The organism is Nonlabens sp. SY33080, assembly GCF_011784885.1.
GTDB classification, from domain to species: Bacteria; Bacteroidota; Bacteroidia; order Flavobacteriales; family Flavobacteriaceae; genus Nonlabens; species Nonlabens tegetincola.
In genome coordinates this window covers 576,713-634,383 of record NZ_CP050461.1, presented here as the reverse complement: position 1 = coordinate 634,383, position 57,671 = coordinate 576,713, and the positions used below count along the sequence as shown (strand labels likewise).

Below are 57,671 nucleotides of genomic sequence, written 5' to 3'. Positions count from 1 at the left end.
TCAGCTTGATCTTACAGCTTTAGTACAAAACCTAGAGACTTTAACCACTATCGTTGAAAACACTGATGGCACTTTTACCTATACCGATGAAGATGGTGGTACTACCGTTATTGATGTAACGAATCTGGAAACACTTACCTCTATCGCGTTAAATGCTGATGATACTAACATCGATTACACCGATGAGGATGGTGTGGTTACTCAGCTTGATCTTACAGCTTTAGTACAAAACCTAGAAACTTTAACCACTTTAGTTGAAAACACAGACGGTACTTTTACCTATACTGATGAAGATGGTGTAGATACTATTATCGATATCTCTAACCTAGAAACGCTTACCCTACTTGCTCAAGCTGCTGGTAATACAGATGCTGAAGTAACCGCTGGTGATGCTAATACCATTGCTACGTATACCGATGAGGATGGTTCGGCATTTACTATCAATGAAACTGTTACTGCATTAGTAGAAAACACTAACGGAACAGTAACCTACACCGATGAAGCTGGTAACGACACCATCATTGATGTTACTAACTTAGAAACGCTTACAGAGATTGCTGAAAACACAGACGGTACTTTTACCTATACTGATGAAGATGGTGTAGATACTATTATCGATATCTCTAACCTAGAAACGCTTACCCTACTTGCTCAAGCTGCTGGTAATACAGATGCTGAAGTAACCGCTGGTGATGCTAATACCATTGCTACGTATACCGATGAGGATGGTTCGGCATTTACTATCAATGAAACTGTTACTGCATTAGTGGAAAACACTAACGGAACAGTAACCTACACCGATGAAGCTGGTAATGACACCATCATTGATGTTACTAACTTAGAAACGCTTACAGAGATTGCTGAAAACACAGACGGTACTTTTACCTATACCGATGAAGAAGGTGTAGATACTATTATCGATATCTCTAACCTAGAAACGCTTACCCTACTTGCTCAAGCTGCTGGTAATACAGATGCTGAAGTAACCGCTGGTGATGCTAATACCATTGCTACGTATACCGATGAGGATGGTTCGGCATTTACTATCAATGAAACTGTTACTGCATTAGTAGAAAACACTAACGGAACAGTAACCTACACCAATGAAGCTGGTAACGACACCATCATTGATGTTACTAACTTAGAAACGCTTACAGAGATTGCTGAAAACACAGACGGTACTTTTACCTATACTGATGAAGATGGTGTAGATACTATTATCGATATCTCTAACCTAGAAACGCTTACCCTACTTGCTCAAGCTGCTGGTAATACAGATGCTGAAGTAACCGCTGGTGATGCTAATACCATTGCTACGTATACCGATGAGGATGGTTCGGCATTTACTATCAATGAAACTGTTACTGCATTAGTGGAAAACACTAACGGACAGTAACCTACACCGATGAAGCTGGTAATGACACCATCATTGATGTTACTAACTTAGAAACGCTTACAGAGATTGCTGAAAACACAGACGGTACTTTTACCTATACCGATGAAGATGGTGTAGATACTATTATCGATATCTCTAACCTAGAAACGCTTACCCTACTTGCTCAAGCTGCTGGTAATACAGATGCTGAAGTAACCGCTGGTGATGCTAATACCATTGCTACGTATACCGATGAGGATGGTTCGGCATTTACTATCAATGAAACTGTTACTGCATTAGTAGAAAACACTAACGGAACAGTAACCTACACCGATGAAGCTGGTAATGACACCATCATTGATGTTACTAACTTAGAAACGCTTACAGAGATTGCTGAAAACACAGACGGTACTTTTACCTATACTGATGAAGATGGTGTAGATACTATTATCGATATCTCTAACCTAGAAACGCTTACCCTACTTGCTCAAGCTGCTGGTAATACAGATGCTGAAGTAACCGCTGGTGATGCTAATACCATTGCTACGTATACCGATGAGGATGGTTCGGCATTTACTATCAATGAAACTGTTACTGCATTAGTAGAAAACACTAACGGACAGTAACCTACACCGATGAAGCTGGTAATGACACCATCATTGATGTTACTAACTTAGAAACGCTTACAGAGATTGCTGAAAACACAGACGGTACTTTTACCTATACCGATGAAGATGGTGTAGATACTATTATCGATATCTCTAACCTAGAAACGCTTACCCTACTTGCTCAAGCTGCTGGTAATACAGATGCTGAAGTAACCGCTGGTGATGCTAATACCATTGCTACGTATACCGATGAGGATGGTTCGGCATTTACTATCAATGAAACTGTTACTGCATTAGTGGAAAACACTAACGGAACAGTAACCTACACCGATGAAGCTGGTAATGACACCATCATTGATGTTACTAACTTAGAAACGCTTACAGAGATTGCTGAAAACACAGACGGTACTTTTACCTATACCGATGAAGATGGTGTAGATACTATTATCGATATCTCTAACCTAGAAACGCTTACCCTACTTGCTCAAGCTGCTGGTAATACAGATGCTGAAGTAACCGCTGGTGATGCTAATACCATTGCTACGTATACCGATGAGGATGGTTCGGCATTTACTATCAATGAAACTGTTACTGCATTAGTGGAAAACACTAACGGAACAGTAACCTACACCGATGAAGCTGGTAATGACACCATCATTGATGTTACTAACTTAGAAACGCTTACAGAGATTGCTGAAAACACAGACGGTACTTTTACCTATACCGATGAAGAAGGTGTAGATACTATTATCGATATCTCTAACCTAGAAACGCTTACCCTACTTGCTCAAGCTGCTGGTAATACAGATGCTGAAGTAACCGCTGGTGATGCTAATACCATTGCTACGTATACCGATGAGGATGGTTCGGCATTTACTATCAATGAAACTGTTACTGCATTAGTAGAAAACACTAACGGAACAGTAACCTACACCAATGAAGCTGGTAACGACACCATCATTGATGTTACTAACTTAGAAACGCTTACAGAGATTGCTGAAAACACAGACGGTACTTTTACCTATACTGATGAAGATGGTGTAGATACTATTATCGATATCTCTAACCTAGAAACGCTTACCCTACTTGCTCAAGCTGCTGGTAATACAGATGCTGAAGTAACCGCTGGTGATGCTAATACCATTGCTACGTATACCGATGAGGATGGTTCGGCATTTACTATCAATGAAACTGTTACTGCATTAGTGGAAAACACTAACGGGACAGTAACCTACACCAATGAAGCTGGTAACGACACCATCATTGATGTTACTAACTTAGAAACGCTTACAGAGATTGCTGAAAACACAGACGGTACTTTTACCTATACCGATGAAGATGGTGTAGATACTATTATCGATATCTCTAACCTAGAAACGCTTACCCTACTTGCTCAAGCTGCTGGTAATACAGATGCTGAAGTAACCGCTGGTGATGCTAATACCATTGCTACGTATACCGATGAGGATGGTTCGGCATTTACTATCAATGAAACTGTTACTGCATTAGTAGAAAACACTAACGGAACAGTAACCTACACCGATGAAGCTGGTAATGACACCATCATTGATGTTACTAACTTAGAAACGCTTACAGAGATTGCTGAAAACACAGACGGTACTTTTACCTATACTGATGAAGATGGTGTAGATACTATTATCGATATCTCTAACCTAGAAACGCTTACCCTACTTGCTCAAGCTGCTGGTAATACAGATGCTGAAGTAACCGCTGGTGATGCTAATACCATTGCTACGTATACCGATGAGGATGGTTCGGCATTTACTATCAATGAAACTGTTACTGCATTAGTGGAAAACACTAACGGAACAGTAACCTACACCGATGAAGCTGGTAATGACACCATCATTGATGTTACTAACTTAGAAACGCTTACAGAGATTGCTGAAAACACAGACGGTACTTTTACCTATACCGATGAAGAAGGTGTAGATACTATTATCGATATCTCTAACCTAGAAACGCTTACCCTACTTGCTCAAGCTGCTGGTAATACAGATGCTGAAGTAACCGCTGGTGATGCTAATACCATTGCTACGTATACCGATGAGGATGGTTCGGCATTTACTATCAATGAAACTGTTACTGCATTAGTGGAAAACACTAACGGGACAGTAACCTACACCGATGAAGCTGGTAATGACACCATCATTGATGTTACTAACTTAGAAACGCTTACAGAGATTGCTGAAAACACAGACGGTACTTTTACCTATACCGATGAAGATGGTGTAGATACTATTATCGATATCTCTAACCTAGAAACGCTTACCCTACTTGCTCAAGCTGCTGGTAATACAGATGCTGAAGTAACCGCTGGTGATGCTAATACCATTGCTACGTATACCGATGAGGATGGTTCGGCATTTACTATCAATGAAACTGTTACTGCATTAGTGGAAAACACTAACGGGACAGTAACCTACACCGATGAAGCTGGTAATGACACCATCATTGATGTTACTAACTTAGAAACGCTTACAGAGATTGCTGAAAACACAGACGGTACTTTTACCTATACCGATGAAGATGGTGTAGATACTATTATCGATATCTCTAACCTAGAAACGCTTACCCTACTTGCTCAAGCTGCTGGTAATACAGATGCTGAAGTAACCGCTGGTGATGCTAATACCATTGCTACGTATACCGATGAGGATGGTTCGGCATTTACTATCAATGAAACTGTTACTGCATTAGTAGAAAACACTAACGGGACAGTAACCTACACCGATGAAGCTGGTAATGACACCATCATTGATGTTACTAACTTAGAAACGCTTACAGAGATTGCTGAAAACACAGACGGTACTTTTACCTATACCGATGAAGATGGTGTAGATACTATTATCGATATCTCTAACCTAGAAACGCTTACCCTACTTGCTCAAGCTGCTGGTAATACAGATGCTGAAGTAACCGCTGGTGATGCTAATACCATTGCTACGTATACCGATGAGGATGGTTCGGCATTTACTATCAATGAAACTGTTACTGCATTAGTGGAAAACACTAACGGAACAGTAACCTACACCGATGAAGCTGGTAATGACACCATCATTGATGTTACTAACTTAGAAACGCTTACAGAGATTGCTGAAAACACAGACGGTACTTTTACCTATACCGATGAAGATGGTGTAGATACTATTATCGATATCTCTAACCTAGAAACGCTTACCCTACTTGCTCAAGCTGCTGGTAATACAGATGCTGAAGTAACCGCTGGTGATGCTAATACCATTGCTACGTATACCGATGAGGATGGTTCGGCATTTACTATCAATGAAACTGTTACTGCATTAGTGGAAAACACTAACGGGACAGTAACCTACACCGATGAAGCTGGTAATGACACCATCATTGATGTTACTAACTTAGAAACGCTTACAGAGATTGCTGAAAACACAGACGGTACTTTTACCTATACCGATGAAGATGGTGTAGATACTATTATCGATATCTCTAACCTAGAAACGCTTACCCTACTTGCTCAAGCTGCTGGTAATACAGATGCTGAAGTAACCGCTGGTGATGCTAATACCATTGCTACGTATACCGATGAGGATGGTTCGGCATTTACTATCAATGAAACTGTTACTGCATTAGTGGAAAACACTAACGGGACAGTAACCTACACCGATGAAGCTGGTAATGACACCATCATTGATGTTACTAACTTAGAAACGCTTACAGAGATTGCTGAAAACACAGACGGTACTTTTACCTATACCGATGAAGATGGTGTAGATACTATTATCGATATCTCTAACCTAGAAACGCTTACCCTACTTGCTCAAGCTGCTGGTAATACAGATGCTGAAGTAACCGCTGGTGATGCTAATACCATTGCTACGTATACCGATGAGGATGGTTCGGCATTTACTATCAATGAAACTGTAACAACTTTTTCACAAAATGACACACCAACTTCTAGTGATCCAAATGCTACTGGAGAAATAACTTACACCAACGAGGCTGGTACAACAACCACTGCACAAGTCGTAAGTGCCGATGCCAATAATAGTATTCAAGTTGGATCAGATGGTGGAGCTTATTTTGTTGGTCCTACTATTGCTGCAGCTGGTAACGTGGCAGGAGATGGTTCTACCATCGCAAGCTTTGGAACTTCGAGCATTACTAGACTTAATACTGGAGACTATCGTATCAATTTTACAACTCCTATAACAACGGGATATGTAATACAATTAACCATATTAGATTGTAATGGAAACTGTCCACCAGCTGGCGGTTCAAACTACGATGATCCTGGAATTTCGTACTACGGAAATGATGCTAACGGATTCAACGTGAATATAGGAGATAGCGATAATGGTGCTAGTCCTAAGGTTGACATTGATCTTGATTTCATGTTCACCATTATTAAACTACCTTAATTAATTTTAAATGAAAAACTTCTTTTTTATCATAGTGCTTTTAATGTTGTTATTCTCATTTATTCAGCCTGCAATAAACCCAGACTCCTTAATGAGGATATCAAACTTAACAACCGCAGAAATCAACTCAATAGTAGGTGTTCAAGAAGGTAGTATTGTATATGATACAGACCGTAATAGAATGCTAGAATATACAAATACTGGTTGGAGTGAAATGCTTGTTGATTCTAATGTCTATTTAGGTAGCTTCACTATTAAATCGTCTGGATCAATTACAATATCAGATGTTCCATTTCAACCTTCACAAGTAAGCTTTGTTGCTCATGCAAATATTGAATCGGATAATATAGCTGCAGATAACGGTGTGGGAAATAATGCTCGTGGAATTTCAAATTCTTATGGAACTTCAAACGGTTTTGCTAGAAATAACGGAGGAAGCATTGTTCAACAAAGTATTTACGTAGGCGGACATGGAAATTCAATCAATGACATCTCTAGATATTCAAGTAGCTCAAACTGTGTTGGCATAAGATACGGTGATCAAAATGGTTCTAATTTGGGTATAATTGAAGCGTCTTTAACCAATTTTACAACAAATGGTTTTACCGTAAATGCTACTTATACTAACGGTGATATAACGATAAATAATACTAATCCAGTACTTAATGTTCAACCAGCAGATGTTAACAATGAAGCCATAGTGGTTTTATTTACAGCCTACAAATAACTTGCTCATGAAATTATTCCTAAGTAGTTTAATCTTTACCGTGTGGTTCGCTTTCTCACAAGCTCAAATAGATCCCAACTCTATAATGGGTATACCTACTTTGACCACAACCGAGATTAATAGCATTTCTAATCCTAATGAGGGATCTATTGTTTACAATACCACAGATCAATCTTTGTACCTGAGAAATGCTACTACATGGAAAAAACTAACGGTAGATGAAAGCAAGACTGTAATATTAAATCGTAATGGAGGCTCCTTACCTACTGCAATAAACACGTTTTATGATTTGCCCTTGACCAATAGTCACGTTACCACGATAAATAACGATTATTATACAATATCTGGAACTTCTGAAATTACAATACTTCAACAAGGAAATTATCTTATCTCTGGAGAATTATCAACTACCAATATGCCGGCAGGTGATAATAAATATATCCTAGCAGTTTTCATCAATGGATCAAGAAGAGGTTATTTATCTAGAGGATTTGCAAGTATTCCTAGTAGAGACTTCTGGGGCACCACAGGAACAATTATGTTTAGTCTAAATGCAAATGACGTCGTCAACATTCAATACGTACTTAATGTAAATGGAGCTACACTAAACGCCAATTTTTCAAACATTGGTATTACAAAAATTTAGATTATGAAAAATTATCTATTATTTACTTTGTTATTAGTTTACGCTTTCGCGAAAGCGCAAACTGCCTTACATAATTATGGTAATTTAAAAATACATCCAACAGGACAGATAGGTTTTCATACAGATGTCATTAATGACGGAATATCGAATGACAATGATGGACTAGCCGGATTTTACAATGATAATCGCATGCTTACTTTCTCGGGTACCAACCAAATGAACTTTGAGAATGTAGAGTTAGAAGTAGATGATGACTTAAGTTTATTAACTTCCATAGGAATTACAGGAGAATTAGACTTTATTTCTGGTAGATTTATTACACCTAGAATTAATCCCATTATCAGACTCAAATTTTTAAATAACAACTTTTATTTTAATTCAAATGACAATAAACATGTTGATGGATTTAATGAATTTTCTGGTTCAATAGATTTCACTTTTCCAATTGGAGATGAATTTGAACTTAAACCACTAGGAATTTCCAATTATACAGATAAACAATTTGTAGCAGCTTATTTTAAGGAGGACCCTAACACTCCTACCACATTTGTGAGTGGCTTTAACACATCTGCCTTTGAGCCTAGCTTAGATATTGTCTCCACAACCGAGTTTTGGTATCTTGATAGTACTGGTACTGCAGATGTTACTTTACACTGGACATCGAGTAGTAATGTAAGTAGTTTAGTAAACAATTTAAGTCAACTTAGAATAGCTGCTTGGAATGCTACTACCAATAAATGGGACAATTTAGGGAATGACTCTTTTACAGGAACGGTCAATGAAGGTACCATTACTACAAAAATTAATGCAACTCAAGAGTATACTATTTATACGTTAGCTTCTATTCTTGAAAATGGCAATGATATTCTAGTTTATAACGGAATTACACCAGATGGTGATGGTATAAATGACACACTTATTATACGAGGATTAGAAGATATACCAGATAATGAACTTATCATTTACAATCGTTGGGGTGTGGCTGTATATCAAAAAGAAAATTACGACAATAGTTTTTCTGGAATTTCTGAAGGTCGAGTAACCACATCTCAGGACGAAAAACTACCAGAAGGTACTTATTTCTACGTACTTAAGATAGGAAATAAAGAAAATCTTGCTGGTTACATCTATATCAATAGATAATTTATTAGATCGGATTGTTAACTTTTTTATAATACTAGTATTATATTTAGCGTCCGAAAAAAATAATTCATGCAAATCAAACGATTATTTGACTTTCCATATTACCAATTAAAGAATTATCCTAGAGAAGATGCTCTAGTTACTAAACAGAATGGAATATGGGAAAAAACCTCTACACAAGAATATATTGATCAAGCCTGTGCCCTATCACGTGGATTAATGCGATTGGGACTTCAAAAGGACGATAAAGTTGGTATTATATCAACAAACAATAGAACGGAATGGAACATCACTGATATAGGAGTTATGCAAACAGGTGCCCAAGATGTACCTATTTATCCTACTATATCAGAAGAGGATTACGCATATGTTCTTAATCATAGTGAGGCAAAATTTGTTTTCGTATCTGATCAAGAGGTATATGATAAGGTTCAAGCAATAAGAAACAAGGTTCCATCATTGCAGGAAGTTTATTCTTATAATGATATCAAAGGCTGTAAAAGCTGGAGAGAAGTATTAGAATTAGGTAAAGACGACAGTAACCAAAAAGAATTAGAGGATCGCATGGCTGCCATCAAGGAAGATGACCTAGCAACTCTTATCTATACTTCTGGAACAACCGGTAGACCTAAAGGTGTAATGCTTTCTCACAAAAATATTAGTAGCAACGCTATCTTTTCTAGAGAACGACTACCTATCATTGAAGGAAAAGGTAAGGCATTAAGCTTTTTACCTGTCTGTCACATTTATGAACGCATGTTATTATACATGTATACCTATGTAGGTGGTGGTATTTATTTTGCGGAGTCTATTGAAGCTATATCGGACAATCTAAAAGAAGTGCAACCCGATGTAATGAGTGCGGTACCTCGATTACTCGAAAAAGTATACGATAAAATTATCGCCAAAGGAACAGATCTTACCGGCATTAAAAAGAAATTATTCTTCTGGGCTGTAGAACTTGGATTAAAGTGGGAACCATATGGACGGAATGGCTGGTGGTATGAACAAAAACTTAAACTAGCGCGTAAATTGATTTTCTCAAAATGGCAAGAAGCATTAGGAGGCAATCTACAAGCCATAGCTAGTGGTAGCGCTGCTCTTCAACCCAGACTTGCACGTGTGTTCAACGCAGCAGGCGTACCAGTAATGGAAGGATATGGTCTAACTGAAACTAGTCCAGTTATTGCTGTAAATGACATGCGTAATAACGGATTTAAAATAGGTACGGTAGGAAAACCATTAAAGGAAACCGATGTTAAAATCGCCGAAGATGGTGAAATAATAATTAATGGTCCACAACGTATGATGGGCTATTATAAGGATCCAGAAAAAACCGCTGAAGCTATTGATAAAGATGGTTACTTTCATACAGGAGACATAGGTGAAATTGACCAAGAAGGATTCTTAAGAATTACGGATAGAAAGAAAGAGATGTTTAAAACATCAGGTGGTAAGTATGTTGCTCCACAAGTAATTGAAAATGTTCTTAAACAAAGTCGTTTTGTAGAACAAATCATGGTAATTGGTGAAGGAGAAAAAATGCCAGCAGCCTTTATTCAACCTAATTTTGAATTTCTTGAAGAATGGGCAGAGCGTAAAGAACTTAAGTACAATTCTTACGAAGAATTATGTGCCCTAGATCGAGTAATTGACAGATATCAAAGAGAAGTTGATCATTATAACGAACAATTTGGAAAATGGGAACGCATAAAGCGATTTGAACTTACTCCAGAAGTTTGGTCTATCGATAATGAACAACTCACTCCTACCCTAAAATTGAAAAGAAGAAATATTAAAGCAAGGTATCAGGATCTATATGATAAGATTTACGGACCAAAAATTTAATATCCTTTGTATAACCTTTTTAAATGCCGTGTATAATCACGGCATTTTTTATGTAGTTTCACCAAATAAAATAATTAATTGTACGCAATACTAGATATAGAAACTACCGGTGGTAATTATGGTGATGAAGGAATCACCGAAATCGCTATATATAAATTTGATGGACATGAAATAGTGGATCAATTTGCTAGCCTGGTAAATCCGGAAAAACCCATTCAACCGTTTGTAGTTCAACTTACAGGTATAAACAATAAGATGTTAATCAAAGCTCCGAAATTTTTTGAGGTTGCAAAAAGAATTATTGAAATTACCGAAGGTTGTGTCATAGTTGCTCACAATGCTGAGTTTGATTACCGCATGTTAGTCCAGGAGTTCTCTAGCCTAGGTTATGATTATCAAAGAGAAAGCATTTGCACGGTTCAAGTAGCTCAAGAATTACTTCCTGATGAAGAAAGTTACAACCTAGGAAAACTTTGTAAATCATTGGGCATTCCAATTCCTTCGAGACATCGAGCTACAGGTGATGCGGCAGCAACAGTAAAGTTGTTTAAGATTCTTCTTGAAAAAGATACAGGAAAAAAAATTATAAACAGCTTTCAAAAACAATTAGCACAAAAGAGTGTAAAAAAAGGCCTTCAAGAATTTTTGGACTCAGTACCTGCGACTACAGGTGTCCTTTATCTTTTTAATGAAAAAAATCAATCTCTTTATATTTCCAAAAGCAGAAATATGAAGAAAAAACTTAGACAAGTTGTAACCGCACAAGCTAAGTGGGCAGAAAACTTAACTAGGAAAATTCATAGAGTATCCTATGAACAAACAGGAAGCCTTTTAATTGCAGAAATAAAAGAATACATAGAAATTAAGGCTCAAAGACCGAAATTTGTTCGTAAGCGAAAAGCTATACATTTAAAATCTGTACTTAATTATAAAGACAATCGTATTCAAATTAATAAAATAGCTCTTCCTTCTAGAGATGGTTTAATATTTTTTAGAAGCGATAAAAAGGCTATTAATTTTCTTAAGTGGTTATTTAGTAACTCTTGTCAATCTCCCGATGATTATATAGTCAATAACGAATTGTTACAACAATTGGCAGATATTGAACACTTAAAAAACGGTAAGAGTATAGATGAATTATTAGAAGAATTTAACTTCATGAATGGATCCTATATTCTTAAATTAAGAGGTCGCACAACAACAGAACACGCAGTACTTAAAATTTCCAACAATAAGGTTCAAGGTTATGCCTATATCGATCTTAAATATCAGGTAACCAATAGTGAAATTTTAAACAAGCTTTTAATTCCTTTAAATGATGATAAAGGAATTTTTCTTAACATGGTACATCAATATATCAAGACAAGAAAAAACATATATAAATACAAATTAGTATGATGGAAAAAGGTAGGTTGTTTCTCATCCCTGTAACACTAGGTGAAATTAATCCTCTCGAGGTATTACCTATATCTGTAAAAAAGGTAATTGAGGTAGTTGATCATTATATCGTAGAAAATGAAAAAAGTGCTAGACGCTTTATAAAAAGCATTCACCCAGGAAAATCACAACCTAGCCTGCAACTTTCAACACTTAATAAATTTACCGAACCTAGTGAATTACCTACTTTTCTTAAACCATGTCATGAAGGTACACATGTAGGTCTTATGAGCGAGGCTGGTGTTCCTGGTGTTGCAGATCCAGGTTCACAGGTTGTAGCAATGGCACATGAACAAGGAATAAGAGTTCAACCTCTAGTAGGACCTAGTTCCATCCTTATGGCAATGATGTCTAGTGGTATGAATGGACAAAGTTTTGCGTTTAATGGCTACCTCCCTATTGATAAGCATGATCGTCGAAAAAGAATTAAACAATTAGAGTCATTAAGTTTACGAGAAAATCAATCTCAAGCCTTAATTGAAACGCCTTATCGCAATAATAAGTTAATTGAAGAATTATTAACCGCATTACATCCAGAAACGCGTTTGTGCATAGCCTGCGATATCACTCTACCAACTGAATATATTAGAACCTTTTCAGTAAAAAAATGGAAGCAAAATATTCCAGATATTCATAAACGTCCAGCTCTATTTATTATACATGCATAACGTTTTTTATTCCGCTTTCGCGAAAGCATAAACATTTAATTAACAAATACTTATCATATATTTTAAGGTGATCTTAACATAATATCATGGAAGTCATAAAAAAATCTTACTTTGCGTAGATTAATCAATGACGAAAATGAAAAAACTCTTACTCTTTCTAATTTTATTGACACCTCTGTCGATGTATTCTCAAGGAGAGGCATCGTGGTGGTTCTTCGGACAAAACGCAAGTTTAGATTTTAATAGTGGAGCACCTCTTCCTGGTCCAACTGGTTCCTTGAATACATTTGAAGGTTGTAGTACCATATCAGATGAATGTGGTAACTTATTAATGTATTCAGACGGAACAACGGTTTGGGATAGAAATGGTAATGCTATGCCTAATGGAACCGGATTATCCGGTAATTCGTCTAGTGCTCAGTCTGCCATTATCATTCCCGATTTAGGGTCGACAGTCAGGTATTTTGTAATTACTATTAGTTCTGGTGCAGGATTGCGATATAGTATCGTAGATATGTCCCTTAATAGTGGATTAGGAGATGTAGTGGCAGGAAGAAGGGATTTATTAATACAAGCAAGTACTCAGGAAAAAGTTACAGCAGCTTACAACGATTCTCAAACTTTTTATTGGATTCTTACCTTTGATGGAAATGGGACTTATAGTGCTTATCCTGCAGGTGGTGGAATTATACTTGCTGCCCAAGGTGTTGATTCACCATTACCAACAACTGCAATGAGTGATGCTCGTGGTTACATTAGATTATCACCTGATGCATCAAAAGTATCAAATACCTCTATAGGAAACGCTGGAACGGCTTATCTAGCTGACTTTGATAACGCTACTGGTGTTGTCTCCAATCCTATACCTCTTACTAACACTACCGGAACCACTTCAAGATATTATGGTACTGAGTTTTCTCCAAATTCTCAACTAGTATACTTAAATGGAAATACCCAAGATACTGGTAATGGATGTGGAACTGGGAACACCAGAGAAATTCTACAGTATGAAATTAATGGTGGTGCCATGTGGAATAGTAGACCTAATGTAATTCCTACAAATGCAACTAATAATTCTGGTCGTGGAGCTTTACAATTAGGTATTGACGGTATGATCTATCATGCACGTACTTGTCAACCATGGTTAGGTGTAATAAGAAGTCCTAATTTACTAGGTGGAGCTGCAGGCTATGTTGACGATGGTGTGGCTTTGGCTACGCCTATGCAATCTAGAGAAGGATTACCACCATTTATCACTTCATTTTTTGAACCTTCATTCCTAGCACAAGATGCTAATAATGGCTCTGGAGGCGGTAATAATGGAAATCAAACGGACTATTGTGATGGTAGTTTAATACAATTTAATAGTTCTGCTAGTGGACTTTGTGCAACAGCAACCGTTCTTTGGGATTTTGGAGATGGAAATACAAGTACTCAATTAAACCCAACACATTTATATGCTGGACCTGGAGTTTACACTGTTTCTTTAACGGTAACTAGCGGCTTCTACTCTGCTACAGCTACTCAGGTTATATATGTTTATGAAAATCCAATCATAAACCCAGTTCCAACACAACGATTGTGTGATTCTGATGGTAGTGGTGACGAACCATTAGACCTCGTAACCGTTATAGATCCTTTTATTTATGGTTCTCAAAGTACCACCGATTTTACTATCTCATACTTTCTAACTCAAAATAATGCCGACAATAATGTAGGATCTATTAATAGTCCATACCTGTTTCCATTAGGTACAACTACCGTTTACGCAAGAATTTCTAATAATACAAATCCGCCTGCGTCGATTGACTGTTTTGTTACCGATACTTTTGACGTTATAGTATCACAGGCAGGTGGTATTACTTTGTCACCAGCTGTATTAAATTTGTGTGATGCAGATAATGATGGTTTTGAGACATTTGATCTTACAACTTCCGATTCTCAGGTATTTCCAGGTGGAAGTGCTGGTGGTGCTCAAGTAACGTACCACCCAACATCAAATGATGCTAATAATGGTACTAATGCAATAACCAATTTTAATAGCTATGTAAATGCTACACCAACCTCAGAAGTTGTTTATGTAAGAGCTGTTACTGATCCTGGAACTGCTTGTCAAGGTGTTGATACTATTGATATTACATTAAATGTATACGATTCGAAAGTAGCTAATCCTGTACCTGATCAAAGATTTTGTGATAATGGTAATGACGGTACCGAAGATATTCTTTTAACCGATTTCGATGCAACAGTTTTAGGTACTCAAAATGCTTCAGATAGCGCTATTACCTATCACTTAAATCAATCTGATGCCGATACAAATAGTTCTCCTCAAACAAGTCCATTTGCTTTAACAGGAAATACTACTATATATGTTAGAATCGAAAACACCAATTTCACTGACTGTTACGATACAACATCTATAAACTTATTCTTAGATACTCAAGCAGTTGCTAATACAGTAACAGAATTCAGACTGTGTGATGACATTTCCAATAATGGTTCAGAAGTATTTGACTTAAACACAAAAATTTCGGAAGTATTAGGATCACAAACCGCTGCAGATTTCAATGTTGAATTTTTTGTTTCACAGGCCGATGCAGATTTAGGTTCAGCTGGTGGAGCAACGCCTGTTTCCTTAAATTATAGTAGTGCAGGGCAAACCATGTATGTTAGAATTGAAAATATTAACAATATAAACTGTTTTGACACTACTACTTTTGATTTAATTGTTGATGAACTTCCTCTAGCCAATACTCCTGCTACTTTAGACTTGTGTGATGATACTAGTAATGACGGAGTTGAAAATGTGGATTTAAGTGTACAATTTGATAATGATGTATTGAACGGTCAAACTTCTACCAATTTTGTAGTTACTTATCATGCCAATCAAACTGATGCAGATAATGATTCAAACCCGTTGACAAGTCCATATCAAGTAAGTTTAGGAACAACAAATCTGGTCGTTCGTGTTGATAATTTAAATAACGAAAGTTGTGCTGCTACAGCACCTATTACTATTATTTTAAATGAACAAGCTATTGCAAATTCGGTAGCAGATTATAGATTGTGTGACGATGTTTCAAACGATGGTCAGGAAACTTTTGATTTAAGTACTCTAAATCCTCAAATTTTAGATACTCAAAACGCCGCAGATTTCACCATTGAGTATTTCGCTAATCAATCAGATGCTGATCTAGGAACTGTTGGCGGTGCAACAGCATTACCTACCATGTATACCTCTGGAACATCAACTATAATAGGAAGAATACAGACTAATTCTAACACAAGCTGTTATGATACAATAAGTATCAATTTATTTGTGGACACAACTCCGCAAGCAGGTGTTCAAGCTGATATAATAGTATGTGATGACCCTTCCAATGATGGTGTTGAAGATGTTGATCTTAGTCAATTTGATTCTACCATATTAAATGGTCAATCAGCATCAAACTTTGTAGTTTCCTATCACGCTTCTCAAGCAGACGCTGATAATGACGCTAGTCCACTTTCAAGTCCTTATTCTGTAAGTGCTTCTACTCCTAGAATATTTGTTAGAATTGATAATGTAAATAACAATAGTTGTTATACTACAACCAGTTTTAATTTTGTCATTGCCCCTACTCCAACTGCAAATGCGGTGAATGATATGGTTCTATGTGATGATCCTACAAATGATGATACAGAATCTTTTGATTTATCAATGGCAGATAGTCAAGTCTTAGGTAACCAAAACCCATCAGATTTTACCATTACTTACCATCCTACACAAAATGATGCGGATAATAACAGTAATGCTTTGCCTGTGATTTATAATAATGGTACTAATCCAGAAACAGTATACGTTAGGATTGAAGCTGTAGCTAATCCAGTTTGTGCGGATTTCACGAGCTTTACATTGACAGTAAGCGAACAACCAACTGCTGGTTTTGCTCCTGATATAGTGGGTTGTGATGATCCTTCTAATGATGGTTTTGAAGATTTTGATTTCTCGCAACAAGATGGTGCAGTATTAAACGGTCAATCAGCTTCTGATTTTGAAATAACTTATCACTTAAATCAGGCTGATGCGGATTCAAATAGTAATGCTCTTCCCGTGCCATATACCAATACATCAAGAGCTCAAACAATTTATGCTAGAATTCAAAACAGAAATAACCCTGATTGTTACGATGTTTCCTTCTTTGAAATTGAAGTATTTGAAAGACCAGATATCAATAATCAAGGTCCAATAACCATTTGTGCAGGAATTGATGAAGTTCTAGATGCAGGTCCTGGTTATTCAAGTTATTTATGGTCAACTGGTGAAACCACACAAACAATAACAGTAAATTCACAAGATGACTATACAGTAACGGTAACAAATAGCAATGGTTGTGATACCACAGCAACCATTAGAGTAATTGAATCTGATATAGCAACTATAGAAAGAATTGCTGTCAACCAATTTGAAGTAAATACGAATACACTTGAAGCGATAGTTACTGGTCCAGGAGATTATGAATTTAGTTTGGATAACTTTGTATATCAAGATTCACCACGATTTAATAATCTAGTTCCAGGATTTTATACCGTTTATGTAAAAGATAAAAATGGGTGTGGAACGGTTTCTCAAGATGCAGTTATTATAGGTGGACCACCTTATTTCACTCCTAACTCTGACGGATATCACGATACATGGCAAGTAACTGCTATTGAAACTGTGCCAGATGCAAACATTTATATCTTTGATAGATATGGTAAGTTATTAAAACAAATAAGTCCTACAGGTGCTGGATGGGATGGAACTTATAATGGTAACCCTATGCCTTCTAGTGACTATTGGTATATGGTAGAATTAAGTGACGGAAGAAGTTTTAGAGGACACTTTGCTCTTAAGAGATAATATTATTAATTAATAAATTGTAAAAGCGCCTTATTATTTATAAGGCGCTTTTTTTATTCTACTTTAAAAACTGTTTAATATTTGGTTTGAAATAATTAGGTCCTTTTAATACTTTACCATCTTCTCTATAAATAGGTTTTCCATCAGCACCCAGTTTTGACATATTAGAACTTTGAATTTCATCAAAGACATTAGTGATTATATCTTGCATGCCGTGTTCTATTATAGTTCCACAAAGTATGTACAACATATCTCCTAGTGCATCTGCTACTTCAACTACGTCATTATTTTGAGCCGCTTCAAGGTACTCTTCATTTTCTTCTTTCATGAGTTCATACCTTAGTTTAATTCTCCTACTAGAAATATCGGCGATTGGTGAATTTTTGATTGCTAGTCCAAATGAATCGTGAAATTTATATACGCTTTCTAATTGTTTTTTCATTTATTAGTTTTTAGGATTGTAAATTTGAAAAAATACTTCAGATGTACCCAATACTATTACAAAAAGATCCTATGTTCTCTACCGGACAATTAATTTTTGCAATTCTTTTCTTTATTGCATTTGTGATTATAATAAGTATTATGTACCGAAAGGATAAAAAACTACACAAAAAAAATTATCGTGGTGTATTTTGGGTATTGATAGGGTTTATAGGATTTTTTGTGTTACTCCTATTAATAAAATACGGTCTTAAATAAGACTTGTAAATCTATCTTCTTGATGATATTACTTAAATAACTAGCTGTTTAATAACTTGTATATTTGTAATACAACTATCCATCAAATGCGCAATTTTATTACTCCAATTTTATTCCTTACAATCTCGTTTTGGACTTATTCACAAGAAATCCCATTAGATAGTATAATAAGCTATATAGATCAAGGAAAAGCTGTAAACGTTGAGCAACAATTGAAGTTAAGAGACTTTGAGAAATTAAATGATTCTTCCAAGGTAAAATTTCTTTTAATCAAAGGAATGGTGTTTTTTCAAGAGGATAAATTCGTTGAATCTTATAAAGCGTTATTAAAAGCAAAAGAATATAAGGAAAATGTTTCCTTAAGAAATATCTATACTGTAAATCATTACCTTCAAAAAGTTGCCAATACGGTTTCAGAATTTAGTACTAGTGCTGAAGCTCTTGACGAAGAAAACTGTAAGATTGCCTACGAGTTAAATCAACCTAAATTAATTATAGATTGTATTTACAATCAATGCTATAAAAGCATTGTAAAAGAAGACTTTATTGATGCTCTTCAATTAAGTTATCAAATGAAAAATATAGCGGTAAAAGCGAAATTAGAAAGAGAGAAAATTAATATTGAAAATATTATAGGCACTATTCATTATTACAATAATGATTTTGACTCAACCCTTTTTTACTTTAAAAAGAATATAGAATACTACGAGAAAGCTAAGGATTCATTCGCAATGCTGGAACGGTATAATAATATGGCAAAAGTTCAACTTGAACTTGAAAGAAACGCTGAAGCACTTAAGTCCATCAATATTTCTGAACTTTATTTAAAAAACTACAAAAATGTAGGAATGGACGCTCTTATTAAAAGAAACAAAGCTGAAATTTTATATGCTAATAAAAAATACAAAGAAGCTGCTGAATACTATCAAAGTTATTTAATTTTAAAAGACTCTGTTGGAGAAGAAAGTCAAGCAGGTACTATTGCAGATTTACAGACAAAATACGCAACAGCAGAAAAGGAAAAGGAAAATGCTTTACTAAAAGCAGGTAAATTAAAAGCTGAAAATAGTCTTTATGTACTTTCTATAGTTTTAGGAATCATAATAGCAGGAGCTGGATTTTTTATACTTTATGCTTATAAACAAAAGAAGGTATTAGAAGCAAGAGAACTTGCTGAAAAAGAGAAGGCGGAAAAATTACGTAAAGATCAAGAACTTGCGAGTATTGACGCCATGATTGCCGGTCAAGAACAAGAGCGCAAAAAAATAGCATCAGATTTACACGATGATTTAGGGAGCTCACTTACCACAGTAAAAATGTATATTGAATCGGTTCAATCTAACGTCAAAGAAGAAAGCGCGCAAACCTTACTTACCAATGCCTTGAATATTATAGGTGAAACCTACTCTAAGGTAAGAACCATTTCCCATACCCAAAATAGTCGTGTTTTAGGTGAATCTGGACTGGTAGATACATTAGAAGACCTTTGCGACAAAATTAATCAAGCAGGGCAAACCAATGTCGAAGTAGTAAGTAATGAACTATCTACTCCTATATCTAATTCTAAAGAATTGAACTTGTTTAGAATTATTCAAGAATTACTAAATAATATTATTAAGCACGCACAGGCTAATAATGCCTCAATAAATATAACAAGCTATCAAGATAAATTAGATCTTATCATTGAAGACGATGGTATAGGGTTTAATTACGACCCTAATTATAAAACAGATGGAATAGGTCTACACAGCATAGCTCGTAAAATTGAGAACATGAATGGTTCGTTTGAAGTTGACAGTGCACCAGGAAAAGGTAGTACTATAATGATAGAAATACCCCTTAAATAATGATTCATATTGCAATTGCAGAAGATCATGTTTCCCTAAGCGATGGTCTCAAATTATTTTTAGAACAAGATAACGACATCAAGGTAATGTTCACAGTTCCTAATGGCAAGGAAATGCTTTTAAAACTTGAGCGTATGAGGCCTGAAGTAATTCTAACAGACATAAGCATGCCAGAAATGAATGGTGTTGAACTGTGTCAACGAATTAAAAAAGAATACCCAAGAACAAAAGTTCTCGCCCTAAGTATGTTTGAAAATGAAGGTGCAGTTAGAGATATGATTGACGCTGGAGTTGACGGCTACATGCTTAAAAGCAGTCCACTTACCGAGTTAAAAAAAGCAATTTTTACAATAGCAGATGGTAAAAATTACTATGATAACGAACTTAAATTCAATATCAAGGATTTGAAGTTATTCTCCTCACGAAAACAGTTGTTATCTCGTAGTGAAAAGGAAATTCTTAAGCTAGTAGCGCAAGGTAAAACCAACCAAGAAATTGCCGACTTCAGAGGTACTGCTGTAAGTACGATCATTAAACATCGTAAAAATATGATGCAAAAATTAGATCTCCATGGTAAAGGTGAATTACTTCAATATGCAATTCAGGAGCACGGCCATTATTAGTAGTTCCCTTCTTGTACTTCTTATAAGTTGCGTTAATAATCCTTCACCTTCAAATACCTATGAAATTAAGCAACTCACACCTCATTATGAGAATATTAGCACAAGCAGCGATACACTAGTAACCATTCCTAAATTTAATTCCAAATTCGTTTCTGATAGGAGAATTGAAATATTACTTCCAGCTCAGTATCCTAAAAAAGAAACTTTGTATAAAGTGTTGTATATCCAAGATGGTGAACACCTATTTCAAAATGATACTATATCATTTAATAAATCCCTAAACTTTAGAAATCAAATTAGATCTCTACAAGCTACTAATTCCATCTCCCCAACTATCGTTGTGGCAATTTGGAGTTCTGGCGACAAGAGATTTAATGAATATATGCCTGAGCAACCTAAGTCTCTTCTAAATTCCGCTTTCGCGAAAGCAGAATTAAAAAAACAAACAGGATATAATGAATTATACAGTGATGAATATTTAGATTTTTTAGTAAACGAGTTAAGACCTTTTATTATCAAGAATTTTCAAGTTTCATCGAATAAAGAGGACTCTGTCATCATGGGAAATGAAATGGGCGCTTTACTCAGTTTGTATGCAGCAATTAAGCATCCTGATATTTTTGGCAATGCTGCTTGCTTTGAACCCTATTGGAATGTTCCGATTTTAGGAGACGCGTTTGTTGAAACGTTACCAAAATATATTCCTAGCCCATCATCAAGTAAGTTCTATTTTGATCACAATTCATTAAAGACCGATAGCCATTACAAAAGCAATAATAATAAAGTCCTTAAGGAGTTTAAGCAAAAAGGATATTCTGATGATAATCTCCTTTCGATTGAATATAAAAACTTCATTGAGGATTCTGTAAATTGGAAAAGAAGAATGGAAATCCCTTTAAAGTTTTTATTAAAATAAAAAAAGCCTGACTAAAAAGTCAGGCTTTCTAATGTATTAAAGTTTAATCTTAGTTATTGATTAAACGGAATTCAGTACGACGGTTTGCTCTGTGCTCACGCTCAGTACAAGATACACCATCTGCACATCTATTCTTTAATCTTGACTCACCATATCCATTTGCTACAATACGAGAAGCGTTGATACCTTTTGAGATAAGGTAATTAGCAACTGCTTGTGCACGTCTTTCAGATAAAGCCTGGTTAGAAGTTTTAGAACCTCTAGAGTCAGTGTGAGAAGCGATCTCTACTTTTGATCCTGGAGTATTGTTAAGAGTAGAAAGTAATTTAGCATCGATTTCAGCTTTATCAGCATCAGTTAATGTAGCACTTCCTAATCTCCAGTTGATTTGAAGACCGTTATACTCTACAAGCTTACAGTCAACCTCACTCCATACAGTAAGACCACCTTTTTGCTTTAATACTTCTCTTGTAATTGTTTTAGAAGTAGATGGTACTGTTTCTTCAGTTGTAGAAGCATCAGACTTAAGGATTGTCTTCGTGATATTTGCATATTCTGCAGGAATTTCAATTTCCTCTACTCTAGCTGGTTGATCAACCACACGTACAGTGTAAGTTCCCATTTGCTCTGGCACAGCTGTTCTATTAAAAGAAGCGTCGTTTGTAAGAGTAGTTACAGATACAGTTTGGTATTCTGCTGGGTAACCTTTATAACACCAGTAACGACAATCATCTGGATTAGAAGATGTACATTCTGCTGGTGGTACTGAACTCATTTCCCACTGCGCATATGCAGGTTTGATCTCGATAGTCTCTGTTGACTTTCCAAAACTAGCTGGAACAATTGAGATGGTAGAACCTGCTTGCTTCTTAACATAAGATCTAGTCTCAGTTTTATAAGTTGCAGGTATCACACGTAATTTTTTTGAAGCTTCTTTTACAAGAACACGTTCTGTAACAGTTTCATAAGTAGCAGGAACCACTCTTAACTTCTTATAAGCAGGAGTCGACTGGATACTAACTTCTTCGTTTTCGTAAACATCTGGTGTAGTACAACGTACATAACACTTACCTGGCTCTGGATTTGTAGGAAGATCCTGAGCGGTAACTGCTGTTACGGCCGCCATTGCTACTACTGATAGTAATAATTTTTTCATTTTGATTGAAATTTGATAATTAAATAATGAGATACAAAAGTCCCATTTACAGGTTATTATAACATAAATTTAAGAATAAAAAAACTTTACATTAGTTAAAAGACAAAAATTATCGGTGAAATACACAATATTTAAGATTAACTAATTGAATTAAATTCAATCAAATTGTTAATTACTTCACGATGTTGTAAAGAATCGTAGTCATAATGAGTAACAATTCTCATTTTACCTTCAACCATGTTACTAATTATCATTTTTTTTGCATTACAAAATGTCATAAATTCATTTTGATCTTTTACTTCAAAAATGATGATATTAGTTTCTACAGGCTCAACTTTTTTAACAAATGACATTTTTTGTAAGACTTCTTTAAGCTCTTGCGCTTTATGATGATCTTCTTTTAATCGATCGATATGATTTTCAACAGCATATAATCCAGCAGCACACATATAACCTATTTGTCTCATACCACCGCCTAACACCTTGCGCACTCGCATTGCATTTTTCATCAATGAAGATTTACCACAAAGTACCGTGCCCATAGGTGCGCCCAATCCTTTACTTAAACAAACAGATATAGTATCAAATAATTCGCCATATTCTTTAGGGTCTTGACCAGTAGCAACTAGGGCATTCCACAATCTAGCCCCATCAAGATGAAGACCTAACCCATGCTTATTGCAAACTTCTTTAATTTCTTTAATGGTATTTAAATCATAGCAAGCACCACCGCCTTTATTAGTTGTATTTTCAAGAGTTACTAAGGTCGTAAGAGGACTATGATAAAAATCAGGAGGATTAATTGCGGCTTCTACTTGTGAAGCGGTGATCTTTCCTCTATCACCATCCAATAACTTACAACTCACACCACTATTAAAGGAAACGCCACCACCTTCATAATGATAAACATGGGCATACTTATCGCATATAAGCTGCTCGCCAGGTTGCGTGTGTAATTTGATTGCAGCTTGGTTTGCCATACTACCAGTAGGAAAATACAATGCCTCGTCCATACCGAACATTTCGGCAATGCGGTTTTCTAATTTTATTGCCGTAGGGTCTTCTTTATAAACGTCATCACCTACATCGGCATTCATCATAGCTTCAAGCATTCCTTTTGTAGGTTTGGTAACGGTATCACTACGTAAATCTATCATGTTCTATTTATTACATTAAAAATGTAAAGATACTAAGTGGGATTACGCTTTCGCGAAAGCGAATACTAAAAACACTATCATTTATATATTGTGGATAATAGTATCCTTAATATTTAAAATTTTATTTTTGCGAGTCCAATAAATTTTTATGGTAACTACAGAACAGATTAAAGATCTTGAGAATCGAGTAAAAGATCTAAAATCCTACTTACAAATTGAAGCAAAGCAAATCGAGATCACAAATCTCGAAGAGAAAACCTTTTCTCCTGACTTTTGGAACAATCCGAAAGAGGCTGAAGTTATTATGAAACAGTTACGTAATAAAAAACAATGGACCACAGATTATCAACGAGCGGTTACACTAGTAGAAGATTTAAACGTATTGTATGAATTTTTTAAGGAGGACGATGCAACCGAACAAGATGTTCAACAAAAGTTTGATGAAGCAACCTCATTAGTTGAAAATCTTGAGTTTAAAAATATGTTATCCAATGAAGGTGATGACATGAGTGCAGTACTTCAAATAACTGCTGGTGCTGGTGGAACAGAATCTTGTGATTGGGCAGAGATGCTCATGCGCATGTACATGATGTGGGCAGAAAAACATGGTTTCAAGGTTAAGGAATTAAATTTTCAAGCTGGTGATGTTGCTGGTGTAAAAACAGTTACTCTTGAAATTGATGGTGATTATAGCTTTGGATGGTTAAAAGGAGAAAATGGTGTTCATAGATTAGTACGCATATCTCCTTTTGATAGTAATGCAAAACGACATACCTCATTTGTATCAGTCTATGTTTATCCACTAGCAGATGACTCTATCGAAATAGATATTAATCCTGCTGATATTTCTTGGGATTTTGCACGTAGTAGCGGTGCTGGTGGTCAAAATGTAAACAAGGTAGAAACCAAGGCCATTCTAACTCACCATCCTACTGGAATTGTTATTCACAATTCTGAAACTCGTTCACAGTTAGAAAATCGGGAAAAAGCCATGCAAATGCTGAAATCACAGCTTTTTGAAATTGAATTACAAAAACGTAATGCTGCCAGAGATGAAATTGAAGCTGGTAAAATGAAAATTGAATGGGGTTCTCAAATACGTAATTATGTTTTACATCCTTATAAACTGGTAAAGGATGTACGAACTAATGAAGAAACAGGAAATACCGATGCTGTACTTAATGGTGATATTGACGCTTTTCTAAAGGCCTTCTTAATGAGTCAAGGTCAGGAGAAACCTAGCGACGAATTATAAATAATTTGATATTCCTTTAACCTAAGTTTAGGCTTTTGTCAACTTATCGTGATATACATTGCACAAAAGTTGTAAACCTAAAAATGAAAAAGACCTTAACGTTATTAATGATCTTAATAGGATCATTTGCGATTGCTCAAAAACAAGAAGTAAAATATACTATTAAAGGAACTCTTGTCGACCTTAACACTAAAGCTCCATTAGAATTTGCTACCATATCTTTTATAAGCAATGATGCAAATGTTCCTGCTCAAGGTGGTGTTACAGATCTAGATGGTAACTATGAATTTAAAGTAAGTCCAGGTACCTATACTGTAAAATGGGATTACATTACCTTCAAAACGATAGAAAAGCAAAATGTTGTCATTAAAAATGACAAAGATTTTGGCACCATGGAAATGGTGGTAGATGTGGCACAATTGGATGCTGCAGTGGTAATTGCCGAAAAAACAACCGTAGACATACGACTAGACAAAAAGATTTATAATATAGGTAGTGACCTTACTGTAAGAGGTGGTTCTGCTAGTGATGTATTAGATAATGTACCTAGTGTAAGTGTAGACGTAGAAGGAAATGTCGCTTTACGTGGTAATGAAAACGTAACCATTTTTATAGATGGTAGGCCTAGTGCTCTAGTCGGTTTAAATGGCGCCGAAGCGTTAAGACAAATTCCAGCAGAGGCTATCGAAAAAATAGAGGTAATCACTTCGCCTAGTGCAAGGTACGATGCCGAAGGTACCGCTGGTATTTTAAACATTATCTTAAGAAAAAAATCTTTGGAAGGTTTCAATGGAAATTTACAATTAGAATCAGGTGTACCAGAACGATTAGGAGTTTCTTTTAATGGAAATTATCGCACGGGCGACTGGAACTTTTTCACAAATACCGGATGGCGCTATAGAACAACTCCAGGAAATGCTAGCTCTAGTACAGAATTCTTTTCTCCTGATGCTGCCAACAGGTTTGTGGATGAACGTAGAGATTTCGATAGACTAGGACGTAATTTCTTTACCAGTTTAGGAGCTCGATATGATATAAACGACAACAGCAATATTGTTGCAAACTTTGTTTATCGCTACGGTAACGATGACGATGTAACTACTAATACCATAGATAGATTTGATATTAATAGAAATTTGAATGAGGCTACATTGCGACGAGAAATGGAAGGTGAAAATGAGGATGATTATCAGTTCACACTAGATTATTTGAATGATCTTGATGAGGATGGACAAAAGCTTTCTATAAGTTTTCAATACGGTGGTGAAATTGAAGAGGAAATCGCTAACATTATTGAACAAGAAACTACTACAAGTACAATTAATGATGTTGAGTTTCAAGATCAAGAAACAGAAGAACAAAACGCTTTATTACAAATAGATTACGAGCTTCCGATTGGTGAAAACACCAATTTTGAGGCTGGTTATAGAGGAAACTATAGGGATATTACGACTTCTTTATTTTTTGCTGAAAGACTAGACTTTACTACGCCAGATTCTCCCTTAGTGCCAGATCCAGGTTTAAATAACACATTCCAATATGAGGAATTAGTTAATGCCTTTTACTCGCAATATGGGCATAAATGGACTAAATTTTCATTACTAGCTGGGTTGCGATATGAAATAACAGATGTTGATATTTTTCAAGAAACAACTAATGTAACTTCAGAAAAAAATTACGGAAGCCTATTCCCTACTTTAAACTTAGGTTACGAGTTTAGAGATGGTGAGAATATAACTTTGGGATATAACCGAAGAGTAAGACGACCTAGAGGAAGATTTTTAAACCCATTTCCTAGTCGTAGTAGCGAGTCAAATATCTTCCAGGGTAATGTAGATCTTGATCCTAGTTTTGCAAATAGTTTAGAACTTACCTACCTAAGAAAATGGAATAAAGTTACATTGAGTACTGCTGTCTATTTTAATCGTAGTGAAGACAATTGGGAATTTATTCAAGAAGAAACTGGAGAGCTTACAGACAATGGAGATCCTATAATTAGAAGAACTCCTGTAAACCTTTCTACTCAAGATCGATTAGGATACGAACTCACTTTAACATACAGACCGTTTAAATGGTGGACCATTAATTCTGATTTTAATGTATTCAATGTTGAGACAGATGGAGATTTCAACGGACAAAGTTTTGATTTTAATAACACCACATATTTTGCCAGATTGAATCAAAAATTCACATTACCTGGAAAAATAGACCTTCAAAATAGAATTAACTATCGTGGAGCAAGTGAAAATGCTCAAGGAACTAACGATGGTATTGTAACTATAAACCTTGCTGCAAGTACAGATATTTGGGATGAAAGAGCTTCTATTACAGCTAGTGTAAGTGATTTATTAAACAGTCGTCGTAGACAAGGAACTGTTACTACCCCAAATTTTATTTCAGAAAGTGAATTCCAATGGCGTGAGCGTCAATTTATTGTCACCTTTGTTTACAGATTTAATGAACAAAAAAGACGTGATCGTAATAACTTCAACAACGACGGCGGTGATGATATAGAGTTTGAAGGTTAACAATACATTTAAGAATATTAACTTTTTATATCCATAAATAAATTGATTTAATAAGATTTTTGTTAAAACAATAAACATGAAAAGAATATTTTTATTTTTTGGATTACTAGTAAGTGGTCTAATTAGTGCACAAGAAATCTCAAACAATGCTATAGGAATTAGAGCTGGTGATGGTGATGGTTTTGGTACTGAAATATCCTATCAACGTTACTTAGGAGGAAACAACCGTTTAGAAATTGATTTGGGTATTGAATCAGGAAACAATTTTGATGGATTCAAGGCTAGTGGTATTTACCATTGGGTTTGGAATATCGATGGCGGTTTTAATTGGTACGCAGGACCAGGTGCAGGAATTGCTTTCATAGATCTTGATGATGATTTTCCAGGACGTGATCGCTTTGACGATAGTGAAACCTCATTATTTGTAGGTGGACAGGTAGGAATTGAATATAACTTTGATATTCCACTAATACTTTCATTAGATGTAAGACCAGAATTTTATTTTGGTGATTTTAGGGATGGAAATGATTTTGATGTTGCGTTAGGTATTCGCTATCAGTTTTAAACTTTACTTCAATAAAAAAACTCAAACCTCAGGATTTTATTCTGAGGTTTTTTTTATCTATCAAAGTAACAATTAAAGCTTAAAAGCTACGTATAACTAAACTCACGTTATGAAACATAATTCCTTTTCTGCAATGCAGCTGTCTTTAAAAAATAACAAACGTGAGAGAAAATCAAGGTTTGACAATTCACCTTTAGGCAAGACTAAATCAAAGCTGAACGCTAAAATAGCAACTAAAGCAATTGATAAAACAGACCTTAATAAAATAGCTTCTAGAATAAGACGTCAGAACAATAATGAGCTTCTTAAAGGTATTCTATTTTTTACAATATTAGCTGCGGTCATAAGCGCCTTTGTGATCTTTTTAATCCATACTTTTAATACACATTAAACATTTAATCAATTCTAGTGAAAAGTGTCTAAATAGAGTTGTTCCACCTTTTCACGAGCCCATGGTGTGCGCCTTAAGAACTTCAAACTAGATTTAATTGACGGGTTTGTATTAAAGCAATTAATGCGTATTAAACCACCTAGCTCGTACCAGCCATAATGATTTACTAGTTTTTCTAGAATATCTGCTAGTTTAACACCATGTAAAGGATTATTAGGTTGCTCCATAAGTTATTCAATAAAATCCATGGCTAGCTTTTGTGCCCTTGATTTACCGTTATTATCGATTTGTACTTTAAAAAAATGATTGTAATCTTTTTCGTCTAATTCCTTATAAATACTATCTGATTGTAAGTCATTGGTATAGGAATTAATAGTGTTGCTATGACCATATAACACAACTGTCTCTCCTTTGTATTTATTTAATAAGCTATCACCATTCAAAGATCTTACATCATAAATTTCTATGGGTAGTTTCTTTGATTTAGCTAGTGGTGCCGCAGTCTGTCTAGTTCTCTTGTAATCACTGGATAATATTCTATCAACATCTTTTAAGAAAAAATAATTCACCCATTGATTTGCTCTTGAAATACCGCTCGGTGTAAGTTCTGGATCATTACCTTGATCCTTGACTTTTTCAGCGTGCCTAATAAAATAAAAAGTGGTTAACTTATTATCTTCTTGCTTACTAGTGTTACCACAAGAACTCACAACGATCATAATAACAATCACCCAAAGAGATTTCAATTTCATAATTTCAAGTCTTTTTCCGTTCACAATATTACGTTAAGTTTTTAAGCCTGTAATAGAAAGTTGGTATTTTTAAAGATATGAAAGCTACTACCATAACTTTTGATAGTCCTACAGGATACAAACTCACTGGGATAGTCGAATTACCCAGTTCTCAAAAACCCCATAATTTTGTAATATTTGCTCACTGTTTTACGTGTAGTAAGGATCTTACTCCAGTGCGTATTATTTCGAGAGAGCTTACCGCACAAGGATTTGGTGTGTTACGATTTGATTTTACCGGTCTAGGAGCTTCTCACGGTGATTTTGCTGATACGACATTTTCGAGTAATGTTGACGACTTACTGGCTGCCGTTGAGTATTTAGAAGAGCACTATCAAGCGCCTTCACTTCTTATTGGACATAGTTTGGGTGGTGCTGCTGCGATTTTTGCTTCCGCGAAAGCGAACTCTATAAAGGCTGTTGCTACTATAGGTACTCCTAGTGATGTTAAACATGTGAAGCATTTATTTGCTGATAAAGTGGAAGAAATTGAATCAAAAGGAAATGCAAAAGTTCAATTAGCAGGAAGAGAATTTACAATATCCAGCGATTTTGTAAAGAGTCTAAATGAAAATCATCTCACTCAGGTACTACAAAATTTACGCAAACCTGTACTCATCATGCACAGTCCACAGGACGATTATGTAAGTATTAAACATGCAGAAAAATTATATGTCAATGCCTGGCATCCTAAAAGCTTCATTAGTCTAGACGGTGCTCACCATCTACTCATGAACAAAAAAGATAGCAGTTATACAGGAAGAGTGATCGCAGCATGGGCCTTGCGATATCTAAACATTCCTGAAAAACAATCACTCAAATCCGAACATGAAATTGTTGCAAGTTTAAAAGCTGGTGACGACTACACTACTTCAATTAATGCAGGCGATCACTACATCACAGCAGACGAACCTTTGAGTGTAGGTGGCAATAACTTTGGGCCTACACCTTATGAACTAGTATCATCAGGTCTTGCTGCATGTACGGTGATGACTTTGCACATGTATGCTAGGCGCAAGCAATGGCCACTAGATCATGTTGAATGTCATGTTTCATATAGTAAAGAACACGCAGCTGATTGTGAACACTGTGAGGAAAATTCTGCCAAGATTGACACCTTTAAAAGAGATATAAAAATCACTGGAGACCTGGATGAAAAACAAATTGACCGTTTGTTACAAATTGCAGATAAATGTCCCGTACATCGTACCTTGCACAGTGAAACACAAGTAATCACAAATAGATTATAATAGATGGTTTTTGAATTTGAAGCAACTCTAGGAACAGATGGCTTTATGGGAGCTATCCTAATTCCTGAGGACATTGCCGATCAATTAGCAGTAGGTAAAATAAAACGCGTAGTTGCAACCATTACTTCCAATAATAAGGAATTAAAATTACATGCTGGCGTTTCAAAAAAGCATGGGACTGTGTATCTCATGTTTTCAAAAGCAAATCGTAAATTACTCGATGTTGATCAAGGAGACACGGTAAACGTAAAAATGCAAGAAGACACCAGCAAATATCAAGCTCCCATGACCGAGGAGCTGGAAGCCGTACTATTGAGTGATTTTGAGGCTTATGAAATATTTGAAACACTTACACCTGGTAAACAACGCAACATAATTTTTATGGTTTACAATGCAAAAGGAGAACAAAAAAGGGTGGATATTGCTTTAAACGCTATGGAAAATTTAAAAATAGGAAATCGAGATCCTTATAAATTTGAAAAGTTAATCTAAAAATCGGTAGTCGTTACATTCTTAGTTTTTGTAATTGTAAGTCTTACTGATTCATCCAATTTTTAAAATCCTTTACTCGCTCACGACTCACGATAAGGTCAAATTCATTAAAGGAATCAATTTTCACCTTTAAACGTGAATTTGTGTATGAAATCATATCTTTTATAGCGTTAATATTGATAATAGCTTGTCTAGAAATACGATAAAACTGTTCGGGATCAAGCTCGTTACTTACAGACTCTAATTTGTTATCTATTAGGTAATTACGCCCATTCGAAAGATTAACATAGGTTCCTTTATTTTCAGAAAAGAACAATTGGATATCATCAACATGAAACAGTTTTAAATGTTCTCCTACTTTAGCTGTATATCGTTTCTTATAATTCTTATCAATAGGATTGCCCAACATTTGGGCTATGCGAGAAAAGTCTATGTTACTTAGGCTATTTTGAGGTGATTGTGATGATGAGTTTCCGCTTTCGCGAAAGCGTAATTCAAACTTATTTATTGCAGCCTGTAAGTCATCTTCATCTAGAGGTTTAAGAAGATAATCTACGCTGTTGTGTTTAAATGCCTGCAAGGCATATTCATCATAGGCAGTCGTGAATATAATGGCGCTATCCAATTGAATCTCATCAAAGATTTCAAAAGATAATCCATCACTTAATTGAATGTCAAGAAAAATTAAATCTGGAGAACTGTTGTTATGAAAGTAGTTAACAGCCTCTTCTACAGAATGTAACATGGTCATAACCTCAACACCTAGTTCGTGCAACATGCGTTGTAATCTACGAGCAGCAGGTTTTTCGTCTTCTATTATTATGGTTTTAATGCTCATTTTCTAATAATTCTTTGATTTTTTTCTCTTCCCATTTTTTACCAAAAAATGGATTTAGTTTAAAAGTATTTAAAGCGTGAATAAGCAGTCCTAAACCCCACCAAATTGTCACGGTCCAAATAAAAAATGCCATTGAACCACCAAAATACCATACTAGCAATGCAATACCACCATTAACCAACATAAATGAAATAAGATGGTTGTAGAAACCTTTGAGTTCTTTTACTCTTTTTACGGCTTTCTGACGAGCCTCTTCTTGGGTTGTAAATGATTCCATTTTGTTATGAGTTAAGTTCTTTTTCCATAATTTCTTGAATTTTGCGCTCTTCCCATTTTTTACCTGTAAATGGATTAGTGCCAAAAATAGCAAATGCATGTGCAATTAATCCTATTCCCCATCCACCAAGAGTGAACAAAAACCAAGGAAATTCCCATTGATTCTGATAGTAATTTAATCCCGCTATTCCTATATTTACTAGTATGTATACCACACTGTGAGAATAAAATCCACGGATCTCTCCTACTCTTTCTTTTGCCCTTTTGTAGCGTTCTTCATATGTTTCTTGTGGTTTCATATTTAAAAGTTTTTATCGTTCATTAATTGTTCGATTTTTCGATTTTCCCACTCTTTACCTAGTGGTATTTTATAATCGTAAACATTGGCATAATTGTAAATTAATCCAATACTCATCCCAACGGTAGGAAATATGATCCAAGGAAAATCACTTGTAAAATAGTTTACCGCACACAAGAAGATTAAAATTGCTGCGCTTCTAAAAGCATTATCGTAGAGTCCTTTTATATCGGCTATCCTACTTTTTGCCTTGACTAGTTTAATATCTTCGACACTTGTGTTTTCTACTGTATTCATAATTGTTTCTTTTTCAGTTATTATAGGTATGTTTACCCTAAAGTTATCATCCTGTTTATCGATACTCATTTTACGGTTGCTTAATAAGGCATACCTTGAAGCTATATTATTAAGACCTACACCACTGCTACGCTTCACTACTTGTTTAGGTTGTAGATTATTTTTGATGGCCAGCATATCTCCATCTTCAAAAATCTCAATTAATAGTGGTTTCGTATTACTAACCACGTTATGCTTAACTGCATTTTCTAGTAGTAATTGAAGAGATAAAGGCACAACTTGTGCATCTGGATTGCTAGCTTCATTGGGTATAATTACTTCTATACTATTCTCAAACCTAGTTTTAAGAAGATTCACATAAGTACGTGCAAATTGTAATTCCTCATTAATTGTTACTAATTCCTTGTTACGTTGTTCCAGTACATATCTATACACTTTGGATAGTGACGTTGTAAATTTTGTTGCTGCTTTGGGGTTTTCCTCGATCAATGAAACTAGAACGTTTAAACTATTAAATAAAAAGTGTGGATCCAGTTGACTTTTAAGAGCATCGAACTGTGCTGTGGCACTGCGCGCTATTACCTTCTGCTCCTTTACCTTTTTATTTAATGATAGTCTATAGAAATAAACTGCGTGGTAGATCAAACTCACAATTACCGTAATTATGAGGCCCAACCAATAATACTCGGCACTTTGATTTGCCCAGAAGAATTCTAAGGACTTTTGATAAAATCCTAGTACCACAATAATGTAACATACAAACAAGGCTATCATAGTTAATATGATGGAACCTAGTGCGCCAAAAATCAATCTTCCTACTGTGTGAGTTTCCCAATCGTAGTATTTTGATATGAAATTAAACCACCATTGATTTACAGCTGTTAATACTACAGTGAACATGAAATTAATTCCAAAGTTGATTGCTTCTTCTTGAAAGTTGAAGAAATAACCACGAGCGTATGCGTTTATTAATAAGATAATAAAAGCAAGTAAAATGCTATAAATAAAATATTTAAAAAACTTTTTTAAGGTCATGAGTTCTTTTTTTCTAGCTTAAAAGTAAGTCTTTCCTTTAAAGCTGTGACAAATATCTATTCAAACTACATGAGTTTAAAATAGAGGTTACCGAATTGTAAAATAGGTGGTCTGAAATGTAGCTAGTACCTTTACAAGGTAAAATGACCATATGATAACTACGTTATTTATTGTAGCTCTTATTCTAATCTATTTTGTAATTAAATTCAATACCAATAAAAAAAAACCAGCATTATCAATACCTGATTTTTGGCATGTTGATTTACTAAAATATGTACCTTTTTATAAGACCTTGAATAACGAGCAGCAATCTGTATTTAAAAATCGTATGGCACTGTTCTTAAAGGAAATTCAAATAGAAGGAGTGCACATTGAGGTTGCAGACAAGGATAAAATGTTAATTGCGGCAAGCGCTGTAATTCCTGTATTTCATTTTCCAGACTGGCATTACAATAACTTAAAAATCGTATGGTTGTATCCAGATCGATTCAATCAAGAATTAGGCTTTGCCGAAAAAGATGAAAACCGTAATATCCTAGGATTAGTAGGTACAGGAAGATTTGAGAATCAAATGATATTATCACAAAAAGCGCTTTATCACGGTTTTCGTAACAATACGGATAAACTAAATACCGCAGTTCATGAGTTTGTTCACCTCATAGATAAAATGGATGGTAAAATAGACGGCATTCCGCAAATATTGATGAACCAACCAATGGTTGCAGCTTGGTTAGAAATCATGCATCATGAAATGGAGCAAATCAATAACGACAAGTCAGACATAAGGTCCTACGGTGGAACAAGTGAAGCCGAATTCTTTGCAGTTGCTTGTGAATACTTCTTTTCTAGGCCAAAACTTATGAAACGTAAACATCCAGATATTTACCAAATGCTAGAATCGTGCTTTTTACAAGAAACTACTTAGTAACTAGCAGTGAATTAGCTATTCAATAAGTTGATATTCGTATTAATCTAACGTGAGTTTTACTTGCTCTGTTTTAATCTCACTGACTAACTCCAATTGACCTTTTTCAAATAAATCATCCAACTGCAATAAATCTGGATTCGTTTTGACTGCTTTATAGTTTTTATAATCCTGTATGATTACACCATTTACCGTTCTACGATTTATGCTTTCGCGAAAGCGATATCCACATTCTTCCTCACAATAAGAATAAGCCAGGTAATCAATTAAATAATTGTCCTTATTTATCCAGTAGACAAAAACATCGTCGTGATCCTCGCCACCACCTTCTTCTTTAAAAGTAACCTTGACCTCATAATATTTATTATTTAAAATCGTATCAATTCCTATTTTTTTAGAGATAATAGCATCACCATCTAAACTATACGGTAATTGTGCAAAATACACTACGCTATTAAGGCTACTGGCATAACCGTTAAGTAAAGAATCTGCAACGGTAATTATGGAATCGTTTATATAGCGCTCTTTCTTATTGTTACTCAATACATCTTTAATCATTAAGGAATCTTGAATAAACTCACGAGAATATTGAAACATACCTTTATCCCTTGTAGCCTCGTATTGCGTTTCTCTAAATTTGAATTCCATCGTAGATTGGTCCAAAAATGGAGAGCCATGCGCTTGAATACTCTTATGAATTAACTCCTTACCAGTATAATCTTTATCATCAACTTTACAAGCAACAAGTGCTGTCAACAGTAGTAATAGTACAATCTTTTTCATTTCACAAATATATAAGACATGCATGTGCTGGTCTGTTTATATTTGCAGTATTATATGAAGATTAACAAAAAAATAGAAATTAAAAATCGTAAGGCACGATTTGAATATGAGATACTGGATAGGTATACTGCTGGTATTGTGCTTGCTGGAACTGAAATTAAAGCTATAAGGTTAGGTAAAGCTAGTATAGCCGAAAGTTTTTGTGAATTTCAAAACAACGAGCTTTGGGTAATCAATATGACAGTACAAGAATACTCACATGCCACCTATTTTAATCATCAACCTAAACAAGAGCGTAAACTATTATTAAACCGTAAGGAACTTAAAAAACTAGAAAAAGATGTTACTAATTCTGGTAATACCATTGTTCCATTACGCTTGTTTGTAAATGAAAATGGTCTGGCAAAAATGGACATAGCGCTAGCAAAGGGTAAAAAACTTTACGATAAGCGTGAAACCATGAAAGATCGCGATAATAAACGCCGTCTAGACGCAATAAAAAAACAATTCAAGTAATTTCATTCTATCTAGGCAACCTTATTTAACAATATACGTCTATGTAGTTAAACAAGGTTAAGTTCCTTCTGTAAGACATAGAGTTTTATGGTTCTGAATTAACTTTGGGATCCATAAACCAACTCTATGAAATATTATATTACTCTCATTTTTGTATTCAGTTTAGCTTTCGCCAAAGCGCAATTAATAGGAACTCTTACAGGAACACAAGGAGATTCGCTGGCCTTTGCCTCTATTTATATTAAAGGTTCGTATACGGGAACAACTACTAATAATGAAGGTGCTTACACTTTAAAACTTCCCAAATTTGGTGATTATGAAATTGTATACCAATCTTTAGGCTATGCTCCTGAAACTATAAAAGTCAACTATCAAAAGGAAAATCAGGTACAAAACGTCATTTTAAAAGAACAGGCCACTTCACTAGATGAAGTAATTGTAAATAGTGATGAAAACCCAGCAGATAGAGTTATTCAAGCTGCTATTGATAATAGAGAAAAGAATAGGTTAAAATTCTCCAGTTATAAAGCAAATTTTTATTCGCGTGGTTTATGGCGTATGAATGATGTTCCAGAAAGTTTTATGGGACAAGAGATAGGAGATCTTGATGGATCACTAGATTCTATAACTAGATCGGGAATTATCTATCTATCTGAAACGGTTTCAAAAATTGCCTATGAAGCACCTGATAATTTTAAGGAACACATAATAGCAAGTAAGATAAGTGGTGACGATAACGGTTTTAGTGCCAATAGTGCCGAAAGTGCCGACTTTAATTTTTACAACAATAATATAGACTTAAATAATCGAATCGTATCTCCTATTGCAGATTATGCTTTTGGATATTATAAATATAAATTGTTAGGAACCTTTTTTGATGATAATAATTTTTTGATCAATAAAATAGAGGTTAAAAGTAAAAGGCCTAATGACAATACATTTGAAGGTATTATATACATAGTAGAAGATCAATGGACGATTTACGGCCTTGAGCTTACCACAACTGGTATGAATATAAATGTACCTGTCATTAAAGAGATCACCTTTAAACAAGACTTTTCTTATGAAGAGAGTAATAAAGATTGGGTAAAGCGATCACAAAGCATTGACTTTTCTTTTAAATTCTTAGGTTTTAAAGGGAATGGTCGATTTATCGCAAATTACACGGATTATAATTTCAATCCACAATTTGAAAAAGATTTTTTTGGTGCTGAAGTTTTGAGTTTTGAAGAAGGTGCCAATAAAAAAGACAGTCTATTTTGGAAAAAACAAAGACCTGTTCCTTTAAATACAGAAGAAAGTAAAGAATACATAAAAAAAGACAGTATTGCAGCAGTACGCAACGATCCTAAATACAAGGATTCAATTGATGCTGTAAACAATAAGTTTAGATTATTAGATCCCATTACAGGTTATTCCTACCGAAATAGCAATAAAAACTACTCGATTACATACGATGGTATAGCAAACTTTTCTGGTTTTAATACAGTACAAGGATTTTCCATAAATTCTGGGCTCTCTTATTTTAAAGGCTATGACGAGGATTATAATAGAACTTTATACCTAGGGACAAAATTCAACTATGGATTTAGTGACGATAGGTTAAGGTACACCTTTACGGGAAATTATAGGTTTAATAGAACCAATCGTAGGTATTTAGGCTTTAAAGCTGGTACTGAAGTACGTCAAATAAATAATAGCAACCCTATTTCTAATCTAGAAAATTCATTAAGTAGTTTATTATTTGAAAGAAATTTTGCCAAGTTCTATGAAGTTGATTTTGCTAGTATCAACTTTGGACAAGAAGTCGTAAATGGTGTTTTTGTAAATACCTCATTTTCATATGAAAGACGTCAACCATTAACAAATACTGAAGATCAGGTATGGTTTCCTCAAGATGATATAGATTACACTAGCAATAATCCTTTGAGTTTGGATTTAGGAAGACAAGCGATAATAGACGATCATGAGATTTTAAAAACTGGTGTATCGTTAAGCTTACGTCCAGGTCAAAAATACCAAAGTTACCCCAACCAAAAATTCAACATCTCCAATGAAAAATACCCAACGATTGTTCTAAATTATGAAGGTGGATTTGCTTCAAGTAATGATAATTACAACTTCCATCAATTCAAGGTAAGTTTGTACCAAGGTTTTGATTTGGGAAATTTAGGTAGAACGAGTTATTATGCCAATGCTGGTACATTTCTAAACGCCGATAATATTTCATTTGTGGATTACCAACATTTTAATGGTAATAGATTAAGGTATAAACTACAAGCAGTTAATCCCTATGGTTTTGGATTGTTAAACTATTACGATTACAGTACAAATAAGGATTATGCTCAACTTCATGTTCAACATGACTTCAAAGGGTTTATTTTAGGAAAAATACCAGTGCTTAATCAATTAAATTACGATTTGATTTTAAATGGAAAAGCACTTTTTACAGAACGCAAACCTTATTTTGAATTAAGTGCAGGGATCGACAATATTGGTTTTGGAAATTTTAGACCTTTCAGAATAGACTACGTGTACAGCATGACATCTGGAAGAAACTACGGCGCTTTTGTTTTAGGATTCAATCTAGGATTTTAAAAATTTGTTAATTATTTTAACAATTGTGTATTTTAAAAATTTTAATAGCCTAAATTTGAGTCAACTAACACAACCCAAATAAAATGCTAGAAATATTTTTAGTCATCTGGCTTTCTAAAAAGCTAGGAGAGATTCTTGAAGAGAAAGGCTATAAAAAAGGATGGTATATAGCCATGTTTGTAGGTTCATGGATTTTCTGTGAGTTTGTAATGATACTCATTTTCATAATGTTGTTTTCTGTTGAAAATAACCTAGCCTTAATTCCAGTTGGAATTTGTGGTGGAGCAATCGCTTATGGCTGCATGTATTTATTTGTTAATTCACTACCAGAAAAGGAAGTAGAGGATATTCGCGGCGAATTTAGATTAGATTAAACTTATTGATGCAAGAATACCATATTCTAAACGGTGATGCCTTAAGAAATAGATTCCCTGCGGAACTTAAAGGTAAGTGTATCACTTTTAGAGAATGTTTTATTGATGGCCCTTTAAAAGCACAATCTTACGAACAATTATTAATTGATCGTTCACAATATATAAAACAGGAGTATAATAGTACTCATCAAGAGTACAACGATCTTGTGATTAAGGAACTTGAGAAGCTGTCGAATATACCTGATAATAGTGAGGTGAATCTTTGGTTTGAAGATGATTTATTCTGCCAATCTAATTTATGGTTTGTTTTACACAGGTTTCATCAGATCAATAAAAAGAATATTAAACTCTATTTGGTTCGACCACTTAACGCATTTCCTTATAGTTATGGACATCATTCAAATAATGAATTGATTCATATTTATACTAACAGACAAAAATTAGAACAACTCGAATTATGGAGTAATCTATGGAAATCTTACGTGGATGGAAATACCACTACCCTATTACAAATTGCAACACAGTTAAAAAGCAATTATTCTCATGTACGAGCAGCGGTAGATTCTCACATTAATAGATTACCTAACGACAATAGTGACGGGCAGCCACAGGAGTTTGTGAAAAATCTAATTAAACAAAATCCCGACATTAGTTTTAAACAAGTCTTTATAGCATTTCAGGATAAATTCCCACAATATGGGTATGGCGATACTCAAGTAAGAAAATGGTTTGACCAGTATCAAAAACTTGTTTAAAACTTAATATAACTTCTTTATAATATCCAGTTATCCTATTTCAATTTTTATAAAATAATAAGACCTTTGCTCTATAATTATATTTAAAATATCATGAGCGTACCTAATACCTTAATGGATACTCAGTTAGAGTTTGAAGGACAACAAAATGTTTATAAAGGTAAAGTAAGAGAAGTTTATAACATTGATGATGAGTTATTGGTAATGATTGCCACAGATCGTCTTAGCGCTTTTGATGTAGTCATGCCTAGAGGAATACCTTACAAAGGCCAAATATTGAATCAGATTGCCACGCAAATGATGAAAGCCACTGAGGACATCGTACCTAATTGGTTAATAGACACCCCAGATCCTAATGTTGCTATCGGTCATTTATGTGAACCATTTAAAGTAGAAATGGTTATTAGAGGTTATATGAGCGGTCATGCAGCTCGTGAATATAAAGCAGGAAAGCGCATGCTATGTGGCGTACCACTTCCTGAAGGCTTAAAAGAGAATGATAAATTTTCTCAACCTATCATCACACCAGCTACCAAGGCAGAAAAAGGAGATCATGATGAAGACATATCTCGCGAGGACATTCTTAAAAGGGGTATTGTAAGTGAACAAGATTACGATATATTGGAAAAATATACACGAGCTTTATTTGAACGAGGAACCCAACTTGCCGCACAACGTGGGCTTATCTTGGTAGATACTAAATATGAATTTGGTAAAACTAAAGATGGAAAAATCGTTCTAATTGATGAAATTCACACACCAGATTCTTCTAGGTATTTTTATGCCGATGGTTACGAGGAACGACAAGCAAATAACGAACCTCAAAAACAGCTCAGTAAAGAGTTTGTACGTCAATGGTTAATTTCAAATGATTTTCAAGGTAAAGAAGGTCAAACTATACCTCACATGAGCGATGAGTATATAAACTCTGTGAGTGATAGGTATGTAGAGTTGTATGAAAATATAACGGGTCACGCTTTCGCGAAAGCGGACACAGAAAACATACTCTCACGTATAGAAACTAACGTGAACCAATGGCTATCCAATCAGTAAGCGCTAAACCTATGCTAAAACGAGTTAAAGGCTTCCAAAAGGAAGTCTTTTTTATTGGCTTTAATCGTACTTTTAAAATAAAAAATGATAACTACTTACAATCCGTATACAGGAGAAAAGCTAGCAGAATATAAAGAACTTACCGAAGACCAAATTCAATCAAAACTAGAGAAAGCTCAAAAAGCATTTAATGATTGGAGATTTACTTCCTATGATAAAAAGGCAGGTACTGTGCGATCTATAGGTGACACTTTGAGAAAGAATATTGAGAAATATGCCAAGCAGATGTCACTGGAAATGGGAAAACCTATTTCTCAATCAAGATCTGAGCTTGAAAAATGCGCTTGGTTATGTGATCACTACGCTAGTAAGGCAAAAGATTACCTAGCTAGTGAATACATAGATATAGATGATGCACATTCTTCATATGTAAGTTATGAACCACTAGGTGTTGTTCTTGCAGTGATGCCATGGAATTACCCATTCTGGCAAGTAATGCGATTTATAATTCCAGGATTGATGGCAGGAAATGTAGGCGTTCTTAAACATGCCAGTAGCGTGATGGGAACAGCAAATATGATTGAAGAATGTTTACTTGAAGCAGGTGTTCCAGAAGGGTGTTTTCAAAATTTTGTAATAAGTAGTAAGGCTGTAGAAAATATTATTAAAAATGATATTATAAAGGCAGTGACATTAACTGGTTCAAAACCTGCAGGAAGCGCTGTGGCAAGTACTGCTGGCTCAGAAATTAAGAAAACTGTACTAGAACTAGGTGGTAATAACGCACTAGTTATATTTCCAGATGCCGATATAGATAAATCTGTTGAAACTTGCGTTAACGCTAGATATCAAAACACTGGACAAAGTTGTATCGCAGGTAAAAGACTTATCATCCATGAAAAGGTTTACGATGAGTTCCTAGATAAATTTACCAATAAAGTGAAGGAGCTCAAGTCTGGTGATCCATTAAATGACGATACCTACATTGGAGCTATGGCTAGAAAAGATCTAGCAGAAGAGCTGGAAGAGCTCATGAATCAGTCTGTAAATATGGGTGCTAAGGTTCACCTAGGTGGAAGTCGTAAAAACGCCTATTTTGAGCCTACTATTTTGACCGATATTACTCGCGACATGCCAGTTTTTAAAGATGAAACCTTTGGACCTTTAATGGCTGTTCTATCCTTTAAAGAGGAAGAGGAAGCTATAGAAATGGTAAACGATTCAAAATTTGGGTTAGGCGCAAGTTTATTTAGTCAGGACATAAGTAGAATGCAAGAACTTTCTAAAAAAATAAAAGACGGCGCCGTATTTATCAACGCCAAAGTTGCCAGTAACCCTAACCTACCTTTTGGTGGTACAGGTATATCAGGATACGGACGAGAATTATCCCATCATGGAATAAGAGAATTTTGTAATGTAAAAACAGTAGTGGTACACAAATAAAATTTTGAATTAGTTTTAAAACCATGTAATGCAAGATTCTGACATGCTTAATTCGGCCGAAAAGAATAGTGAGAATGACCCAAAGCAGCCTACCAAGAATGAGTCATTCTTGGATAGGTGGGAAAACAGTAGCAACCCATTGGCTCGTTTTTCTTATAAAGTTTTACAATCCATTTGGACTGTTGTTATGGCGATAGGGATGTTTTTAGCTTGGTTAATAGCCTTACTAGCAACATGATCAAAAAACTTCCTTTAAAAATAGTACACCTCTATTTTTTATTAAGTGTCGTTAGTTTTTTAATAGTTGAACTCGCTAAATCTTATCAAGTTGCCAGTGATTTTGTGACGGGATATGTGAATGATATATTGGTAATACCTATAGTGAGTGTCATATGTTTACATGTGTTATGGTTTATAAAAGGAAATAAAAGCTTAAGACTGGACGCTTTGAGTATAGCCAGTCTAGTCCTGTTGTACAGTATTTATTTTGAATGGTATTTACCACAGGTAAATGAAAGATATACTGGCGATGTATGGGATCTAGTATGCTATTCAACAGGAGGATTCATTTTTTATTTGTTACAACGATTTCCTTAATCATTAAAATACCTGGTTCAAACAAAACTTAAGAATTATAAAACCCTTTAATTACATAAATAAAACATACTATTCTAGGTATGGCAATTAAATTAGTTTAGTTTTGCAATGATTCTTAGGAATCTTGACACCTTGTTTTCAAAGTAGTTATTTTATTTATTGGTGTATTTAGAGGAGCCTTCTCTTCATTACTTATTCATTCAATCATTACTTTTTTTCTGCAATTACTGCGGTATCTCATGAGTGAAAAGTTCTGAAGAACATTTTTTTAATTTAATTCAATAACAATGCAAGAAGGCAAAGTAAAATTTTTTAATGACTCAAAAGGTTTTGGGTTTATTACCTCTGATGATTCTGGAGAAGATGTATTTGTACACATCTCTGGTCTAATCGACGAAATCAAAGAAAACGACAAAGTTGAGTATGAAACTCAACAAGGTAGAAAAGGAATCAACGCCGTTAATGTAAAAGTGATCGGATAATTTCTAATTCTTTTATAAAAATTCAACCGTCTTATTTAATAAGGCGGTTTTTTTATGTTTTATATTAGGTAACTTCTACCCTATTACAAAAAGGTTTTTCCTATCAAAAAAGTTTTCTGTAATGTTTTAATCAATGAATTTCTATAAACTATTAAGTTTAGATGGAGTTAGGACAGTATCAGCAACTACTATTTAAATACTCTATTCTTTTCCGTCCAGAAACGGTACAAACCTAAATTCTCCAAATGTACTCTTAACAAACTTCGACTCGGATTCCCGTATAATAAGTGTCATAATTTGAGAATCGTCACCTACAGGAATTACCATTCTTCCGCCTATTTTCAATTGCGCTAGCAAGGCTTTTGGAATATCGGTAGCACCACAGGTTACTATTATACCATCAAAAGGACCTTGATCTGGTAAACCCTTGTACCCATCACCAAAAACAAATTTTCTAGGTCGATAAAACAGTTTTTTAAATAATTGGGTCGTTTTTTTATACAACTCGTTCTGCCTTTCTATAGTATATACTTGCGCTTTCATTTTGATCAATACCGCACATTGATATCCACTACCTGTTCCTATTTCAAGGATACGCTGGCCTGGCATCACTTCCAGTAATTGAGATTGAAAAGCAACTGTATAGGGATGAGATATAGTTTGTCCTGCTCCTATAGGAAAAGCTTTATTTTGGTAGGCGTGCTCTAGGAATCCACTGTCTAAAAATAAATGTCTAGGTACTTCATTAATAGCATCAAGTACTCTTTCATCAGTAATACCCTTTTCTCTTAGTAAATTTACTAACTGCCTGCGTTTACCTTTATGTATATAATTATCCTCGATGGTGGCAAATTTAAACTTCTGTTCCTAATAAAATACCTTAAAAACTAGGCAAATTTTACAATTTTATAAAGAGCTGTTTTCGTTACTTTTGTGGAAAACCATATTTCATATGCTTAAAGCAGGAGTACTAGGTGCAGGACATCTTGGAAAAATTCATCTTAAACTACTTCAATCAAGTGAGCGCTACGAACTAGTAGGCTTTTATGATGCAAATCCAGAATACGCTCAACAAGTTGAAAAAGAATTTGGTTACAAATACTTTTCTAATGTAGATGAACTTATCCAGGCATGTGACATGATCGATGTAGTCACTCCTACCTCATTTCATCATGACAGTGCTGTTAAAGTTCTAGAGGCAGGAAAACATTTATTTGTAGAAAAACCTATCACAGTAACGGTTGATGAAGCTAATGATTTAATCTCGCTTTCGCGAAAGCATAATGTAAAAGGTCAAGTAGGTCAGGTAGAACGTTTTAATCCTGCTTTTATGGCTGTTAAGGATAATATCGACCAACCTATGTTTATAGAGTCACACCGACTGGCAGAATTTAATCCACGAGGTACCGATGTAAGTGTAGTACTAGACCTAATGATACACGATATTGATGCTATATTGAGTGTCGTCAAAAGTGAAGTGAAATCAATTAATGCGAGTGGTGTTGCGGTAATATCTAAAACACCTGATATAGCCAACGCACGTATAGAATTTGAAAACGGCTGCGTGGCAAACCTTACTGCTAGTCGCATAAGTTTAAAGAAAATGCGTAAAGCAAGATTTTTCCAAAAGGATGCCTACATATCTGTTGATTTTCTTGAAAAAGCTGTCGAGGTCGTTAGAATGAAAGACGCTCCTGAAACGCCTGGCGACTTTGATATGATTCTTAAAAATGCAGAAGGTGAAAGCAAACAAATTTACTTTGACAACCCAGAGGTAAGTGCCAATAATGCTATTCTAGACGAATTAGAAACCTTTGCAGATGCTATTGAAAATAACACCAGACCTATAGTAAATCTTGAAGATGGTACTCGCGCACTAGATGTAGCTCTTAAGGTGATTGAGAATTTTAAATCATTATGATACGAATTTTAATAGGTAGTTTTTTTGTGCTTCTTTGTTTTTCTTGTAAACAAGAAAAGAACACCACAACTCAAAATAATACCGAATCCTCTGTTTCAAATTCAAATACAGTGGAGAATAAGTTTCAGATACTTAAAACACGAATTGATAAACAATTAGATAGTATAAACGATCTAAATTATTTTAACGGTTTTGGAGTAGCGGTTGTCAACAAAGATTCAATATTATTTACCAAAGGATACGGTTATAGGGATCTTGAAAAAAGCTTACCTTATACTTCTCACACCATTCAAAACATAGCTTCTATTTCAAAGGTATTTGTAGGGCTTACACTTGCCAAGGCTATTGAAGAAGAAAAACTAAAGTTGGATGATGATATTAATAAATACTTACCATTTACTGTTAAGCATCCTCTATTTCCTAACGATACAATAAGAGTCCAACATTTAGTTAATCACACAAGCGGAATTAGTGATAGGGAATATTACAGTTCTTCCTACATTAATTTAGAAAAGGACACTAATGGAAATCCTTTGATTGATCAAGAAGAATTAGAATACTTTGTGCCTATTGAAGAAGATCGCAGTCTAGAAGAATTTCTTAAGTCTGGACTTACAGTCACTGACAGTACACATTCAGATTATATTTTTAACGAGTATAAACCTGGTACCATTCATGAATATTCAAACATAGGTGCAGCACTAGCTGCCTATGTTGTTGAAAAAGCTACACAAACAGACTTTAAAGATTATAGTAAGCAGTATGTGATTGATGAGTTAAAACTCAAAGAAACGAGCTGGAGATTATCAGATCTAGATACTACATTGCGTAGTAAGGTATATAGCACCATAGATTTAAGATATCCTGACTACAAGCTTATCACTTTTGCAGATGGAGGAATGTATACCAGTGTTCATGATTTAGGATTAGTATTTTCAGAAATAATAGCTGCGTATCAAGGAGAAGGTACATTACTTAATAAGGATACTTACAAACTCTTTTTTACTAAAAGTTTAGATTCCACACATTTATCTAACAAGGAAAACTTAAAAAATCTCAAGAATGAGCAAAATCACGGTATTTTCTTAAGTTATGAACAAGGAAGAATAGGCCATACTGGTGGCGATCCAGGTGTAGGAACAGTCATGTTCTTCAAACCTGAAAATGATTTTGGAATTATTTATTTTGTAAACACAGATATTAACTCAAAAGAGGCAATGCAAACCTTTGTCAACATAACAGAACTATTAGAATCAAATTTTGAATAAAAAAATGAAAAATATTACAGTAATCGGCGCAGGAACCATGGGGAATGGGATCGCACACACTTTTGCCCAAAAAGGATTTAATGTATCACTTGTAGATATCTCTCAAGAAGCATTGGACCGCGGTCTAGGTACAATAAGTAAAAATCTAGATCGTATGATTGCCCGTGAAAAAATTACTGAGGCAGACAAGCAAGATACTCTTAATAACATCACCACTTATACAGATCTTAAAGAAGGTGTACAACAGGCTGATCTCGTGGTCGAGGCAGCTACAGAAAATGTTGATTTGAAATTGAAAATCTTTGGACAAATGGATGAGTTTGCTCCAGCAGATTGTATTCTAGCCTCAAACACGTCTTCAATTTCCATCACACAAATAGGTGCTGCTACCTCACGACCTGAAAAGGTAATAGGAATGCACTTTATGAACCCAGTACCTATCATGAAGCTAGTTGAAATCATTAGAGGTTACTCAACTAGTGATGAGGTTACAAAATCTATTATGGATATGTCGATTCAATTAGGCAAAACGCCTACTGAGGTTAATGACTATCCTGGATTTGTAGCAAATAGAATTCTTATGCCTATGATTAACGAGGCTATAGAGACTTTATACAACGGTGTTGCAGGAGTACAAGAAATCGATACTGTAATGAAACTGGGTATGGCACATCCTATGGGACCATTACAGCTTGCAGATTTTATAGGTCTAGACGTTTGCCTATCAATTCTTGAGGTTATGTATGATGGATTTAAAAACCCAAAATACGCTCCTTGTCCACTATTAGTTAATATGGTGATGGCAGGTAAAAAAGGTGTGAAATCTGGAGAAGGCTTTTACGATTATTCAGAATCTAAAAAAGCAGAAAAGGTAAGTTCAAGTTTTGCTTAAGATCTCATAATTGTGCCAAAAATAAAACCCTTCAAAGGTGTAAGAGCCTCAAAAGAAATTGCTACTCATTTAATATCCAGATCTTATCAGGATTACAAACGAAAGGAACTTAAAAGCACCTTAAAATATAATCCGTTTAGTTTTCTGCATATTTTGAATCCTGGTTATAAATTTAATCATGAAAGTACAGGGAATGAACGTTTTCAATTAGTTCGCAACAGGTACTTAGAGTTCAAAGAGGATCAATTTCTTAAAAGTGAATCAGTTCCCAGTTTTTATCTGTATCAATGTACAGAAAACGGTCACGAGTATGTAGGAATTATTGCTGCCGCAAGCACCAATGACTATAACAACAATGTGATTAAAAAGCATGAGAACACGCTTAAAGTAAGGGAAACACTGTTTAAAGAATATTTAAAAACAGTAGGCTTTAATGCAGAGCCTGTTCTGATCACTTACCCTGATCAACAAGATATTGATGATATCGTTTCACGTATAAAACAACGTGAGCCTGAATATCATTTTAAAACAACTGATCGCAATGAACATAAAGTGTGGATCATAGATGATGCAAAGGATTGTGATAAAATTGAACAATCCTTTGCAGCTCTACCCTATTTATACATTGCAGATGGTCATCACCGCAGTGCCAGCTCGTATTTACTATCTCAGGATTTAGGTAGCAAACATGATTCCTACAATTATTTCATGAGTTTTCTAATCCCAGAAAGTCAGCTACAAATCTTTGAATTTAATAGACTAGTGACAGATCTTAATGATCTTACAAAGGAAAATTTTCTCATGAAACTAGATCAACATTTTAGAATTCAAAATCGAGGTAAGGAAATGTATAAACCGTCCAAAAAGCACCACTTCAGTATGTACTTGGATGGAGAATTCTACAGCCTATATTGGCGTAAACAGGTCATGACAATTGATAGTCCTTTGGATGATCTTGATACGCAAATGTTATATGATTATCTGCTTCAACCGATTTTAGATATTAAAGATCCTAGAAATGATCGCAGATTATCCTACAATTATGGGAAGGATGCTCTACTAGACATGAAGGAACAAGTTGATAACAATGAATACGCGGTAGGTTTCGGTCTATTTCCTGCAACGGTAGAACAAATAAAAAAAATCGCCGATGCAGATCTTGTAATGCCTCCTAAAAGCACTTATATAAAACCTAAACTTCCTAGTGGACTATTAATTTACGAATTTGAAAATGAGTAAGATTAGTGAAAACATATTACGCTTTCGCGAAAGCGTAGAACCCAAGGCTACACTTATTGCTGTAAGTAAAACAAAACCTATCAGTGATCTAGAACAAGCCTATGAGACTGGTCAGAGACATTTTGGTGAGAATAAAGTCCAAGAGATGACGTCAAAATGGGAACACTTACCTAAAGATATCAAATGGCACATGATTGGGCACGTTCAAAGGAATAAGGTTAAATACATGGCTCCTTACGTGCATTTAATTCATAGTGTAGACTCTCCTAGGTTACTAAAGGAAATTAATAAGCAAGCAAAAAATAACAATCGTGTTATTAATTGTTTATTTCAAATTCACATTGCCCAGGAAGAGAATAAATTTGGATTTGACGAACAAGAATTACTGGATTACATCACAAGTGAAGCGTTCAAGGAGTTATCTCATGTTTCAATCAAAGGATTAATGGGAATGGCTACATTTACAGATGATCTAGATCAAATTAGAAAGGAATTCAAATCGTTAAGCAGCTTGTTTTCCAAATTAAAAGAAGATTACTTTACTCATGATGAATTCAAAGAATTATCCATGGGAATGACTGGTGACTACAAAATAGCTATTGAAGAAGGTAGTACGATGGTACGTATAGGTAGTGCCATTTTTGGGTCTAGAAACACACATTAGATTATCGATACATATATTACCTAGTAAATTACTAGGATTAGGTAAAAAATTAGAGTTTTTTTTCTCATCAACTACCTCTGTGCACTTATTTTTGTGAGCTTAAATAATTTAACATTAATAAAATGAATGCACAAGATTTAGTTGCAGTAGCTAAGGAGCACGGTAGTCCTGTCTACGTCTATGATGCACAGCGCATTATATCACAGTATGAACGATTAGAGTCCGCTTTCGCGAAAGCGAAAAATCTAAGAATTCATTATGCTGTAAAAGCCCTGTCAAACATCTCAATCTTGAAGCTTTTTAAACAGTTAGGCGCTGGACTCGATACCGTGAGTGTGCAGGAAGTCAAACTAGGGCTAGCAGCTGGTGTTGATCCTAAAAAAATCATTTACACTCCTAATGGTGTTTCTCTCGAAGAAATTGAGCAAGTAGCCGCTCTAGGTGTTCAAATAAACATTGACAATTTATCCATACTAGAACAATTTGGGTCTAAACATCCTGATGTACCTGTATGTGTGCGTATAAATCCACATGTGATGGCTGGTGGAAATGCTAATATTTCAGTAGGTCATATAGATTCAAAATTTGGTATATCTATACATCAAATTCCTCATTTATTAAGAATTGTCAAGAATACAGGTATGCGTGTTAATGGAATTCATATGCATACAGGTAGCGATATATTAGATATTGGCGTGTTTTTATATGCGTCTGAGATTTTATTTGAAACCGCAGCAAAATTTGATGATTTAGAGTTCATAGATTTTGGTAGCGGTTTTAAAGTTCCTTACAAAGAAGGAGATGTATCTACCGACATTGAAGAATTAGGTGAACAATTGACTGAACGTTTTAATACCTTTTGCAAGGAGTATGGTAAAGATCTAACTATAGCATTTGAACCTGGTAAATTTTTAGTTAGTGAATCTGGTTATTTCTTAACTAAGGTAAATGTGGTAAAGCAGACAACGAGTACCGTGTTTGCTGGCGTTGATTCTGGATTCAATCACTTAATTAGACCTATGTTATACGGATCGTACCACAAAATTGAAAATGTTTCTAATCCTGATGGACGTAAGAGGTATTACAGTGTTGTAGGATACATTTGTGAGACAGATACTTTTGGTAATAACCGTCAAATTGCTGAGGTTACAGAAGGTGATATACTAGCTTTCTCAAATGCCGGTGCTTACTGTTTTTCAATGGCGAGTAACTATAATAGTAGATATAGACCTGCCGAAATTTTGTGGTATAATGGAGAATCACATGTCATAAGAAAGCGTGAAACTATGGATGATATTTTACGTAATCAGGTTGAGGTTTCTTTATCCATTGAACAAGAGGTATAGTCCATAAAATTATAATTTATATAAATAGAAAAAGCCGCTTCAATAAGAAGCGGCTTTTTCATTTGTAGTTAATTATTATATATACTCTCTGGGTTATTTTACAATTACCTTTTCACTATAAGAGCCACTATTTGAATCTATAGTTACAATATAAGCTCCTGCGCTCATTTCATTTGTATCTATAGTAATCACATCTTGATAATCAGGACTGTCGATGTGAACTACTTTTTGTCCTAATGTGTTGTATAAGGTTATACCATTTACTAAAAGTTCATTTGAAACCTTAACATGAATTTGATCAGTATTAACTGGTTGATAGATTGTAATTTGATTATCCAATTGCACAGTATTATTTGACAAAGTAGAAGGATCATTGAATACAAGTTCAAATCTATCATTGACAGTTCCTGCGCTCATATTATCGATTAAAGCATCAGCATTACGTAAATTATGATACATACCCGTAAGGTTGTCATGCAGGAATATATTTAAATCTTGATTAACATTTTCTAGATTATCTAAACCAATAGTGATTGTACCTGGGTTACTTATTTTTACTGACAAAGGTAGGATGGTATTGTTATCAAAACTACCTACACCTTGTATCACATAAGTGTCTCCACCGAAATACCAAGACATATCGTCCATTTGATTATCTTGTTGCTTAGCATCAAATCCTCTATCGTAACCCATCGTAGCACTTACATCTTCAGTAACTAACAGTTGTCTATGTATTGTCCCTGGGCTATCAAAACCTAATCTTATTTTTTGTCTAGTATCATTAGGTCCATTATAATCTAAGTCTGGACTAATAGCAGCAGCGCCGCTACCAGGTGCAGCAACAAATACACTAGGACCTGTAGATTCTTTAATAAATTGACGTTGATCATTTTCAAATCTAACAGTACCATTAGAAGTTGCTCTTACAAAAAAGCCTTGTGCTACTGGTACAAATTGCTCTGGAGTTTTTGTAGGAACTCCACCTTGATTTACTTGTGGACTGCTTGTTCCTATACTAGCGTTAGGAACTCCACCAGAGAAATTGTAGGTTGCGTAACCACCTTGATATTGGAGTAACACGTGACTGTTTCCACCCCAATGTTCCCAGAAGTAAAGCGTACCGTCCAACTGAGGATTATCTCTTATGAATTCATGAGCATCTAATGCTGATGGATATGGATTACCAACTAAATAGTCATTACCATTGTTAATAGGTAAGTCAATAATACCATTGTTAGGTCGACCTATAAAAACATAATTCTGCTCTCCTGAAATGTTGTCGCTATTACCTTTCATTGTAAATCCTTCACCTGTATTTAGGGATCCAGTAGGACCTACATATTCCCAATTGGAATAATTTCCTGAACTTAAGTTGGAATATTTGTACAACCATCTACCAGAGATTGTTGCAGCAGTACTAGCCGTTCCAGGAGCTCCATCTCTTACATTTCTACTTGTAAAATTCATAGGTCTAGGATTATCGGCAAATGTTCCATCATGCATGAAACCTTGAATGGTATATCCATCGTTATTCAAAGCATTAGTAGTTGAACTAACAGGTGAACTCCAGTAATTATAGTTGTACTTATCAGAAGTTCCTTGTTGATCTGCCTCTAACGATCCTGTACTAGAACCAATTAAATCACTATCTAAAGTTTGCACTAATTGTGCTTCACCTTCCAGGTCAATTAGACCATCAAGTTCCAGAATATGTGTTACTGTTAAACCTAAATCATTCTTTACTGAAAGTTCGTTCGACTGTTGGTTTAAGCCTAGGAGTGTAATATTCTTATCGGTTATTTCTATATTATGAGATGACTGTACGATGTTCCAATCAATATCATAAACAGTTCCTGCTACAACTCTAGTACTACCTGGATTATACAGTTCACCACCGTTTTGCCAAGTGCTGTTATCTGAGAAATCTCCATTAGCTTGAGAAATGTATGGAAGAGGAGCTGTTTGGTCAATAATGGTAAAATTTGAAGGTTGTCTCAAACTACCACGGTGTTTGTTACCAGAAGCGTCATTTAGGTGCGTACCTATGTAGGTATTCATATTGTAATATGCTTCTAGGTTTGACCAAGATAGTGCTGCTATATCATTCTTCGTTACACTAGAAGGAATAATAGATCCTTTTATTCCACCACCAAACTCTTCAATCTCTTGATTCATCATAAATCTAATTTGATCCTGATTTATAGCAGTAGTAAAAATTCTAACCTCATCAATATTTCCATAAAACTGATTTCTTACATCTGTTTTAGATATGTATCTCGCTCCTATACAAAAATCTTCATTATTAGTTGTAAGCGCAGCTATAGTTTGAGTTTTATCAAGAACTCCATCAATGTAAAAATTAATTGATGTCCCATTATAAACAACTGTGATATATGTCCAAACATTATCGGCGATTCTAGTATCGCTTTTTCTTGTTTGGGTTTGATGTCTCATAGATACTCGATTATTAGCATCAAGGAATAACCAATAACCATTATTTGCGGTTCCTTTTTTAGATACTATTGTTCTATTATTTCCATCTGAATTAGCACCTCTTGATAAAACCCAAGCAGAAATTGAGTAGGCTCCGATTAATTGTATTTCGTTTCCAACTTGTACATAGTCATTTTCACCATCAAAATCAATATGTCTAGGCTCAATTTCTTCATGTGCTACACCAAACTTCACATATTTTTCACCATCAAAGTCATAAGTAGTTTCAAGTGTTGCGCCATTCTCATCTAAAAAGATAGTCTCCAATACATCATTGAAATTTTCATCATTGGCAACAATCATTACATAAGCATCATTTCCCACTAATGCTGGTAAGCTAGAGAAACCTGCTGTTTCTACACTTACCTTTACTTCAGGTATGTCATTTCCTTGTTCAGAAACTTCTTTAAATTTCCATGTTCTTTTAGTAACATCAGTAAACGTAGTAACTAAATCAGGACCTAATGTAACAGCCAAAGGACTTGGCATTGGGTCAAGATCCTCAGACGTACTTCCCCAAACCAAGAAGTCGTAATCGTCTTCAAATGTATTAGGGTTAGCGTTATTCGTATTATATAAATCACCCAAACCAACTGATACAAAAGCATTTGGATCTATACTCCTAGCCTGTTTTTGATTTAAGCGCATACAATCATCTCTTCCTATAGCGGTAACATTATAAGTAAAACCAGGATCTATAGAAGCATTCCACAATTCATTACCTGAACTATCATAATAAGAACCTGGAACATGAGGTAGACCAATAGAATCTATAGGAAATAACCCTAACGTTATTCCGTATTTCATAGCAAAATACGATTCTATTTTCTCACGCTCGTCATCTGACTTCTTTTCAGAAAAAGACATGATTTCTAAAATATCTCCATTAAAACTAGATCCAAAAAATTCTGATCTTCCTAACCAATATCTCGAATTTAAAATTTCTTTGATAGTTGTACTATTAACCTCTTGAATTAAACCAGATAAAGCTGGAATATTTTCAAGATTGACTCCATCTAGATACAATTCCATTCCATCACCGGAATCATTAACTCTTACATTAAAAATAACTGGTCTGTCATAATTAAGAGTTGGATGTACAATTGCCTTACCATAATCATTTTGTGCACCTTGATTGTAAGCTACAATGTCAGGATTAGTTCCATACCTAGCACTTGTGTTATTGATAGAAATACCTGTAACATCTTGATTATTTCCGCTTGTATTATAATCATCACCCATGAAAACATCTTCAGTTCCACGAGAAGCATTAAGGCCTTGGGTAGGATTTATTACCACATAAATATCGTTATAATAAAAGCCACCTTTACCAAACATAGATTTGCTTCCGTCAAATGTCACTACCGGATTATAATTTGCATTTGCAGCGGCGTTATCTTGGTAAATAGGGCGTTGTGATCCACTCGATGTGGCATTAGTATAAGATCCATCAATTGTCACATTACCTATTGCAACAGAGTTTCTCCACTCACTAATCAGATCACCATCATTATAATTATCTGCTAAGGTTGCTGGATTTAACCAAAGTTCTAAGTCTGGTCCTACTCCGTTACCGCAATCTACATAAACCTTTGCAAGCTGTAAGTATCCTTCAATCCTAAAGTCATCGATAGCTAGACCATCAGCATTATAAGCAGCACCGTCAGACTGAAACCAAACTCTAAAACGCACATCACTTTGATCGTCAAAAGCTTGTGAAGGCAAGTTCACACTTGCAGTTGTCCAACCATTAGAATCATTTGCCCATGCACCATAACCACCTACTGCACTAGCGTCATCAGTTGTCATCCAATTAACAGAATCAGGCTCACCTACTCTACCTAAGGTTCTCCAACCTAAACCATCGTTATTATCAAATTCAATTCTAAATCCATCAGCTCCATTTGGAATAACATCTAGATTATATCGAAAACTTAACACCATCCTTTCATAACCGGATAAGTCAATCAATGGAGTTGTTGTTGACATTCTGGCAAATTCCTCATAAGTTACATTAGATCTCGTTCTACGTATGTATTTGTAAAAACCTGCTCCATGAGCTGCAAAATCAGATCCTCTTCTCCATTGCCCGCGATTGGCAGCATCAGTCCAAGCATTATCCCCAAGGCCGGTCGTGAAGTCCGCATTGAAAATAGTAACCTGTGCATTTGCTATTCCTGATAATAAAACTAGAATTAAGTAAAACTTCTTCATACCTTAATAATTAACTACGGTACAAAGTAATTTCAGCCTATGGAGAAAATGGATTTTGCAAATTGAATTAAAATTATTTTTTCTTAAAAAAACGCAAAAAACAAGTATAATATACTGATATACAACTTTTTATCTTATTTTTATTATTCACTGCATAACAGTTTATCGATGTATTTCATCGATAAAAAGTTTAATGGTTTTAAGAATTTATATTTTTTTGTTCTAGAAAACGTGAGAAAAATTCGTATTGTTTTTGACTAAAATATCTGATCATGCGTTGTTCTATTGATAATTTCGACGAACTACCAATTAGGATAGTATGCAATAGTACTTTTTTAACAGTTGTTTGTCTTTTTAACAAAGTATTACATAGTTCAAGCTGATAATTTAACAGTTCACCTAATGAAGAATGGTCCTGATACAACTTAACAGACTTACTTACAAATAACTGTTTATCAATTGTTTCTATACTGTCTAAAGCTATTTTTTCAGATGAAATCCCTTCCCATAAATATACCGTTCCGTTTATCGGTAAACTACACTTTAGTGCATCAAATATTTTAGTTTTAATACCAGCACCATATGGAATGGGAGCTAACATTAATTTATATTTGGTTAACTCTTCCTCTATATTTTCACAGTATCCTTTAACGATAAAGCCCTCTTTTTTTGAATGCATTTGATTCACAAATGCCGGTAACTCATAACCATAAATATGTAATTCTACTTTAGGAAGAGATTGCCTAATCAAGGGCCAAATCCTATTTTTTAGCAATTTTATCGTTTCTATGTTCGGTCTATGCTTTCCTGAGCCTACAAAAACAAAATGCTCACGGTCATCAAAATTGACTATTGGACATTCAATATTTTCATATAAGAAAGGGACAAATACTAATTTTTCTAATGGAATATTAAAGTGTGACTTGAGCAACTCTATTTCATAATTAGCTATTATTAAAGAATAATCAACTCTAAGAATTGCAGCAATCTCTCGATAAGTGTATTCATTATCAAAATTTACAGTAGCATCTTTTAAATAAGCCTCTTCCCTAGCCTTCCTTAAGAAGTGTAAATCTTCTGTATCTAGTATATGAATACACTCTGGTAAAACTTTTCTTATTCTCCAGCTGTATTGTTCTTCAATCATAAACCTATCATAAAGAACATGACTGAAAGAATAATCTGCTACAAATTCATTGAAAGATTGATTATTTAGTTCAATACGATGACCATATATAGTATGACGATTACAAAAGTTATCATCAACGGGTAAAACAGTTGCAAAATGAATTTCATATTGAGACTGAAAAGTCTCGATTAATTGAATCATCCTTGTACCAGTACCCGATCCATTTGGGTTAGGCCAATGAGCACCAATAATTAATAGCTTTTTACTAGATTGCAATAGATTTACGTTTTTAAGGTTTATATAAACGATTGAGTTAAAACAGCTTAAACCTAGGTTAATAAATAGCCGTCACAGACTAGTAAAAATAAGAACTAAATAATTACTTTTATCGCTCACATTTTCTTTACAAAAGCATGGGTAAAATTATAGCAATAGCTAATCAAAAAGGTGGTGTAGGTAAAACAACAACAGCAGTAAATCTAGCGGCATCGTTAGGCGTATTGGAAAAAAAGGTTTTATTGATAGACGCTGATCCACAAGCTAATGCGACATCGGGATTAGGACTCGATGTAGAGACTATAGAAGCAGGAACCTACCAGTTGATAGAGAATTCTACTCCGGCCATGTCATTAATTAAGGAAACTAACGCTCCTAACGTACACATAATTCCAGCTCATATTGATTTAGTCGCTATAGAGATTGAATTAGTTGATATTGACCGAAGAGAATACATGATGAAGCAAGCCTTATCCTCTATTAAGGACAATTTTGATTTTATAATTATAGATTGCGCTCCTTCTCTCGGGTTACTTA

49 protein-coding genes (2 of these 49 running past the window's edge) are annotated in these 57,671 nt (G+C 34.9%); 36 read left to right on the top strand and 13 right to left on the bottom strand.

The genetic code is table 11. The features are described from left to right. From HCN53_RS02840 to HCN53_RS13145, 9 genes are all read left to right on the top strand, one after another. Positions 1 to 1,396, top strand: the final stretch of a protein-coding gene (locus HCN53_RS02840) for a beta strand repeat-containing protein (protein WP_167341955.1). Its footprint begins 3,287 nt before the window's first position; 1,396 of the gene's 4,683 nt are visible here — the last part of the coding sequence; its start codon lies beyond the left edge, outside the window; the stop codon is at positions 1,394 to 1,396. Between the two features lie 883 nt (positions 1,397 to 2,279). Then, positions 2,280 to 6,401, top strand: coding sequence for a beta strand repeat-containing protein (locus HCN53_RS02835; protein WP_167341954.1), 4,122 nt, complete (start codon positions 2,280 to 2,282; stop codon positions 6,399 to 6,401). A 10-nt stretch (positions 6,402 to 6,411) separates the two neighbouring features. Then, complete coding sequence (locus HCN53_RS02830) at positions 6,412 to 7,128, top strand: hypothetical protein (protein ID WP_167341953.1); 717 nt, start codon at positions 6,412 to 6,414, stop codon at positions 7,126 to 7,128. 7 nt (positions 7,129 to 7,135) lie between these two features. Next, positions 7,136 to 7,774 (top strand): hypothetical protein, encoded by a 639-nt coding sequence (locus HCN53_RS02825; protein ID WP_105018933.1) that lies wholly within the window; start codon positions 7,136 to 7,138, stop codon positions 7,772 to 7,774. Between the two features lie 3 nt (positions 7,775 to 7,777). Then, positions 7,778 to 8,917, top strand: coding sequence for a gliding motility-associated C-terminal domain-containing protein (locus tag HCN53_RS02820; RefSeq protein WP_167341952.1), 1,140 nt, complete (start codon positions 7,778 to 7,780; stop codon positions 8,915 to 8,917). 69 nt (positions 8,918 to 8,986) lie between these two features. Continuing rightward, the gene (locus HCN53_RS02815) at positions 8,987 to 10,765 is read left to right on the top strand and encodes an AMP-dependent synthetase/ligase (protein WP_085774663.1); all 1,779 of its coding nucleotides are present in this window, start codon (positions 8,987 to 8,989) and stop codon (positions 10,763 to 10,765) included. A gap of 78 nt (positions 10,766 to 10,843) precedes the next feature. Beyond that, positions 10,844 to 12,163, top strand: a complete 1,320-nt coding sequence (locus tag HCN53_RS02810) for an exonuclease domain-containing protein (protein ID WP_167341951.1) — start codon at positions 10,844 to 10,846, stop codon at positions 12,161 to 12,163. Next, complete coding sequence (locus tag HCN53_RS02805; RefSeq protein ID WP_167341950.1) at positions 12,160 to 12,870, top strand: SAM-dependent methyltransferase; 711 nt, start codon at positions 12,160 to 12,162, stop codon at positions 12,868 to 12,870. Before HCN53_RS02810 ends, HCN53_RS02805 begins: the two co-directional genes overlap by 4 nt. Before the next feature lie 136 nt (positions 12,871 to 13,006). Beyond that, positions 13,007 to 17,752, top strand: coding sequence for a T9SS type B sorting domain-containing protein (locus HCN53_RS13145; RefSeq protein WP_167341949.1), 4,746 nt, complete (start codon positions 13,007 to 13,009; stop codon positions 17,750 to 17,752). 58 nt (positions 17,753 to 17,810) lie between these two features. On the opposite strand, the gene HCN53_RS02795 is transcribed toward HCN53_RS13145, so the two are convergent. After that, complete coding sequence (locus tag HCN53_RS02795; protein WP_167341948.1) at positions 17,811 to 18,194, bottom strand: nucleoside triphosphate pyrophosphohydrolase family protein; 384 nt, start codon at positions 18,192 to 18,194, stop codon at positions 17,811 to 17,813. A 71-nt stretch (positions 18,195 to 18,265) separates the two neighbouring features. Between HCN53_RS02795 and HCN53_RS02790 the strand changes: the two genes are divergently transcribed. The 4 genes from HCN53_RS02790 (at position 18,266) to HCN53_RS02775 (ending at position 21,837) form a co-directional block, all read left to right on the top strand. Further along, on the top strand, positions 18,266 to 18,451 hold the full coding sequence (locus HCN53_RS02790) for a hypothetical protein (RefSeq protein ID WP_105018959.1): 186 nt from the start codon (positions 18,266 to 18,268) through the stop codon (positions 18,449 to 18,451). Between the two features lie 86 nt (positions 18,452 to 18,537). Continuing rightward, positions 18,538 to 20,298 (top strand): ATP-binding protein, encoded by a 1,761-nt coding sequence (locus tag HCN53_RS02785; protein ID WP_167341947.1) that lies wholly within the window; start codon positions 18,538 to 18,540, stop codon positions 20,296 to 20,298. Beyond that, the gene (locus tag HCN53_RS02780; RefSeq protein ID WP_042278726.1) at positions 20,298 to 20,921 is read left to right on the top strand and encodes a response regulator transcription factor; all 624 of its coding nucleotides are present in this window, start codon (positions 20,298 to 20,300) and stop codon (positions 20,919 to 20,921) included. Before HCN53_RS02785 ends, HCN53_RS02780 begins: the two co-directional genes overlap by 1 nt. After that, positions 20,893 to 21,837 carry an alpha/beta hydrolase gene (locus HCN53_RS02775; RefSeq protein ID WP_167341946.1) on the top strand — a complete coding sequence of 315 codons (945 nt, stop codon included), beginning with the start codon at positions 20,893 to 20,895 and terminating at the stop codon, positions 21,835 to 21,837. Before HCN53_RS02780 ends, HCN53_RS02775 begins: the two co-directional genes overlap by 29 nt. 49 nt (positions 21,838 to 21,886) lie before the next feature. On the opposite strand, the gene HCN53_RS02770 is transcribed toward HCN53_RS02775, so the two are convergent. Beyond that, on the bottom strand, positions 21,887 to 22,993 hold the full coding sequence (locus HCN53_RS02770; RefSeq protein WP_042278724.1) for an OmpA family protein: 1,107 nt from the start codon (positions 22,991 to 22,993) through the stop codon (positions 21,887 to 21,889). A 137-nt stretch (positions 22,994 to 23,130) separates the two neighbouring features. Then, positions 23,131 to 24,150: a threonine aldolase family protein gene (locus HCN53_RS02765; protein WP_167341945.1), complete on the bottom strand. Its 1,020-nt coding sequence runs from the start codon at positions 24,148 to 24,150 to the stop codon at positions 23,131 to 23,133. Between the two features lie 148 nt (positions 24,151 to 24,298). Between HCN53_RS02765 and prfB the strand changes: the two genes are divergently transcribed. The 4 genes from prfB (at position 24,299) to HCN53_RS02745 (ending at position 28,889) form a co-directional block, all read left to right on the top strand. After that, positions 24,299 to 25,405 (top strand): peptide chain release factor 2, encoded by a 1,107-nt coding sequence (gene prfB / locus HCN53_RS02760; RefSeq protein WP_167341944.1) that lies wholly within the window; start codon positions 24,299 to 24,301, stop codon positions 25,403 to 25,405. Between the two features lie 83 nt (positions 25,406 to 25,488). Next, the gene (locus tag HCN53_RS02755) at positions 25,489 to 27,933 is read left to right on the top strand and encodes an outer membrane beta-barrel family protein (protein WP_167341943.1); all 2,445 of its coding nucleotides are present in this window, start codon (positions 25,489 to 25,491) and stop codon (positions 27,931 to 27,933) included. Between the two features lie 76 nt (positions 27,934 to 28,009). After that, positions 28,010 to 28,498 (top strand): hypothetical protein, encoded by a 489-nt coding sequence (locus tag HCN53_RS02750; RefSeq protein ID WP_060522544.1) that lies wholly within the window; start codon positions 28,010 to 28,012, stop codon positions 28,496 to 28,498. A gap of 109 nt (positions 28,499 to 28,607) precedes the next feature. Next, positions 28,608 to 28,889 (top strand): hypothetical protein, encoded by a 282-nt coding sequence (locus HCN53_RS02745; protein ID WP_167341942.1) that lies wholly within the window; start codon positions 28,608 to 28,610, stop codon positions 28,887 to 28,889. 14 nt (positions 28,890 to 28,903) lie between these two features. Here the strand turns inward: HCN53_RS02745 and HCN53_RS02740 are convergent, their stop codons facing one another. Both HCN53_RS02740 and HCN53_RS02735 read right to left on the bottom strand, forming a co-directional pair. Further along, positions 28,904 to 29,116, bottom strand: a complete 213-nt coding sequence (locus HCN53_RS02740; RefSeq protein WP_042278719.1) for a VF530 family DNA-binding protein — start codon at positions 29,114 to 29,116, stop codon at positions 28,904 to 28,906. A 3-nt stretch (positions 29,117 to 29,119) separates the two neighbouring features. Beyond that, positions 29,120 to 29,665, bottom strand: coding sequence for a SixA phosphatase family protein (locus tag HCN53_RS02735; protein WP_240919379.1), 546 nt, complete (start codon positions 29,663 to 29,665; stop codon positions 29,120 to 29,122). Positions 29,666 to 29,718: 53 nt separating this feature from the next. Between HCN53_RS02735 and HCN53_RS02730 the strand changes: the two genes are divergently transcribed. Together HCN53_RS02730 and HCN53_RS02725 are read left to right on the top strand one after the other, a co-directional pair. After that, a complete protein-coding gene (locus HCN53_RS02730) occupies positions 29,719 to 30,930 on the top strand; it encodes a bifunctional alpha/beta hydrolase/OsmC family protein (RefSeq protein ID WP_167341941.1) in 1,212 nt (403 codons plus the stop codon). 3 nt (positions 30,931 to 30,933) lie between these two features. Further along, positions 30,934 to 31,422, top strand: coding sequence for a YdeI/OmpD-associated family protein (locus HCN53_RS02725; protein WP_167341940.1), 489 nt, complete (start codon positions 30,934 to 30,936; stop codon positions 31,420 to 31,422). Positions 31,423 to 31,465: 43 nt separating this feature from the next. Here the strand turns inward: HCN53_RS02725 and HCN53_RS02720 are convergent, their stop codons facing one another. The 4 genes from HCN53_RS02720 to HCN53_RS02705 are packed head-to-tail and all read right to left on the bottom strand — an operon-like array spanning position 31,466 to position 34,166. After that, the gene (locus tag HCN53_RS02720; RefSeq protein ID WP_167343235.1) at positions 31,466 to 32,254 is read right to left on the bottom strand and encodes a LytR/AlgR family response regulator transcription factor; all 789 of its coding nucleotides are present in this window, start codon (positions 32,252 to 32,254) and stop codon (positions 31,466 to 31,468) included. Further along, positions 32,250 to 32,537, bottom strand: coding sequence for a 2TM domain-containing protein (locus tag HCN53_RS02715; protein WP_060522549.1), 288 nt, complete (start codon positions 32,535 to 32,537; stop codon positions 32,250 to 32,252). Before HCN53_RS02715 ends, HCN53_RS02720 begins: the two co-directional genes overlap by 5 nt. Before the next feature lie 4 nt (positions 32,538 to 32,541). After that, entirely contained in the window at positions 32,542 to 32,835 is a 294-nt protein-coding gene (locus tag HCN53_RS02710) for a 2TM domain-containing protein (protein ID WP_042278710.1), read from the bottom strand. 2 nt (positions 32,836 to 32,837) lie between these two features. Further along, positions 32,838 to 34,166: a histidine kinase gene (locus HCN53_RS02705; protein WP_167341939.1), complete on the bottom strand. Its 1,329-nt coding sequence runs from the start codon at positions 34,164 to 34,166 to the stop codon at positions 32,838 to 32,840. Between the two features lie 151 nt (positions 34,167 to 34,317). On the opposite strand from HCN53_RS02705, the gene HCN53_RS02700 reads away from it, so the two are divergent. Further along, positions 34,318 to 35,091, top strand: a complete 774-nt coding sequence (locus HCN53_RS02700) for a zinc-dependent peptidase (protein WP_167341938.1) — start codon at positions 34,318 to 34,320, stop codon at positions 35,089 to 35,091. A 42-nt stretch (positions 35,092 to 35,133) separates the two neighbouring features. On the opposite strand, the gene HCN53_RS02695 is transcribed toward HCN53_RS02700, so the two are convergent. Next, positions 35,134 to 35,874, bottom strand: coding sequence for a DUF6503 family protein (locus HCN53_RS02695; RefSeq protein ID WP_167341937.1), 741 nt, complete (start codon positions 35,872 to 35,874; stop codon positions 35,134 to 35,136). A gap of 54 nt (positions 35,875 to 35,928) precedes the next feature. Between HCN53_RS02695 and smpB the strand changes: the two genes are divergently transcribed. The 9 genes from smpB to HCN53_RS02650 all read left to right on the top strand — a co-directional run bounded on the left by smpB (position 35,929) and on the right by HCN53_RS02650 (position 43,692). After that, positions 35,929 to 36,390 carry an SsrA-binding protein SmpB gene (gene smpB, locus HCN53_RS02690; protein ID WP_105018915.1) on the top strand — a complete coding sequence of 154 codons (462 nt, stop codon included), beginning with the start codon at positions 35,929 to 35,931 and terminating at the stop codon, positions 36,388 to 36,390. 126 nt (positions 36,391 to 36,516) lie between these two features. Beyond that, a complete protein-coding gene (locus HCN53_RS02685; RefSeq protein ID WP_167341936.1) occupies positions 36,517 to 38,988 on the top strand; it encodes a DUF5686 and carboxypeptidase regulatory-like domain-containing protein in 2,472 nt (823 codons plus the stop codon). 83 nt (positions 38,989 to 39,071) lie between these two features. After that, positions 39,072 to 39,362 (top strand): hypothetical protein, encoded by a 291-nt coding sequence (locus tag HCN53_RS02680; RefSeq protein ID WP_167341935.1) that lies wholly within the window; start codon positions 39,072 to 39,074, stop codon positions 39,360 to 39,362. 8 nt (positions 39,363 to 39,370) lie between these two features. Further along, positions 39,371 to 40,117 carry a DUF1835 domain-containing protein gene (locus tag HCN53_RS02675; protein ID WP_167341934.1) on the top strand — a complete coding sequence of 249 codons (747 nt, stop codon included), beginning with the start codon at positions 39,371 to 39,373 and terminating at the stop codon, positions 40,115 to 40,117. A 93-nt stretch (positions 40,118 to 40,210) separates the two neighbouring features. Then, positions 40,211 to 41,170 (top strand): phosphoribosylaminoimidazolesuccinocarboxamide synthase, encoded by a 960-nt coding sequence (locus HCN53_RS02670; RefSeq protein ID WP_167341933.1) that lies wholly within the window; start codon positions 40,211 to 40,213, stop codon positions 41,168 to 41,170. A gap of 84 nt (positions 41,171 to 41,254) precedes the next feature. Next, positions 41,255 to 42,613, top strand: a complete 1,359-nt coding sequence (locus HCN53_RS02665; RefSeq protein ID WP_167341932.1) for an NAD-dependent succinate-semialdehyde dehydrogenase — start codon at positions 41,255 to 41,257, stop codon at positions 42,611 to 42,613. A 28-nt stretch (positions 42,614 to 42,641) separates the two neighbouring features. Beyond that, on the top strand, positions 42,642 to 42,851 hold the full coding sequence (locus HCN53_RS02660; RefSeq protein ID WP_167341931.1) for a hypothetical protein: 210 nt from the start codon (positions 42,642 to 42,644) through the stop codon (positions 42,849 to 42,851). Next, positions 42,848 to 43,210 carry a hypothetical protein gene (locus HCN53_RS02655; RefSeq protein WP_167341930.1) on the top strand — a complete coding sequence of 121 codons (363 nt, stop codon included), beginning with the start codon at positions 42,848 to 42,850 and terminating at the stop codon, positions 43,208 to 43,210. Before HCN53_RS02660 ends, HCN53_RS02655 begins: the two co-directional genes overlap by 4 nt. A gap of 287 nt (positions 43,211 to 43,497) precedes the next feature. Then, entirely contained in the window at positions 43,498 to 43,692 is a 195-nt protein-coding gene (locus HCN53_RS02650; protein WP_042278701.1) for a cold-shock protein, read from the top strand. A 201-nt stretch (positions 43,693 to 43,893) separates the two neighbouring features. On the opposite strand, the gene HCN53_RS02645 is transcribed toward HCN53_RS02650, so the two are convergent. Next, on the bottom strand, positions 43,894 to 44,535 hold the full coding sequence (locus tag HCN53_RS02645) for a protein-L-isoaspartate(D-aspartate) O-methyltransferase (protein WP_060522559.1): 642 nt from the start codon (positions 44,533 to 44,535) through the stop codon (positions 43,894 to 43,896). A gap of 109 nt (positions 44,536 to 44,644) precedes the next feature. Here HCN53_RS02645 and HCN53_RS02640 point away from each other — a divergent pair, with 109 nt between their 5' ends. The 6 genes from HCN53_RS02640 to lysA all read left to right on the top strand — a co-directional run bounded on the left by HCN53_RS02640 (position 44,645) and on the right by lysA (position 51,022). Next, a complete protein-coding gene (locus tag HCN53_RS02640) occupies positions 44,645 to 45,613 on the top strand; it encodes a Gfo/Idh/MocA family protein (RefSeq protein WP_060522560.1) in 969 nt (322 codons plus the stop codon). After that, positions 45,610 to 46,881: a serine hydrolase domain-containing protein gene (locus HCN53_RS02635; protein ID WP_167341929.1), complete on the top strand. Its 1,272-nt coding sequence runs from the start codon at positions 45,610 to 45,612 to the stop codon at positions 46,879 to 46,881. The genes HCN53_RS02640 and HCN53_RS02635 overlap by 4 nt, the downstream gene beginning before the upstream one ends. Positions 46,882 to 46,885: 4 nt before the next feature. Further along, positions 46,886 to 47,773, top strand: a complete 888-nt coding sequence (locus HCN53_RS02630; protein WP_060524918.1) for a 3-hydroxyacyl-CoA dehydrogenase family protein — start codon at positions 46,886 to 46,888, stop codon at positions 47,771 to 47,773. Between the two features lie 12 nt (positions 47,774 to 47,785). After that, entirely contained in the window at positions 47,786 to 49,012 is a 1,227-nt protein-coding gene (locus HCN53_RS02625; protein ID WP_085774636.1) for a DUF1015 domain-containing protein, read from the top strand. Continuing rightward, positions 49,005 to 49,676: a YggS family pyridoxal phosphate-dependent enzyme gene (locus HCN53_RS02620; RefSeq protein ID WP_167341928.1), complete on the top strand. Its 672-nt coding sequence runs from the start codon at positions 49,005 to 49,007 to the stop codon at positions 49,674 to 49,676. Before HCN53_RS02625 ends, HCN53_RS02620 begins: the two co-directional genes overlap by 8 nt. A gap of 122 nt (positions 49,677 to 49,798) precedes the next feature. Then, positions 49,799 to 51,022: a diaminopimelate decarboxylase gene (lysA, locus tag HCN53_RS02615; protein WP_167341927.1), complete on the top strand. Its 1,224-nt coding sequence runs from the start codon at positions 49,799 to 49,801 to the stop codon at positions 51,020 to 51,022. 93 nt (positions 51,023 to 51,115) lie between these two features. Here lysA and HCN53_RS02610 read toward each other — a convergent pair whose 3' ends face one another. Then, positions 51,116 to 55,729 carry a LamG-like jellyroll fold domain-containing protein gene (locus tag HCN53_RS02610; RefSeq protein ID WP_167341926.1) on the bottom strand — a complete coding sequence of 1,538 codons (4,614 nt, stop codon included), beginning with the start codon at positions 55,727 to 55,729 and terminating at the stop codon, positions 51,116 to 51,118. Positions 55,730 to 55,928: 199 nt separating this feature from the next. Beyond that, positions 55,929 to 57,134: a glycosyltransferase gene (locus tag HCN53_RS02605; protein WP_167341925.1), complete on the bottom strand. Its 1,206-nt coding sequence runs from the start codon at positions 57,132 to 57,134 to the stop codon at positions 55,929 to 55,931. A gap of 137 nt (positions 57,135 to 57,271) precedes the next feature. On the opposite strand from HCN53_RS02605, the gene HCN53_RS02600 reads away from it, so the two are divergent. Next, on the top strand, positions 57,272 to 57,671 hold the 5' portion of the coding sequence (locus tag HCN53_RS02600) for a ParA family protein (protein ID WP_042278694.1). The gene runs 365 nt beyond the window's last position; the window shows 400 of its 765 coding nt (coding positions 1–400); the start codon lies at positions 57,272 to 57,274; its stop codon lies beyond the right edge, outside the window.

What these genes read in the sequence shown, in the direction of transcription:
- HCN53_RS02630 (WP_060524918.1), top strand. Translation starts at nt 46,886, where the DNA reads ATGAAAAATATTACAGTAATCGGCGCAGGAACCATGGGGAATGGGATC.
- HCN53_RS02635 (WP_167341929.1), top strand. Translation starts at nt 45,610, where the DNA reads ATGATACGAATTTTAATAGGTAGTTTTTTTGTGCTTCTTTGTTTTTCT.
- HCN53_RS02680 (WP_167341935.1), top strand. Translation starts at nt 39,072, where the DNA reads ATGCTAGAAATATTTTTAGTCATCTGGCTTTCTAAAAAGCTAGGAGAG.
- HCN53_RS02780 (WP_042278726.1), top strand. Translation starts at nt 20,298, where the DNA reads ATGATTCATATTGCAATTGCAGAAGATCATGTTTCCCTAAGCGATGGT.
- HCN53_RS02655 (WP_167341930.1), top strand. Translation starts at nt 42,848, where the DNA reads ATGATCAAAAAACTTCCTTTAAAAATAGTACACCTCTATTTTTTATTA.
- HCN53_RS02805 (WP_167341950.1), top strand. Translation starts at nt 12,160, where the DNA reads ATGATGGAAAAAGGTAGGTTGTTTCTCATCCCTGTAACACTAGGTGAA.
- HCN53_RS02670 (WP_167341933.1), top strand. Translation starts at nt 40,211, where the DNA reads ATGAGCGTACCTAATACCTTAATGGATACTCAGTTAGAGTTTGAAGGA.
- HCN53_RS02695 (WP_167341937.1), bottom strand. Translation starts at nt 35,874, where the DNA reads ATGAAAAAGATTGTACTATTACTACTGTTGACAGCACTTGTTGCTTGT.
- HCN53_RS02730 (WP_167341941.1), top strand. Translation starts at nt 29,719, where the DNA reads ATGAAAGCTACTACCATAACTTTTGATAGTCCTACAGGATACAAACTC.
- HCN53_RS02710 (WP_042278710.1), bottom strand. Translation starts at nt 32,835, where the DNA reads ATGAAACCACAAGAAACATATGAAGAACGCTACAAAAGGGCAAAAGAA.
- HCN53_RS02775 (WP_167341946.1), top strand. Translation starts at nt 20,893, where the DNA reads ATGCAATTCAGGAGCACGGCCATTATTAGTAGTTCCCTTCTTGTACTT.
- HCN53_RS02820 (WP_167341952.1), top strand. Translation starts at nt 7,778, where the DNA reads ATGAAAAATTATCTATTATTTACTTTGTTATTAGTTTACGCTTTCGCG.
- HCN53_RS02650 (WP_042278701.1), top strand. Translation starts at nt 43,498, where the DNA reads ATGCAAGAAGGCAAAGTAAAATTTTTTAATGACTCAAAAGGTTTTGGG.
- HCN53_RS02765 (WP_167341945.1), bottom strand. Translation starts at nt 24,150, where the DNA reads ATGATAGATTTACGTAGTGATACCGTTACCAAACCTACAAAAGGAATG.
- HCN53_RS02640 (WP_060522560.1), top strand. Translation starts at nt 44,645, where the DNA reads ATGCTTAAAGCAGGAGTACTAGGTGCAGGACATCTTGGAAAAATTCAT.
- HCN53_RS02750 (WP_060522544.1), top strand. Translation starts at nt 28,010, where the DNA reads ATGAAAAGAATATTTTTATTTTTTGGATTACTAGTAAGTGGTCTAATT.
- HCN53_RS02675 (WP_167341934.1), top strand. Translation starts at nt 39,371, where the DNA reads ATGCAAGAATACCATATTCTAAACGGTGATGCCTTAAGAAATAGATTC.
- HCN53_RS02725 (WP_167341940.1), top strand. Translation starts at nt 30,934, where the DNA reads ATGGTTTTTGAATTTGAAGCAACTCTAGGAACAGATGGCTTTATGGGA.
- HCN53_RS02610 (WP_167341926.1), bottom strand. Translation starts at nt 55,729, where the DNA reads ATGAAGAAGTTTTACTTAATTCTAGTTTTATTATCAGGAATAGCAAAT.
- smpB (WP_105018915.1), top strand. Translation starts at nt 35,929, where the DNA reads ATGAAGATTAACAAAAAAATAGAAATTAAAAATCGTAAGGCACGATTT.
- HCN53_RS02665 (WP_167341932.1), top strand. Translation starts at nt 41,255, where the DNA reads ATGATAACTACTTACAATCCGTATACAGGAGAAAAGCTAGCAGAATAT.
- HCN53_RS13145 (WP_167341949.1), top strand. Translation starts at nt 13,007, where the DNA reads ATGAAAAAACTCTTACTCTTTCTAATTTTATTGACACCTCTGTCGATG.
- HCN53_RS02715 (WP_060522549.1), bottom strand. Translation starts at nt 32,537, where the DNA reads ATGGAATCATTTACAACCCAAGAAGAGGCTCGTCAGAAAGCCGTAAAA.
- HCN53_RS02620 (WP_167341928.1), top strand. Translation starts at nt 49,005, where the DNA reads ATGAGTAAGATTAGTGAAAACATATTACGCTTTCGCGAAAGCGTAGAA.
- prfB (WP_167341944.1), top strand. Translation starts at nt 24,299, where the DNA reads ATGGTAACTACAGAACAGATTAAAGATCTTGAGAATCGAGTAAAAGAT.
- HCN53_RS02795 (WP_167341948.1), bottom strand. Translation starts at nt 18,194, where the DNA reads ATGAAAAAACAATTAGAAAGCGTATATAAATTTCACGATTCATTTGGA.
- HCN53_RS02815 (WP_085774663.1), top strand. Translation starts at nt 8,987, where the DNA reads ATGCAAATCAAACGATTATTTGACTTTCCATATTACCAATTAAAGAAT.
- HCN53_RS02790 (WP_105018959.1), top strand. Translation starts at nt 18,266, where the DNA reads ATGTTCTCTACCGGACAATTAATTTTTGCAATTCTTTTCTTTATTGCA.
- HCN53_RS02830 (WP_167341953.1), top strand. Translation starts at nt 6,412, where the DNA reads ATGAAAAACTTCTTTTTTATCATAGTGCTTTTAATGTTGTTATTCTCA.
- HCN53_RS02825 (WP_105018933.1), top strand. Translation starts at nt 7,136, where the DNA reads ATGAAATTATTCCTAAGTAGTTTAATCTTTACCGTGTGGTTCGCTTTC.
- HCN53_RS02740 (WP_042278719.1), bottom strand. Translation starts at nt 29,116, where the DNA reads ATGGAGCAACCTAATAATCCTTTACATGGTGTTAAACTAGCAGATATT.
- HCN53_RS02700 (WP_167341938.1), top strand. Translation starts at nt 34,318, where the DNA reads ATGATAACTACGTTATTTATTGTAGCTCTTATTCTAATCTATTTTGTA.
- HCN53_RS02745 (WP_167341942.1), top strand. Translation starts at nt 28,608, where the DNA reads ATGAAACATAATTCCTTTTCTGCAATGCAGCTGTCTTTAAAAAATAAC.
- lysA (WP_167341927.1), top strand. Translation starts at nt 49,799, where the DNA reads ATGAATGCACAAGATTTAGTTGCAGTAGCTAAGGAGCACGGTAGTCCT.
- HCN53_RS02755 (WP_167341943.1), top strand. Translation starts at nt 25,489, where the DNA reads ATGAAAAAGACCTTAACGTTATTAATGATCTTAATAGGATCATTTGCG.
- HCN53_RS02660 (WP_167341931.1), top strand. Translation starts at nt 42,642, where the DNA reads ATGCAAGATTCTGACATGCTTAATTCGGCCGAAAAGAATAGTGAGAAT.
- HCN53_RS02685 (WP_167341936.1), top strand. Translation starts at nt 36,517, where the DNA reads ATGAAATATTATATTACTCTCATTTTTGTATTCAGTTTAGCTTTCGCC.
- HCN53_RS02705 (WP_167341939.1), bottom strand. Translation starts at nt 34,166, where the DNA reads ATGACCTTAAAAAAGTTTTTTAAATATTTTATTTATAGCATTTTACTT.
- HCN53_RS02770 (WP_042278724.1), bottom strand. Translation starts at nt 22,993, where the DNA reads ATGAAAAAATTATTACTATCAGTAGTAGCAATGGCGGCCGTAACAGCA.
- HCN53_RS02785 (WP_167341947.1), top strand. Translation starts at nt 18,538, where the DNA reads ATGCGCAATTTTATTACTCCAATTTTATTCCTTACAATCTCGTTTTGG.